Raw genomic sequence first — 57,671 nt, forward strand, 5'->3', positions numbered from 1 at the left:
ATTAGGTCAAAACCCTATACTCACTAGGAAGTAGCGGCTTCAACCCTATAAATGTTTTAACTTTTATGAAACGAAAATCAGTCGATGCTGAACCGTTCAACCAGTAACAAAGTGAATAAAAATTCACATTTTATAAATTAAAAATCAAGACGAGTTTATGAGGCGGGGGCAAGTGATACGTATTGTTAACATTTCTCTTTTTCCAAACGGTGATACTTTCAGCAACAAAAACCTATACACAACACCATCACCCTCCTCACTTTTGCCGATAAAAATCAGCTATTACCCATCAATTTTACTCTCTCGATCTGGCGATTGACATCGTTAATCGCCACGTCATACATCATTAACCTCCTCTTGAGATGGTCCAAATGATCGGCAGTCTTTTCCGCCCGTTTGGTGTAAGTATGGTGCTTTGCATCATAGCGATTGATAGCGTGGGTGACGTCTTTCATCAACGCCTGTCGGCACTGCTCACTAAGCGATACCCCATCACTGGTCCCTTTCTTCAAGGCATTTTGATATTCCTTTAACACAGCACGTTCATGACAGTAATCGATGAGGGTGCGCTGCCATTGCTTCCCATGTACGCTGGGTATTTCTCTTTCGATGTATTTTCTTCGACCACAAACGCGTTGAGTGCCAAAATATTTTTTGGCATAAGCGTCTTCAGAAAGATAACTTTTCCATGTGATAGGGCCAAACCCGATACCTTTCGCGTTGTAAATTTTGTTATCCACCGCTAAACGCAGAATATAATCCAGATTATCGATTTTCTTCTGTGCGTGGCGCGTAATTTCACTAAGCCGACTATAAAGACACTCGACCTGTTTCGTGGTTTCGGATAAATTATCGTTAGCTTTCTTCATTATCGTTTCAGCATCATCATCACGCAATATGTTTAATTGCAAACGGCACGCCTCACTTTTATGTTTAAAAAGCTCAGCGTTATCTACGTTCAAGGCTTTGATCCCCACATGTTTTGAAATCTCTTTTTCAAAACACGACTTCTCAATTTGTATTTTCCTTTGATTATCCTTATAGCGACTTATATAGTGGTCTCTCACATTGGGATCTTTGGTGACACGACGCTTTAATGCCTCTGATATTTCATTTAATTTCTCTTTTTTTTGGTCATGACATTTAGATTTCTGACGCACTAGCTTTTCGTACAAAGGAGCAAGTCTTTTATCCACATCATGCTGATCTTTAATATTCATTCGTTTAAATAATTCCAGACCATTAGTGGCGAACTCTATGCCTTTCGCTACCTTCCACATTTTGTCTAACGCCTCATGGCTTATTCTATCCAGACTATTAAAGGATAGATACGTAGACATAAATTCATTGACATTCACAGGTTCAAATTTAAGAGGCATAACGTCGACATACTCCTGTTAAAGAATAATATTAGAAAGCCATGATGTAATGTTATTGGCGCATTGTATTCCATAAAGCGTTCATTCAATTGGCATGTTTGATAATCCAAATATCGATACATTAAGCAGATAAATAGTATTGGCTTTATCACCGCGTGAGCACGTTTCCTTTGACATGTCGTTTGTGGCAGACGTCGTGCCACACCGCTCGGGCATCAAAGAAGACAGAAACCGTTTCTATGCTGATTTAAAAATGTACACAGTCAGTATTTTCGTGGGGTCGATCGACAAATCGCGACAAGAAATCAGTGCAATCTGTTCCGCTTACCACTATTCTCTGACAAACGGTAGTCATCAGCGCATTTTCATCTGGTTATCACCGTAAAAATAACATTACACAAACGTAAAATGACGCGAGTATCCGCATCGTGTCTGCTGCGCTCTGACAGAGGGTTATATTAATGGATGGTCAACAACACGACGGGACGCTGAAACGCGGCTTAAAAAACCGTCATATTCAGTTGATTGCCCTGGGTGGTGCCGTCGGCACCGGGCTGTTTTTAGGGATTGCCGCCACTATCAAAATGGCAGGGCCTTCCGTACTGCTGGGCTATGCCATCGGCGGTATCATCGCGTTTCTCATCATGCGCCAATTAGGAGAGATGGTCGTCGAAGAACCTGTTGCAGGCTCTTTTAGCCATTTTGCCTATAAATATTGGGGTGATTTCGCTGGGTTCGCTTCCGGCTGGAACTATTGGGTGCTCTACGTGCTGGTCGCAATGGCTGAACTGACAGCAGTGGGCATCTATGTGCAGTACTGGTGGCCTGATATTCCCACCTGGGTTTCTGCCGCCGTCTTTTTCCTGGTGATTAATGCCATTAACCTCGCCAATGTCAAAGTGTACGGTGAAATGGAGTTCTGGTTTGCCATCATCAAGGTCGTGGCCATTATCGGCATGATCGTGTTTGGCGGCTGGCTGCTGTTAAGCGGTCAGGGCGGACCGGAAGCCACCGTGACCAACCTGTGGGCGCAAGGCGGATTTTTCCCCAATGGCATCACCGGTCTGGTGATGGCAATGGCAGTTATCATGTTCTCGTTTGGTGGCCTGGAACTGGTAGGAATCACCGCAGCAGAAGCGGATAACCCGGAAACCAGCATCCCACGCGCCACCAATCAGGTCATCTACCGTATTCTGATCTTTTATATCGGCTCGCTGGCCATTCTGCTGTCGCTCTACCCTTGGGGAAAAGTCGTGGAAGGGGGGAGCCCGTTTGTCATGATTTTCCACAACCTGGACAGTAATATTGTAGCAACCATACTGAACATTGTGGTGTTGACGGCAGCCTTATCGGTCTACAACAGCTGCGTGTACTGTAACAGCCGTATGCTTTACGGCCTTGCCAAGCAAGGTAATGGCCCGAAAGCGCTGCTAACCGTTGATAAACGCGGCGTGCCCGTTATTGCTATCGGTATTTCTGCCGCCGCCACTGCGCTGTGCGTTCTGATCAATTATCTGATTCCGGGTAAAGCGTTCGAACTCCTGATGGCGTTGGTGGTGTCTGCACTGGTGATAAACTGGGCCATGATCAGCCTGGCGCACTTGAAATTCCGCAAAGCCAAAGCGCAGGAAGGCGTGCAGACCAAATTCAAAGCGCTGCTCTATCCGCTAGGCAATTATATTTGCCTGCTGTTCCTGACGGGTATTTTAGTGATCATGTTCATGACACCGGGAATTCAGATTTCCGTACTGCTGATTCCCGTATGGCTGGTCGTGCTTGGCATCGGTTATGCCATGAAACAGAAAAAACAGCGGATCGCAACCACCCGCTAAGTGATATGACAACGGCACCTTCGGGTGCCGTTTTACCTTTCCATCATCGCCCTTTGTTGCCTGCCAGCGCTGCGAGTACGCATCAACACGATAGGGGGAGAAGAAGTAAGGAGCGACGCTTGGACGAGGAGACTTTTACCGAAAGCACAGGTACAGACTGTACTTTAGTACATCTGGTATTTATAAGTTAAAAGAATTATCGTTATTGAATAAGAATGAGAGAGTTTGGGAAAAAAAGTGATCCTCACGAAGAGGATCATACGCCAAATTGGCCAACACCAGGGAAAAATTTTGCGTATTATTGCGAACAACGGATATGTTGTCAATGCTCAGTGAAACCAATTAGGATTTTAGATACACTTCATTTACTTTTAAAAGTAGCAAAAAAATTTTAAACTCAACAGTTTCACTGCGAAATAATATCTACCTAAACATTCACATTTTATAGAATTCCCTTCTTTTGATAGACATACCTCACTCCAAGGTAACATCTACGTATTCAGCCAACAGCGGTCCGCTTAATCCCTATAACAACATGATCTTAGTCTATAATATAGATTATAAGGATTTTATTCAATAATGGAGAAAATACATGCCACATGTTTTTTTAACAATACTGAAGTTAACGTTTCAATCAGAAATCATTTAGAAAAATAGTTAGGTGAATATAATCACATCAATTTTGCTTATGCAATAATGAACAAAAAAGACCCGACCGAGTTTACAGTAATATCAAATAAGACAGCGTGGTTTTCATTCTATAATCAACATAATTATCAATTTATTGATCCCGTCCTCATGACCGCATCATCGCGCATCACACCATTTTCTTGGCATGAAAGTGTAGCGATGAATAAAGATACAAAAAAAAATATCATTTTCCAGATGGCGAAGCGCTATAACATAGTTGATGGATATACTTTTTTGCTTCACGATCATTGCGACCATCTTGCTGTCCTGTCGATCATTATGGATAAGCACAATGACGATAATATCGAAAATACCATAACAGATTATAAGAATGACATCCAGATGTTGCTATTGACGACACATGATAAAATGATGGGTTTTTATCATAAGGGAGATAACCTGGACAGCGTCAATACACCGCCAGAAAAAAAGGTCTTATCAAAGAGGGAGAATGAAATATTATATTGGGCAAGCATTGGGAAATCATATCAAGAAATCGCTATTATTCTTGCGATAAAACTCACTACAGTAAAATACCATATGGGTAATGCCGTAGAAAAATTGGGTGTTAATAATGCCAAGCACGCAATAAAACGAGGCATCGAGTTAAAACTCATTAGACCTATTTAGTCCTCTCACAATAGCGTCCTCCCTTTATAATTCGTGCGTTAAGAGGGCATCAAGTGAGTGAGGATCTGTCTGAAACCGCGTTGAACAAGATGTAAACGGGCTTCGGAGGATGCACTCTTTGAAGATGGCCCCATCAATGCCAGGCACGTTGCGATATACACCGCCAGACGCAGCTCAAAGCAACGTACCATAAATCGTGAGCACAGCCACCACCACCACCATCACTACAGAGACCTTTTTCGCGAGTGTTACTGCGGCGCGCGGCGCATCAATGGGGTCGGTGTGAGATTCGCGAACCAGAGAAAATTGTGCCAGCTGCGTAACAACCCAATAGGGAGAATGGTGCCAATCGCCCAACGATGCCAACCAGGCAGGAAGCGCTTTTTCACCGTGACCTAACAGCGCATAGGTGATCCCCACCAAACGTGCCGGGATCCAATCTAACCAGCGTAATAAGGCATCTACGCCTGATTGTGCGCGGCCCAAAGGGGTATGATGTCGCGCCAGACAGGTTTGACGAGCGCGTAAAATGGCATAACCAACCAGCGCTATCGGCCCGTATGACCCAGCAACCACAAACCAGAACAACGGAGCCAGATAAAAGCGAAAATTGAGCCACAGCAGTGCATTCTGCAATTCACTCAGTTTTTCTCGCTCGGTGGCATCCAGCGGTAAACCATGAATCAACGCCAGCTCTTCTGCCAGCGCCTGCATTGCATCCTGTTCGCCGCGTTGTGCTGCGCCAAGGTAATTCTGGTAATGCTGCCTCACCTCCCCAGCACCAATACACAACAGTATGATAGCAATCCAAAGCAATAACCCCACCAACCCAAACAATACCCCCTTCGCCAGCCACAGCAACGCAGCGGTCGCGGTCATCCCCACCAAGGCTAACAGCAATGTCTGCAACAAAGAGGGGGCAGAAAGGCGGCGAAAAATCATTTCCAGATGGGCGTCTATCTGCCAGCGATCGTTTTTTTTAAACAAACGCTCCCACGTCAGAGCCAGTAGCAAGGTAAACAGGGTCATGAGCACTCATTCCTCTTATCGTCAATTTCCGGCACTTGGATCAATTGGTAATAGTGCTGCCAGTCAAAGGCCGGGCCGGGATCAGTTTTACGTTGAGGGGCGATATCACTATGCCCGGTAATACACTGTGGCGTAATAGGGTAATGGGTCAACAACAACCGGGTAACACAGGCCAGCTGTTGATATTGCTCCTGAGTAAAAGGTAGCGTATCCGTGCCTTCCAGCTCGATACCAATGGAGAAATCGTTACACCGCTCACGACCGGCAAACTGAGACACCCCGGCATGCCAAGCGCGTTTATCAAAAGGGACATATTGCACAATGCTGCCATCACGGCGAATCAAACAGTGTGCCGACACCCGCAAATGGCTGATGTCTTGAAAATAGGGGTGCGCTTGGGGATCGAGCGTCGCCGTGAACAGTTGGTCAATGTAGGGGCCGCCAAACTCTCCCGGCGGTAAGCTGATATTGTGTATCACCAGCAATGAAGGAAGCTCTGCGTCAGGGCGCGCATCATAATGGGGAGAAGGCACCCGTTTTACGCCTGTTAACCAACCCGCTTCCAACTGCATATCACATGCTCTCCAAGAAATGGTGTCATGCCATTATTACTCAGCCTTGGTTATTTTCCTAGCAAGGACATCCTTAAAATAACCATTAACCTATTAAAATATAATAAATTTATTAAAACCCACTTATTTTCTGCGATATCGATTCCATATTTTAAAACAATCATGTAACCCGAGCCATTCTTTACGAGTCGCTCTTCCAGTTATCCACTTCCGCGCTCGTCCTCCCCCCTTGCCTCTTCTACCTTTATGCCAAACCGGCTGACTGAAAAGGACGATGATGAACACAGAACGCGGATTCACCCTGGTTGAGTTGATGATCGTTATCGCGATTGTTGCCATTCTCGCCTCCATTGGTATCCCTGCTTATCAGGGATACCTGCAAAAGGCGGCTATGACAGACATGCTGCAATCGCTGGCACCGTATCAAACGGCAGTCAATTTGTGCGCGTTAGAAAACAGCAGCGTTGCGACTTGTAATGCAGGAAGTCAAGGTATTCCCGCCGCAAGAGGATCTCGCTATGTCAGTGATGTCAGCGTAACACGAGGTGTAATCACATTGACGGGACAGTCTGCCTTACAAGGGTTGAACGTGACCTTAACGCCACGTTGGGATACCAGCAGCAGCTCCGTCATCTGGAGTCGAAACTGTCAGTCAGCAACACAGTCCGACAGCCTTATCGCCGCCTGCCAGCGCGTATTTCGTTTCGATGATGTCTCGGAGGGAACATGAACACATACGCACCGCTGGATCAAGAGATCAAGCAACTGTGCCAACGCTATCAGGCACGGCTGCTGACTTTGGATGAACAAACCGTCACTGTCGCCGTCACCGATGATGTGGCTCCTGCATTGCTGACAGCGCTAAAGTTTGCCAGTAATCGCCGTGTCGTGGTGGAACGCTGGTCACAAGCGAAACTGGAGCAGGCTTTCCACCCCGTACCGCAGGCGGCAGAAAGCGACGCGGTGTTCAGCGTGACGCCCACCACCGAGCCAACAGACGAAGAAACGTCCGTTATCCACTATATCAATCAAACGCTGGCGCAAGCTTTCCAGCGACGGGCTTCAGATATCCATTTTGAACCCATGGCGGGCAACTATCGCGTTCGCATGCGTATTGATGGCGTACTGCATATATGCACGCCCCCTCCATTAGACTGGGCAGCACGTCTTACTGCTCGGCTAAAAATCTTGGGACAATTGGATATTGCAGAGCGCCGTCTGCCGCAAGACGGTCAGTTCTCGTTTGCGCTGGATACGCAGTCGCTCTCGCTGCGTATTGCCACACTGCCCGTACTGGAAGGTGAAAAAGTTGTACTGCGCGTATTACAAACCTACCAACAAATGCTCACTCTCGACAATCTGGGCTTATCGCCGACGGCATACGCCTGTTTGACACACGCGTTGCTGCAACCACAAGGCATGATCCTGGTCACAGGACCAACGGGAAGCGGTAAAACAGTCACACTCTACAGCGCTATATGCTGGCTGAATGAGAGTCAACGCAATATTTGCAGCGTGGAAGATCCGATAGAAATCCCGCTACCCGGCATCAATCAGACGGCATTGAACGTCAAGGCCGAGCTGGATTTCAGCCGTATTTTGCGCGCCCTGCTGCGTCAAGATCCTGATGTTGTCATGATCGGCGAAATACGTGATAGCGAAACGGCGGAAATTGCCGTGAAAGCGGCGCAAACCGGTCATCTGGTATTATCGACGCTGCATACCAATTCCGCGATTGAAACCCTAACCCGGCTCGGGCATTTGGGTATTCCCGGCTACTTGCTCGCGGGTGCGCTGACGCTGCTCATTGCCCAGCGTCTGGTTCGGCGTCTCTGTCCGCACTGTAAAACACCGGCGTCCCCGCCATTAACATTTCCCGATACGCTATGCGCCTCCCCCGTTCAGCACTGGGAGGCACAGGGCTGTGAACACTGCGTGAAGGGGTATTATGGTCGAATTGCCCTCTACGAGTTGCTGCCGGTCACCCCAGCGCTGCGGCACGCATTGAGTCGTGGTGCCAGCGCGCAAGACCTCGCGGTACTGGCTAACGAAACGGGTTATGACACGCTATTCATAGCGGCATTACAACGGGTTTCTCAAGGAGAGACATCCGCTGCCGAAATGTATCGGGTTATTGGCGCATCACCACACTCTCATTGAGCCTACGTCCATGCCACAAAAACTCTACTCATGGCTTGCCCTCACGCCACACGGAGAATTACAGCGCGGGGAAAGCATCGGTAATGAAAGCCAGCACGTTTATCTACGTTTGGCTAAGCGGGGATACCAGCCGTTACGTTTACGATACCGGCAGACGCTCACGCAACGTTATTGGAAAGCAACGGCACGTATTGCCTTATTTAAACAGATTGCCGCATTGTTACAGGCGGGTCTGCCGCTGCTGAATGCGCTGCGACTGCTGGCCGAACAGCATGAACTACCGGGATGGCGATGCCTGATTAACGCATTGGCCGATGACATTGCCGAAGGCGAATCTTTTTCCGATGCCCTGCGCCACCACCCGCGGGTGTTTCCTGCGCTTTACCCCACCCTGGTCGCCGTTGGTGAGATGACCGGTAAACTGGATGTATGTTGCCAACAGTTGGCGACGCAGCAAGAGCAGCAGCTTCAACTGCAAAAGAAAGTGAAGCAAGCGCTGCGCTATCCTGGTTTTGTTCTGGGCGTTAGCATTACGGTGAGTATCATCATGCTGATAGGAGTATTACCCGAATTTGCCAGCTTGTATGAGTCATTCGAGGCACCGCTACCGCCGCTGACTCAGCACGTTCTGGCACTGGCTGATGTGGTTGCACATCACGCGCTGCTGTTACTTACGCTCCCGGTGAGCATCGTACTGGGGTATCCGGTGTGTCGCGCCCGCTCCATGGCCTTACGACGGCAGGAAGAACGTTTTTTGATGAAGATCCCGCTACTCGGCGCACTGATGCGAGGAGAAGCATTGAGCTATCTTTTCACGCTGCTCGACGTGACACAACGCGCCGGGTTGACACTGCCCGCCGGTTTGACAGCCGCCGCCACCCTTCCCTATTTTGCCTATCAGGAAGCACTAATCCCGATTCTGCGAAATATAGAGCAGGGGGACTCGCTGCAACAGGCGATAACACCTTATAACCGGTTATTCCCACCCCCTTGTGCGCAACTGATCCGCGTAGGAGAGGAGACTGGTGCGTTGGACAACATGTTTAACCAGTTAGCGCAATGGCACCAGCAGCAGACAACACAGCGCGCACAAACGCTGACCCACACGCTGGAGCCCCTACTGATCGTGCTGGTTGGTGGCATCATTGGTACGCTGGTGATCGCCATGTACCTGCCCATCTTTCAATTCGGAGATCTGATGACGAATGCGTAATCGCTTCGCCATCGTCGTGCAGTCTGCACCGCGTGTGTTGGCGCTATGCGTTGCCGTTATAGGTACGGTTTTCCTGCTCCGCTACACGAATAAACGTGGTGCGTTTAGTGAGTTCTTTCAGGCGAGAAGCACCAACGTAGGTGCATGCCGAGCGCAAACCACCCAGAATATCACGTACCGTATTATCAACCGGGCCACGTAGCGGCAGCTTGACCGTTTTCCCTTCTGCGGCGCGATACTCTGCGACACCGCCGGAATGACGCTCCATCGCAGAAGCAGAACTCATGCCATAGAACAGCATCAGCTTCTGGCCATTCTCTTCCACCACACGACCTTCACACTCGTCGTGGCCTGCCAGCATGCCGCCGAGCATCACAAAATCTGCACCGCCGCCAAAGGCTTTCGCCACGTCCCCCGGCATCGAGCAGCCACCGTCACTGACGATCTGTCCGCCCAAGCCGTGTGCGGCATCCGCACATTCAATCACCGCGGAGAGTTGTGGATAACCCACACCGGTTTTCACTCGCGTGGTACATACTGAACCCGGTCCGATCCCCACCTTGACGATATCCGCGCCAGAAAGAATCAGCTCTTCCACCATTTCTCCCGTCACGACGTTCCCGGCGCAAATGACCTTATCCGGCCAGGCTTCACGCGCTTTTTGCAGGAAATTAACGAAATGCTCGGAATAGCCGTTGGCAACGTCAATGCAAATAAATTTGAGTTCAGCAGACAGCGCCAGGATCTGTTTGACCTTGACGAAATCCGCCTCCGACGTACCGGTGGATACCATCACGTGGCGTAACACCGTTTCCGGTGCTTCTTTGACGAACTGCGCCCACTGCTCGACGCTGTAGTGCTTATGCACGGCAGTCAGCACGTCAAACTCCGCCAGCGCACGCGCCATACGAAAGGTACCTACGGTATCCATATTGGCTGCAATCACCGGTACACCAGACCAGGAACTCCCTGCATGAAGGAAGGTGAATTGGCGTTCCAATTCAACGTCAGAACGACTTTTCAAGGTAGAGCGCTTGGGGCGAATAAGGACATCTTTGAAACCGAGCTTCAGATCTTCTTCAATACGCATGACGGTTATCTTCCTGGTTATAGCGGCGAGTATGCCAGCAATGCGGCCACGTAAAGTACAAAGGGAGAAGGCCATTCCCAGTTACCTCATCATACGCAGTAATAATGCAACAACAAGACTGCGATTTTCCGTTTATTTGGGCTAGAATCCCATAAATTTACCTGATCATTTTCACACAAGGCGTTATGACCTATATCGTAGCCTTAACAGGTGGCATCGGCAGCGGAAAAAGCACGGTCGCCGATGCCTTCGCCACCTTCGGGATCCCGGTTGTCGATGCTGATGTCATCGCTCGTCAGGTAGTAGAACCCGGTGCGCCAGCGTTATTGGCTATTCAGGCGTATTTTGGTAACGATATGTTGAATAGCGATGGCACCTTGAATCGCGCCATGCTCCGCCAGCGCATTTTTTCCTCAACTGAGGATAAAACATGGCTAAATGCTTTATTGCACCCCTTGATTCATGCAGAAACACGGCGACAATGGCAACAGGCAAAAGGCCCCTATGTGCTGTGGGTGGTGCCACTGTTGGTGGAGAATGGGTTGCAATCCTTGGCACAGCGCGTGGCGGTCGTTGATGTCCAAAGGGACACGCAGTTAGAACGCCTGCTTGCTCGTGATAAGGTAAATCGCCAGCAGGCTGAGAACATACTCGCGTCACAGGCAACGCGTGAACAGCGGTTGGCCTGTGCGGATGACATTATTGATAACAACGGTCGCCCCGGGGCGTGGATGGAGCAGGTTGCCGCGTTACATCAACGCTACCTCGCCCTTGCCGCCGACAACGACCGACAGGACAAGTAACAATGAGCGATGCCCTTTCCACCGTGTTGTTTGAATACCCACTCAATGAAAAGACGCGTACCTGGCTACGCTTGGAAACGCTGCTGCAACAGTTGCATGAAAATCACAGCTGGGCAGATATGGGCAGTGCACTTGCCTTCTTTCGTGCCGTGGTCGATTTGCTCGACGTACTGGAACGCGGAGACATTCGTACTGAACTGCTTAAAGAGCTGGAGCGTCAGCAACAAAAGCTGCTGCAATGGAGCGATGTACCCGGCGTCGATCATGACCGTATCCATGCACTGCGCCAACGTTTAAAGCAACTCGCGGCCGTGCTAATGTCCGCACCGCGCATGGGGCAATTTTTGCGTGAAGACAAGTTAATCGGCATGGTACGGCAGCGTCTGAGTATTCCAGGCGGCTGTTGCAGTTTTGATGTGCCAACCCTGCATCTGTGGCTGCATCAGCCGCAGGCGCAGAAGCAACAAGTGATCGATGCCTGGCTACACTCATTGTCACCGCTAAAAAACTCACTCGATCAGGTACTGGAGCTAATTCGCCACTCGGGTACGTTTCGGGCACAAACCAGTTTGAACGGATTCTTTCAAGATAACGCGGTGGATGCCGACCTGATTCGTTTACAATTGGCTATCGAGCATCAGCTCTACCCTCAGGTCTCAGGCCATAAATCACGCTTTGCGATTCGCTTTTTACCCTTAGACAGCGAAAATGGCCACGTGCCCGCGCGCCTGTCCTTTGAATTGGCCTGTTGTTAACCGCTATTGTTGTAGGAAAAAACATGGATAACGAAACCTTCACTGTTAGCTGCCCTACCTGTAAAAAGTCGGTGGAGTGGGGAGAAAATAGCCCTTATCGCCCCTTTTGCAGCAAACGCTGCCAGCTTATCGATCTCGGGGAATGGGCAGATGAAGAAAAACGCATCCCGAGCAATGAAGATATTTCGGACAGTGACGAATGGAGCGAAGAACCTCGCCATTAACGCCTGACGATTAATCAGCAGGGTTGTTGCACCGGCTTAGCAATGCGTTTCCTTCAGCCAGCGGATCATCTCGACGTTGGCGGGAGGAAATTCATCTTCCAGCAGCGACGCCGCATCCAGCCAGCGAGACGGCTGCCCCTCACGCCCATAGGGTTCCCCCTGCCAGCGTTCAACCATAAAGAAGTGCAGCGTAATAATGCGCTCATCGGTTTCCACGGTTTTGCTGTTCAGCGCTGTCGGTGCCAGCGCTTCAATCCCCACCTCTTCACGCAATTCACGAATCAGCGCTTGTTCAGCGGTTTCGCCCGGTTCCACTTTGCCACCGGGAAACTCCCACATTCCCGCCATGTGTACGCCCTGAGGGCGACGGGCGATAAAAAACTCGCGTTGCGCATTACGAATAATGCCTACCGCAACGTTCAGGTGTTTACGCACGACTTACTCCTTCAAATTCCAGCCAAATAAAAGGCGGTCATCGACCGCCTCTTCGTTATACCCATCATACTTCAAGTTGCAGGTGTGTTGGCTGCGTTCGCTCACCCGAATCACTTACCTGAGTAAGCGCATCGGGACTATGAACCTCATCCCTGAGGTTCACCCTACGGGCCAGCGCAAGCGCTGTTCAAATCTGTTCCAGACAGATTTGTCACGCACTTGCCGCCTTCCTGCAACTCGAATTATTTAGGGTATATATCACAGTGAGCAAGGCATTAGTGCTGCAAACGGCCATGACACTGTTTGTACTTTTTACCGGAGCCGCACGGGCACGGATCGTTACGACCAACCTTGCGATCGCCCTGCCCGGCAGCCGCGGCCGCCGCGCTGATTTGATCGTCGCTCTGGTGGCTCAACTGTTGCTGACGCGCCAGGCGCTCTGCCTCTTCACGACGTTGTTGCTCCAGCGCTTCAACCTCTTCCGGCATTCTAACCTGTACCTTGCTCAGCGTGCTGATCACTTCATATTTCAAGGACTCTAGCATGTTAGCAAACATCGAGAAGGATTCGCGCTTGTACTCCTGCTTAGGATCTTTCTGCGCATAACCGCGCAGGTGGATACCCTGACGCAGATAATCCATGGCCGCCAGATGCTCTTTCCACAGGGAATCCAGCGTTTGTAGCATCACGCCCTTCTCGAAGTTGCGCATCACATCGACACCGACCACTTCTTCTTTGCGATGGTAGACATCGATGGCCTGTTGCAGAATACGCTCACGCAGAGTTTCTTCATGCAGCGTGTGCTCTTCATCCAACCAGGCTGAAATGGGCAACTCGAGATCGAAATCGTTTTTCAGGCGCTGCTCCAGCCCTTCGATATCCCACTGCTCTTCCAGCGACTGCGTCGGAATGTGGTTATCAATCGCCAGCTTAAACACGTCTTCACGGATGCTGTTAATGGTTTCGCTGATATCCACCACGTCCAGCAATTCATTACGCTGGGTGTAAATGGCACGGCGCTGATCGTTGGCAACATCATCATATTCAAGCAGTTGCTTACGGATATCAAAGTTGCGGCTTTCCACTTTGCGTTGGGCGTTGGCAATGGCTTTGGTGACCCACGGGTGTTCAATGGCTTCACCGGGTTTCATGCCCAGTTTACGCATCATGTTAGAGACACGATCGGAGGCAAAAATACGCATCAGCGCATCTTCCATCGACAGGTAAAAACGGGAGGAACCTGCATCCCCCTGACGACCAGAACGACCGCGCAGCTGGTTATCGATACGGCGTGATTCATGACGTTCCGTACCGATAATGTGCAAACCACCGGCAGCCAGTACTGCATCGTGACGCACTTGCCACGCGGCTTTGGCTTCAGCAATCGCGGCTTCATCCGGATCGTCCAGCAGTGCCAATTCGGCCTGCAAGCTGCCGCCCAGCACGATATCGGTACCACGGCCCGCCATGTTGGTGGCGATGGTCACCGCGCTTGCCTGACCGGCCTGCGCAACAATATCTGCTTCTTTGGCGTGGAATTTAGCGTTCAGGACGTTGTGCTTGATGCCTGCTTTAGTCAGCGCTTCTGACACCACTTCCGATTTCTCGATGGAGATAGTCCCCACCAACACCGGCTGGCCCTTCACGCTGCGCTCTTTGATATCTTCGATGATCGCGTCGATCTTTTCCTGCTCAGTCATGTAGACCAGATCGGGTAAATCTTTACGGATCATTGGGCGGTTGGTCGGTACAACAATGGTATCGAGCTTATAAATAGAGCTGAATTCAAACGCTTCGGTATCGGCCGTACCGGTCATCCCGGCCAGCTTTTCGTACAGACGGAAGTAGTTCTGGAAGGTGATCGACGCCAGCGTCTGGTTTTCGTTCTGGATCTTCACGTTCTCTTTAGCTTCCACCGCTTGGTGCAAGCCGTCAGACCAGCGACGCCCCTGCATGGTACGACCGGTGTGCTCATCCACGATGATCACTTCGCCGTCTTTCACGATGTAGTCAACGTCGCGGGTGAACAGCACATGGGCGCGCAGCGCGGCGGTAACGTGGTGCATCAGCATGATATTGGTTGGAGAATACAGTGATTCTCCCTCGTCCATGATGCCTTGTTTTACCAGCAGCTCTTCCACCAGCACCAGGCCGCGTTCGGTCAGGTTAACCTGACGCGCTTTTTCATCCACCGAGAAGTGCCCTTCACCGTGGAAGGTATCTGAGTCCTCTTTTTCCTGACGAATCAGGTGCGGAATGATTTTATTGACGCGAATATAGAGATCGGAGCTGTCTTCCGCCGGACCGGAGATGATCAGCGGAGTACGCGCTTCATCGATCAGGATGGAGTCCACTTCATCCACCAACGCATAGTAAAGCTTACGCTGCACGCGCTCTTCGGGGCTGAATGCCATGTTGTCGCGCAGATAGTCAAAGCCGTACTCGTTGTTGGTACCGTAAGTGATATCGGCCGCATAGGCTTCACGCTTGGCCGGTGCAGGCATGCCCGGCAGGTTGATGCCAACCGTCAAGCCCAGGTATTCAAACAGCGGGCGGTTATTCTCGGCGTCACGCTGTGCCAGGTAGTCGTTCACCGTCACCACGTGCACACCACGGCCAGTCAGGGCATTGAGGTAAGCAGGCAGGGTTGCGGTCAGGGTTTTACCTTCACCGGTACGCATTTCAGCGATGCAGCGTTCGTTCAGCACCATGCCGCCCATCAACTGTACGTCAAAATGGCGCATACCAAACACACGTTTACTGGCTTCACGCACCACCGCAAACGCCTCAGGCAACAACGCTTCAAGGGTTTCCCCTTTCTCAAGGCGCGCACGGAATTCAGCGGTTTTTGCTTTCAGTTCATCATCCGACAGCGCTTCGATGGTCGGTTCCATTCGGCTGATAACATCAACCACTTTACGCATACGGCGCAGCGTACGATCGTTACGGCTGCCAAAAACTTTAGTCAGGATACTGGTTAACATAATGATTTTATTCTCACGTAGGCCGCTGTTTCAGCGACGATACGATAGCTACTCATAATTCCTTTCATCGCAATCCGAAGATAGGCGAGAAGAAGCGGTATTCGCGTTTGCATTCAGAACAGTGACATTGTCCATGTCGATTGTTATACGCCAGGAAAACGCGAGTGAAACGGCGAGTCAGGCAGAGCGTGCTGGCCCAGCGCGGATGCCGCGGACTTGAGACAGCCACAGCCCGGTACGGTGAGGAGAAGCGGCAAAAACCTGGGTACCGCGCGGTAAGGGGGATAACGCCGAGGGGGTTTCCGGCAACGTCAACAGTGCATTGAGCGTATCCAGAATCACCAGCGGGTGCGCACTCAACGCCGCCTCGGCCTCCGGCAATACGTGGGCCTGAGGCACCGTCAACGCAAAGGAGAGATGACGAATAACCGTGCGAATGGCATGCTGATGCCAATAATCAATACCAAACGAGGTGCGGCGATGCACCTCTTTCAAACTGGCCAGTTCGGTCAGGCTAAACGTGACGGGATTCTGGCGGCTGATACTGGCCGTCGCGTTTGACGCAGAAGCATGCTCGTTGGTTTCGTTAAGGCTGGTCGGCAGACCAAGGCTGGCCGCAACCATCCCCAACAGGAGATGTGGCCAAAAATAACGTCTGCCAAATTGTCGCCAACGATTTAGAATACCCATGACGAGTTTATTTGCCCACCGGAGCCTGATGCCTATGCGTGATAGCCGCCCCCAATCACTGGAGTCCCTGTTCGATAGCGCGTCAGGGGGAAACAAAGGTCCCTTACACGAGGTCCAACAGCGCGCTATCGCCTTGTTAAAACTTAATCGGGCCGTGAAAGGCTTACTGCCTTCTCAACTGCACCCCTGGTGTCGCGTCGCGAATTATCGACAAGGCCACCTGATACTGGAAACTGCCAATGCAAGCTGGTTAATGCGGTTACGTTATGAGCAACCCTCGTTACTCTCAGCATTGCGCGCTCAGATATTACCATCATTGGCATCGATCGACATCAGGATTAATCCCGCGTTGGCCGCAAAAGGAGATGAAACTGTATCGGGAAAGGATAATTTGCGCGCAGAGAGCAAAAATTCAGATACGCCGCCCCGTCAACTGAGCGAACAAAGCGCCGAGACGCTCCGGCATTTAGCCAGCCACAGTCCGGAAAAATTGAGGAAGATATTAGAAAGGCTGGCTTCACTCGCCGGAGAGGGTACGAGTAAAACCAGCCAACAGAAAAAATAACCTGTCATATTCGCCTGAACGACGACACTAACGCCCGATGTCGGTTACGCCAGCACCGTAGAAGGGGCTTTGAACGCCAACGGCACTTCGCGCTCGTTTTCAAAGGTGACGTATTCCCATGCTTCCTGTTTAGCCAACACCGCCTGCAACAACTTGTTGTTGAGCGCGTGACCAGATTTGAACGCAGAGAACGCACCAATGATGTTATAACCGCACATGAACAGGTCGCCGATCGCATCCAGCATTTTATGACGCACAAATTCGTCTTCAAAACGCAGGCCATCTTCGTTCAGCACACGATAATCGTCTACCACGATAGCGCAATCCATACTGCCGCCCAGGCACAGGCCGCGAGATTGCAGGTATTCGATATCGCGCATGAAGCCGAAAGTACGCGCACGGCTGATCTGGCGAATAAACGCATCGGCTGAGAAATCCAGGCAATAGCGCTGTGAGCCTGCATCAATGGCCGGGTGGTTAAAATCGATGGTGAAATCGAGGCTGAAACCGTTATACGGCGTCAGTTCCGCCCATTTATCACCGTCTTCAACCCGCACTGGCTGTTTGATGCGAACGAATTTTTTGGCGCAGTTCAGCTCTTCGATACCAGCATCAAGCAGCAGGTAGACGAACGGGCTGGCACTGCCATCCATAATTGGAATTTCCGGGGCATCAACATCAATCACGATGTTATCGATACCCAACCCCGCCAAGGCGGCGTTCAGGTGTTCCACCGTTGAAATACGCACGTCATGCTCGTTTACCAGGCAAGTACAGAGCATGGTATCACGCACGGATTTGGCATCAGCCGGAAAATCAACCGGTGGATTCAAGTCAGTGCGGCGATAGATGACCCCGGTATTCGCCGGTGCAGGTCGCATCGTCAGCGTGACTTTCTTGCCGGTATGCAAACCGACGCCCGTCGCCTGTACGATACGCTTTAATGTACGTTGTTTGATCATCGTATTATCTCGCAATGTTACTGAACCAACCGTCCTAGCTTACACCAGGACAGGCGGGACAGTTTAGCACAAAGAGCGGAGATTCCAATCACAAGGCGGAGGTTAGTCCGCTTGTTTGCGCAAAAATGCGGGAATATCCAAATAGTCAGGCTCTTTGTTGGTTTGTACCGTTTGGTCATTAACCACCTTGGCCGCCGGTTTTTCCTGCGTCAGCGGCGTCATACCGTGTTGCTGGTAACGGTGATCCATAACCGGTTGGCTAGCTTGTTTGTTAGTCACCAGCGTAATTTCTGGGCGTTTATCCATGCCGATACCGGTCGCCACCACGGTGACGCGCAGTTCGTCGTTCATGTCCGGATCCAACGAGGTACCAATCACCACGGTGGCATTGTCGGAAGCGAACGCACGAATGGTGTTACCCACGGTTTCGAACTCATCCAGACGCAGGTCAAAGCCCGCCGTGATGTTAACCAGCACGCCGCGTGCGCCAGACAGGTCAATATCTTCCAGCAGCGGGCTGGAAATCGCCATTTCAGCAGCTTCTTCGGCACGGTCTTCACCGCGCGCCACGCCGGAGCCCATCATGGCATAACCCATTTCTGACATCACGGTGCGCACGTCCGCAAAGTCTACGTTCATCAGGCCAGGACGGGTAATCAGTTCGGCAATACCTTGGACAGCGCCTTTCAGCACATCGTTCGCTGCACCGAACGCGTCCAGCAAAGAAATGCCGCGACCCAGCACTTTCAACAGTTTGTCGTTAGGGATGGTGATCAGCGAATCCACGTGCTTAGACAGCTCGGCAATCCCCTGCTCGGCAAACGCCATGCGTTTTTTGCCTTCGAAGTTGAAGGGCTTGGTCACAACCGCAACCGTCAGGATACCAAGATCCTTTGCCACTTCAGCCACCACGGGTGCCGCACCAGTACCGGTGCCGCCGCCCATACCGGCAGCGATAAACACCATGTCCGCGCCATCAAGCGCAGCGCGCAGTGCTTCACGGTCTTCTTCCGCCGAGTTACGACCCACTTCCGGGTTGGCACCTGCGCCTAACCCTTTGGTGATGCCGCTACCAATCTGAATCGTCTGCCCCACCGCAGTTTTGCGCAGTGCCTGCGCATCGGTGTTCACTGCGAAGAATTCGACGCCTTCGATGCGCTCGCGCACCATATGTTCGACGGCGTTACCGCCGCCACCGCCGACGCCGATGACTTTAATCACCGCGTCGTTGGTTAACTCCATTGGTTCAAACATAATTTCTCTCCGTTTTGTGCCTGTACCGCGAGACCGTCAAGTGTGCCACACGATCTCTGATAAACATTAAAATTCCTTTCTCAGCCAGCTACTGATGCGTTTAAACCAATTGCCCACTGAGCCACGTTTTTCTACTTCGTGCTCACCGCCCAGGTGAGACTCTTTGCCGTAATGCAGCAACCCGACCGCCGTTGAGTAGAAGGGCTCCTGCGCATAATCCGTTAAGCCTGTTATATTCAGTGGCTGACCGATACGCACCTGCGTGTGGAATACGCGCTTGGCGCAATCAACCAGCCCGTCGATCTGAGCGGCACCGCCCGTCAGCACAATGCCGGCGGCCAAATGGTGTTTCACGCCCTGCTGACGGAGTTGCTCCTGCAATTGCAAAATTTCATCGTTCACCAAATTGAGCAATTCGGTGTAACGCGGTTCAATCACTTCAGCCAGTGTCTGCCGTTGCAGACTGCGTGGCGGCCGACCGCCAACGCTCGGCACTTCCAGATTTTCGTCTTTGCTGACAATCGCGCCTAATGCACAACCGTGGCGTACCTTGATGGCTTCCGCATCCGTGGGCGGTGTGCCAAACGCATAAGCGATGTCGCTGGTCACCACATTGCCCGCGTAAGGGATCACTTTGGTGTGGCGCAGCGCGCCGCCGGTATAGACCGCGATATCCATGGTGCCACCACCGATATCCACCACGCAAACGCCTAACTCACGCTCATCTTCCGTCAGCACGGCGTAGCTGGAAGCCAGGCCGGCGAAAATCAGTTGATCCACTTTCAAACCGCAGCGCTCTACGGCTTTGACAATGTTTTTCGCCATATCATTATGGCAAGTGATCAAATGCACCTTTGCCTGCATGCGCACGCCGGAAAGCCCAATCGGGTTCTTGATCCCTTCCTGGTAATCAATGGCGTACTCTTGCGGAATCACATGCAAAATGCGGTGTTCATCGCGCACGCGCACGGATTTCGCCGTGTGCACCACGCTCTCGACGTCATCCTGCGTCACTTCCTCTTCCGAAATCGGCACGATACCGATTTCATTCTGGCAACTGATGTGCTTGCCCGACAGCGCCAGATAGACGGAAGAAATTTGACAATCCGCCATCAGTTCAGCCTGGTCGATGGTCCGCTGTACGCATTTTACAACGGACTCTAAATCGTTAACGCCGCCTTTATCCATCCCGCGTGACGGACAACTGCCCACGCCGATGATATTGACCATGCCATCGGGCAGAACTTCCCCGACCAGTGCAGCCACTTTTGCTGTACCGATTTCCAGCCCAACTACCAGTTTTCTGTCCGTCGACTTGATCATTGTTGTTTAGCCTGTGCCTGATTCTGTTGCTGATTACCGTTCTGTTTTTGATCAACGTCTTTTCGCTGAGCATTTCCCTGCTGCTGATCCAGCAGAGGCGGTGCCCATCCTACCGCGGCACCGGTGTCGTAACGTAAGTCCACGTAGCTAACACGTTTGTTGTCGTTCTGCGCCTGCCGCTGCAACAGCGGGTAAAGCTCAAGAAAACGTTCCAAACGCCGGGCCCGCTCATCACGCCCCAATTCCAGACGGATGTCATCTTCCAGCCCCAACTGCCACGAATGCCGTGCACTCATCGCCACCATTTTTAATGACAGCTTACTGCTCGCCAACACCTGACTCATGGTGCGGTAGCCTTCCAGCACATCGTTTTCACTGCCTTCTGGCCCGTACAACAGCGGCATTTTGCGATTACCGACCCGTTCAGCGGGCACGCTGAAGGAGTTTCCCTCTGCATCCACCATCAGTAGGTCATTCCACCGCGCTACGGGCACATATTCAACCAGATGAATCTTTAATTCGTCAGGCCACTGCTTACGCACGCTGGCCTGTTTGATCCACGGCAGACGCTCGATCTGCTGTTGGATAACATCCACATCCTGCGTCATAAAGGTGCCCGGCGCGCCCAGCGACAATATCGCCTGGCGAATATCATCATGGGTGGTGTAGTGCCGCTCGCCGGTGACCACTAAACGAGAAAGCGGTAACCGACTGGCATCCTTCATCCACTGCAACACCATCCAACCGCCCCACAGAATGGTGCCCAGCACCATCAGCAGGAACAACAACCCGGCTAACTGCCCACCGTTACTGCGACGCCCGCCTTTTGGCTCTTCGTCGCGTCCGCGCAAATTCCGCGCCGCCTGCGACATATCAAGCAGCCGAGGCCAGGATCTGCGCGACGAGCTGCGAGAAGCTCATCCCGTGCTGCCTGGCCGCCATTGGCACCAGGCTGTGATCCGTCATACCGGGCGAGGTATTCACCTCCAACAGGTAAAACGCGCCGTCGGCGTCCAGCATCAAGTCAACGCGGCCCCAGCCGCGACATCCCAATGCGGCAAAAGCGGCTTGCGCCAGTGCGCCGATAGCCTGCTCTTGCTCTGCCAACAACCCACTGGGACAAAAATACTGCGTCTCGTCAGAGAGATACTTCGCGTCATAATCGTAAAACGCGCCCGCCGCCTGAATACGAATCGAGGGCAGAACCGTCTCGCCTAACAGCGCCACCGTATACTCCGGCCCACTCAGCCACTTCTCAACCAGCACATCGTCGTCATGCTGAAATGCGGTGTTCAGTGCCGACACCAGTTCCTCTTGCTGCGTCACTTTGCTCATGCCGACGCTGGAACCTTCACGGCTCGGTTTCACGATCAGCGGCAAGCCGAGGTGCGCACAGGCTGACTGCAACTGCTCGGGCGTTAACGCGTTATACTGCGCCCGCGTCAACGCGACATAAGGGGCTATCGGCAACCCCAACGCCTGCCACACCAGCTTGGTGCGCCACTTATCCATGGTCAGCGCCGACGCCATCACACCGCTGCCGGTGTAAGGCAACTGCAAAAACTCCAATACCCCTTGCAGCGTGCCGTCTTCACCGCCGCGACCGTGCAGGGCGATAAACACTTTGTCAAACCCGGCCTCTTTCAAGCGAGTGACCGGAAAATCGCGCGGGTCAACGGCTTCGGCATCAATTCCCGCCGCTTTTAGCCCGGCAATCACCGCCTGCCCGGAACGCAGTGACACCTCACGCTCCGCCGATGCTCCTCCCAGCAGCACTGCCACTTTTTCCGCCATACTCACTCCGTAACCAGAGGTTGTAAGCGGGTATCCGCCAGTTTACGCGCCAGCTTGCCTACATTGCCCGCGCCTTGAATCAATACCAGATCGCCATCCTGTAACGTCGGTGCTAGCAGCGTAGCCAGCATATCCGGATCGGTAACCAGAATCGGATCCACCTTGCCGCGCCCGCGAATGGTACGGCACAACGAGCGACTATCAGCACCGGGGATGGGATTTTCTCCCGCCGAGTACACATCCAGCATCAGCAACACATCCACTTGCGACAGCACGTGGGCAAAATCGTCATACAGATCGCGCGTACGCGTGTAGCGGTGCGGCTGAAACACCATCACCACGCGTTTATCCGGCCAACCAGCGCGAGCGGCTTTGATGGTCGCATCCACTTCGGTCGGATGGTGGCCGTAGTCATCCACCAACATCACACTGCCTGCGTTGCCATTAACCGCATCCAACGGAAATTCGCCCAGGAAATCGAAACGGCGTCCGGTTCCCTGAAAACTGGACAGTGCGCGCAGGATTGCCACGTCATCAATGCCCTCTTCCGTCGCCACGGCAACCGCTGCTGCCGCGTTCAACGCGTTATGGCGGCCCGGTGCATTCAGCGTAACCTGCAACAGCGGCTTACCCTGACGCGCCAGCGTAAAGTGCCCCTGCGCGCCGGACTGACGGTACTCCGCCACGCGCACATCGGCGTCGTCGCTAAACCCGTAGGTGGTGATATGACGCCCCACGCGCGGCAGCAATTCACGGATCACCGCATCGTCCACACACATCACCGCACGGCCATAAAACGGCAGATTGTGCAAAAAGTTGATGAATGTCTGCTTTAAATTTTCAAAATCGCCCTGATAGGTATCCATATGATCTGCTTCGATATTGGTGACAATCGCCACCATCGGTTGCAGATGCAGGAAGGACGCATCGCTTTCGTCCGCTTCCGCAATCAGGTAACGGCTAGAGCCCAGGCGCGCATGCACACCCGCCGCTTTCACCAATCCGCCGTTGACAAAGGTCGGGTCCAGACCCGCCTCGGCATAAATACTGGCGACCATCGCCGTGGTCGTGGTTTTGCCGTGGGTTCCGGCAATCGCGATACCGTGGCGAAAACGCATTAATTCGGCCAGCATTTCAGCGCGGCGGATCACCGGGATACGCGCCTCGTGGGCCGCAACGATTTCCGGGTTATCGGCGCTAATCGCGCTGGACACCACCACCACGCTGGCGTCTTTCACGTTCTCAGGGCGATGATGAAAATAGATCTGCGCCCCCAGCGCCGCCAACTGCTGCGTCACCGCGTTCGGTGCCAGATCAGAGCCGCTGATGTAGTACCCTTCATTCGCTAACACTTCGGCAATACCGCCCATGCCAGCACCACCGATGCCGACAAAATGGATGTGCCGCACGCAATGCATTTCGGGCACGATGGAACGCAGTTTTGCCAATTGCTGTGTATTCACTTTTTCTACCGCTACCTTTTCACTTGTACTTCATTCACTTGTCATGGAGAAACAATCTGCCCCTCCACGCATTCTATTCTGTCAGCCGCTTAACGCGCGGCGGCGACCACTTCGGCGGCCACGCGTTCGGTGGCATCCGGCATCGCCACGGAACGGGCACGCTGTGCCATATCACGCAACGTGGTGCGATCCCAACCGGACAGCACATCGCTTACTGCATCAACACTCAGCGCCGACTGTTCAATAATTTTGGCCGCACCCGCCTGTTCCAGCGGCAACGCATTCCAATATTGCTGCCGGTCTTTATGCTGAAAGGGCACAAACAGCGCAGGCAAACCGGCGGCGGCAATTTCACTGACGGTAAGCGCTCCGGAGCGGCACACCACCACGTCAGCCCAGCTATAGGCTTGCGCCATGTCATCAATAAATTCGGTGACTTTATGCTGCGGCACACCTGCCGCTGCATAAGCCTGCTGAACCTCAGCCAACGCGCCTTTGCCCGTCTGGTGCCAGACAGTAACGTTAGCGCCCAGTCGCGCAGCAACGTCCGGCAGCGTGCGGTTTAGCACCCGAGCCCCTTGGCTTCCGCCCACCACCAGCACACGGATCGGACCTTCACGCCCGGCCAAACGTTCATCGGGTGTAGGCAACGCCAACACATCGGTACGAACCGGGTTGCCCACCACGTCAGCGTTGGGAAACGCACCGGGAAAAGCCTGTAATACCTTGCGCGCAATGCGCGATAGCCAGCGGTTGGTTAATCCCGCAATGCCGTTTTGCTCATGCAGCACCACCGGAATACCGCATAACCACGCAGCGAGACCGCCCGGCCCGGACACATAGCCGCCCATGCCCAGCACCACGTCCGGCTGGTAGCGTTTCATGATCGCTTGCGCCTGACGTACCGCGCGATAAATCCGCAATGGCGCACACAGTTGCGCGGCAATGCCTTTGCCTCGCAGCCCAGAAATACGAATAAAATCAATCTCAATGCCGTTTTTTGGCACCAAATCGGCTTCCATGCGATCGGCAGTTCCCAGCCAACGAACCTGCCAACCCTGCGCCATCAAATGATGTGCGACCGCCAGCCCCGGGAACACATGTCCTCCGGTGCCGCCTGCCATCACCATCAAGCGCTTACCTTCGCCACTCATTTGGCACTCCTCGTGAACGCCTGCGCCTTAGTCAGGCGCGTCTCAAAATCGATCCGCAATAGCAACACAATGGCGGTCGACATGATGATCAAACTCGAGCCACCGTAACTGATTAACGGCAGCGTCAGCCCTTTGGTGGGTAACATTCCCGCAGCAGCGCCAACGTTTACCAGCGTTTGGAAACTAAACCAGATGCCGATAGAACAGGCTAAAAATCCGGAAAATCGCTGATCGATCTCCAACGCGCTCTTGCCGATGGACATGGCCCGAAAAGCGACGAAGAATATCATTAACAACGCCAAAACCACACCGATATAGCCGAGCTCTTCGCCTAAAATGGAAAAAATAAAGTCGGTGTGCGCTTCCGGTAAATATTCCAGTTTCTGCACCGAGTTTCCTAATCCTTGCCCCCACAGTTCGCCGCGGCCAAATGCCATCAGCGACTGGGTTAACTGGTAGCCGCTGCCAAACGGATCTTCCCACGGATTCCAGAACGACGTCACGCGGCGCATACGGTAGGGTTCCGCCACAATCAGCAAACCGACGGCAAACATGCCACAGCCAATGATGGCGAGAAACTGCCACAGTTTGGCACCCGCTAGAAACAGCATCGCCAGCGTGGTAATAAACAACACCACCACCGTGCCCAGATCGGGCTGCGCCAGCAGCAGAACGGCCAGCACCACCATCACGCCCATCGGTTTGCAAAATCCCCAGAAGTTGTTACGCACTTCCTCAACTTTGCGCACCATGTAGCTGGAGAGGTAGCAAAACAGCGCCAGCTTTGACAATTCCGCAGGCTGCACGCGCAGCGGCCCCAGTGCTATCCAGCGCGAAGCACCATTTACCGAACTGCCGACGACCAGCACCACCAGCAGCATCACCAGTGTGAGCAGCAGTAATACCGGGCTGTAACGCTGCCAGACTTCCATCGGCACGCGCATGGTGATCAACGCCAACGCAAAGGCCAGACCCAGGTAGAACGCGTCACGCTTAGCAAAAAAGAACGGGTCGCTGGTCAGGCGCTGCCCCACGGGCATGGATGCCGAGGTCACCATCACGAACCCCAGGACAGCCAGCCCGAATGTCAGCCAGAGCAGGGTGCGGTCATACATCACGATGCTCTGCACATCGCTTTCCCGCGTCCCCATGACCCAGCCTTTCAGTCGTTCAATCACTGGCAGCCCAATAAAACGCATCAGCCCAGTTCCTCCGCCAATCGGGCGAACTCATCGCCACGCTGTTCGAAGCTCTTGAACTGATCGAGACTGGCGCACGCCGGAGACAGCAGCACCAGATCACCCGGTGCCACACGCGTGGCAATCACGCGCAGCGTTTGCTCCATCGTCTCAGTTTGCTCTGCTATCTCTGGGCGCAACGCCGCCAATTGGGCACCATCACGCCCAAAGCAATAGAGGCGAATATTGTCACCCTGGACATAACGCAGCAGCGGCGAAAAATCGGCTGACTTACCGTCACCGCCTAACAGCAAATGCAGCGTGCCCATAACCTGCAATCCGTTAAGCGCCGCTTCGGTGCTGCCAACGTTGGTTGCTTTGGAATCGTTAATCCAACGCACGCCGTTACGCTGCCACACGCATTGGAAACGGTGCGGCAAACCGGTAAAGGTGGTAAGCGCCGTTAACGCGGGAGCGCGGGGTATCCCCACCGCATCCGCCAATGCCAGCGCCGCCAGCGCGTTGGTGTGGTTATGTTGCCCCACCAGAGAAATCTCTTTGGTATTCAACACGCGCTCGCCATTCACACGCAGCCAGGTTTCGCCCTGCTGGGTGTTAAGGTGATAGTCACCCACATCCACGCCAAAACTGATGCAGCGCGCATCAGCCCCTTTGACAGGCATGGTCAACGCGTCATCGGCGTTCACCACACACACCTGCGCATGGTCATAGATACGTAACTTGGCCGCACGATACTGTTGGATACCAAACGGGTAGCGGTTGGTATGATCTTCCGTGACGTTGAGAATGGTGGCAGCGGCGGCGCGCAGGCTGGAGGTGGTTTCCAACTGGAAGCTCGACAGTTCCAGCACATACAGTTGGCACGGCTGCTTGAGCAGCGTCAGCGCCGGCAGGCCAATATTCCCGCCAACACCGACCGACCAACCGGCCGCCTTAGCCATTTCACCGACCAGCGTAGTGACCGTACTTTTACCGTTGGAGCCGGTAATCGCCACAATCGGAGCCTGCGCTTCGCGGCAGAACAACTCGATATCGCCCACAATCTCTACGCCTGCGGCGGCGGCATCGGCCAGCGCGGGCGTTGCCAGTGCAATACCGGGGCTGGCGACAATCAGGTCAGCCGCTAACAACCAGTCTTCATTTAACGAACCAAGGTGGCGATCAACCTCGGCAGGCAACTTATCCAAACCAGGCGGACTAACACGGGTATCCACCACGCGCGGCGTCACACCGCGCGTCAGGAAGAAATCAACGCAGGAAAGCCCGGTTATTCCCAGGCCAATAATGACAACGTTTTTACCCTGATAGTCCATCATTGTGTTACCGCACCTTCAACATAGTGTTACCGTACCTTCAGCGTTGCCAGGCCAATCAGCACCAGCATCAGCGAAATAATCCAAAAACGCACAATCACGCGCGGCTCTGGCCACCCTTTAAGTTCATAGTGATGGTGAATCGGTGCCATGCGGAAGATACGCTGCCCGCGTAGCTTGAATGAACCGACCTGAAGGATCACCGACAGGGTTTCGACCACGAACACCCCGCCCATAATCACCAGCAAAAATTCCTGACGCAGCAGGACAGCAATGGTGCCTAACGCGCCACCAAGCGCCAGTGAGCCGACATCGCCCATAAATACCTGCGCCGGATAGGTGTTGAACCACAGGAACCCCAGACCCGCGCCGACGATCGCCGTACAGACGATCACCAGTTCACTGGCGTGGCGGATATAAGGGATATGCAGATAGCCGGCGAAATTCATGTTACCGGTCGCCCACGCCACCAGCGCAAAACCCGCGGCAACAAACACGGTCGGCATAATCGCCAGGCCATCCAGCCCGTCAGTGAGGTTGACCGCATTACTGGTGCCGACGATGACAAAGTAGGTCAGCAAAATGTAGAGCAGGCCCAGTTGTGGCATCACATCTTTAAAGAACGGCACCACCAGCTGCGTGGCCGGTGTGCCTTTGCCGATGGCATACATAGTAAACGCCACTGCCAGCGCAATCAGCGATTGCCAGAAATATTTCCAGCGCGCGATCAGTCCTTTGGTGTCTTTGCGCACCACTTTGCGGTAATCATCGACAAAGCCGACGATACCGTAGCCCAGCAGCACCAGCAGCACACACCACACATAGGGGTTGGACAAATTGGACCACAGCAGCACCGAAACGATGATCGCTGCCAGAATCATGACACCGCCCATGGTCGGCGTACCGCGTTTACTGAAATGAGATTCAGGTCCTTCGTTTCGCACCACTTGCCCGATCTGCAATTTTTGCAGCCAGGCGATCAAGTGCGGTCCCATCCACAAGGAGATCACTAACGCGGTCAGCAGGCTGACAATGGCGCGAAACGTCAAATACGAGAAGACGTTAAAGCCGGAATAAAACTTGACCAGATGCTCGGCCAGCCACACTAACATGCTGCATTCTCCTGTAATGCGTGTACCACATGCTCCATCGCAGAACTCCGGGAGCCTTTAACCAAAATACTGGTCGTGCCATGCGCAGAGAGCAGCGTTTGCAAACGCGCTATCAATGCAGCTCGATCGGAAAAATGTTCACCACGTTCACTGGTGATGCTGATAGCCTGACTTAAAGTACCTATGCTCAACACCGCATCAATGCCAGCGTCGCGGGCCACTTCGCCCACCGTCTGATGACACGCCTCGGCATCCTCACCGAGTTCCCCCATGTCGCCCACCACCAGCACGCGGTAGCCCGGCATCTCCGCCAGCGTGTGCACCGCCGCAGTCATCGACCCCACATTGGCGTTGTAGCTGTCATCCAGCAGCAGCTTGTTTGCCGCCAGCATGATGGGGAACAAGCGCCCCGGCACGGCCTTGAGCTGCGCCAGCCCGTCTTTCACCTGCTGTAACCCTGCGCCTACTGACATCGCCAATGCGGTAGCCGCCAGCGCGTTTGCCACGTTATGTCGGCCGGGCAACGGCACGTTGACCTCCAGCGAGCCAAACGGCGTATGGAGTTCAAACAGCGTGCCCCCGCCTTCATTACGAATATCGCTGGCGTAGTAGTCGGTGTTTTCACCGTGCTGCGGCGAAAATTGCCATACCGTTTTGTCGCGCAGTACGTCGTGCCAACGCGTCAGGTCATTGCTGTCAGCGTTAATCACCGCAATGCCCTTGGTGGGCAAGCCGTTGAAGATCTCCCCTTTGGCTCGCGCCACGCCTTCCAACGATCCAAACCCTTCCAAGTGTGCGGCAGCCAGGTTATTGACCAACGCGCTATCAGGACGCACCAGATTGGTGGCATAGGCAATCTCACCAATGTGGTTGGCCCCTAACTCAATCACCGCAAAGCGATGATCAAGGGTGAGACGCAGCAGCGTTAACGGCACGCCAATGTCGTTATTGAAATTGCCGTCGGTGTAAAGCACGTCGCCACACTGGCGCAAAATCGCAGCCGTCATCTCTTTGACGGAGGTTTTGCCGGAAGAACCGGTCAATGCCACCACGCGCGCAGAAGATTGGCGACGCATCCAGGCACCCAGTTCGCCCAACGCCAGACGGGTATCCCCCACCAGCAGCTGCGGCACGTCGATAGGTAAGTGCTTACTGACCAACAGAGCCGCCGCACCAGCGCGTACTGCCTGATGGGCATAATCATGAGCATCAAACTTTTCACCGCGCAGTGCGATAAACAAACAGCCCGGCGTCAATTTTCGGGTATCAGTGCATACCGTCTCCACGGCCACATCCTCGCCGAGGAGTGTGGCATTTAACGCCGTGGCCAGTTGCTGCAACGTTACGCGAATCATGCGACAACCCCCAGCAGACGCGCAGCAGTCACGCGATCGGAATAATCGAGACGCTGATTGCCCACCAGTTGATAATCCTCATGGCCTTTACCTGCAATCAACACAATATCGTCCACGTTGGCCTGCATAATGGCACTGGTCACCGCTTCTGCGCGACCGTGCACCGCCAGAACCCGTCCGGCATCCACCAGACCGGCAAGAATATCTTTCACGATAGCCTGCGGCTCTTCGCTTCTGGGGTTATCGTCCGTCACCACAACACGATCGGCCAGTTGCTCCGCGATGGCCCCCATAAGTGGGCGCTTACCTTTGTCACGATCGCCGCCGCAACCGAATACACACCACAGTTGACCAGAGCAGTGCGGACGCGCCGCCGCCAGCGCTTTTTCCAGCGCATCCGGCGTGTGGGCGTAGTCCACAATCACGGTAGGTTTACCCGGTGCTTTAAACACTTCCATGCGACCACAAACCGGCTGCAATTGTGCGCCGGTTTCCAGTAATCGATCCTGCGGATAGCCAAGGGAAAGTAACGTTGCCAGCGCCATTAGCAGGTTGCTGACGTTAAATTCACCCATAAGGCGACTTTCGATGCGACCGCTGCCCCATTTAGAGTCAAACGCAATTGAAGCGCCTTCGTCGTGATAATCGACGGCAGTAGCTTTCAACCAGCGACCACGGCAGCCTGGCACCAGATTATTGTGCAGCGTCACCGCCACGGCATCCGGCAACTGCGCCAACCAGCGCCGCCCTACCTCATCGTCGGCGTTAATGATCGCCTGGCCCACTTTATGTTCGGAAAACAGAGACCACTTGGCCGCCTCATAGCTTTCCATATCGCCGTGATAATCCAGATGATCGCGGCTCAGGTTGGTGAAAACTGCCGCCGCGAACGGCAACGCCGCAACGCGATGTTGCACCAAGCCGTGCGAGGAAACCTCCATCGCCGCAAAGGTTGCGCCTTGTTCAACCAACTGATTCAAAACATGCTGTACATCGACGGCCGAGCCAGTGGTGTTCGCCGTGGGATTAACGTGCCCTAACAGACCATTACCCACGGTGCCCATCACGGCACTGGTATCGCCCAGCAGTTGGCTCCATTGGGCCAGCAACTGTGTGATCGTGGTTTTGCCGTTGGTGCCGGTCACGCCGACCAGCCGTAATTTTTCCGCAGGCTGCTGATAGAAACGCCCCGCCAACGCCGACAGGCGTTGGTTCAAATTACTCAGATACACAACCGGAACGCCGTGCATTTCACGCACGGTACCATCGGCAGCTTCACCGTCTGCCTCTGCAATCACGGCTGCCACCCCTTGTGCAATGGCCTGAGGAATATAGCGACGCCCATCCGCACTGTGGCCGACTACGGCCACAAACAGATCGCCCGCCGCTGCTACGCGGCTGTCCAGCGTCATTTCCCGCAGTTGGCGCGATGGGGCATCTTGCACCCACGGTGCCAGTAAATCGCACAGATTACGATCTGCCACCTGAAACCTCTTTATGGTTAATCACAAAATCATTTTTATCGCCGACGGGTAGCGCATCCGGCTCAACGTTCATGGTGCGCAATACGCCGCCCATGATGGCACCGAACACTGGCGCAGAAACGGAGCCGCCGTAGTAATTGCCTGCCTTGGGATCGTTAATCACCACCACCAGCGCAAAGCGCGGGTTGCTGGCAGGCGCGACGCCTGCGGTGTAGGCAATGTATTTGTTGATGTATTTGCCATCCGGTCCGACTTTTTTCGCCGTACCGGTTTTAATGGCAACGCGGTATCCCTTGATCGCCGCTTTGGTTCCGCCACCACCGGGCAGAGCCACGCTTTCCATCATGTGCACCACCGTACGCACGATGGGCTCAGCGAAAATGCGCTCCCCCGGCACCGGCGGATCGACTTTGGTAATGGAGAGTGGACGATAGATACCATAGCTACCGATAGTGGCGTAAACGCGCGCCAGTTGCAGCGGCGTCACCATCAATCCATAGCCGAAAGAAAAGGTGGCCCTCTCTATGTCAGACCACCGTTGTTTTTGAGGGTATAAGCCACTGCTTTCTCCGACCAACCCCAAATTGGTCGCTTTTCCCAAACCAAAACGCGAGTAAGTATCTACCAGCGCTGAGGAGGGCATCGCTAACGCCAGTCGTGAAACACCGACGTTACTCGACTTCTGTAGTATCCCGGTCAGGGTCAGTTCCGTGTAGCGGGCGACGTCTTTGATTTCATGACCGTTGATGTAGTAAGGCAAGGTATTGAGCAGGCTATTTTCTTTGACCACATTCCGTTGCAGCGCCGTCATTACCACCATCGGTTTTACCGTCGAACCCGGCTCGAAAATGTCGGTAATGGCGCGGTTACGCATAACGTCCATCGGCGTGCCCGCCAGATTGTTCGGGTTGTAGGAGGGACTATTGGCCATCGCCAACACTTCACCCGTGTTGACATCCACCAGAACAGCGGTGCCAGCTTCCGCGTTATTGAAGGCCACGGCGTTGTTCAGTTCGCGATAAACCAACGCTTGCAGGCGCTCGTCGATGCTCAACATCAGGTTATGTGCGGCCTGACTGTCAACGGAAGAGATATCCTCAATCACACGGCCAAAACGGTCTTTACGCACCGTGCGCTCACCCGGTTGCCCAGTCAGCCAACGATCGAAGCTTTTCTCAACGCCCTCAATCCCCTGCCCATCAATGTTGGTGAAACCAATCAGGTGAGACGTGACCTGACCGGCGGGATAGTAACGGCGTGACTCCTGGCGCAGATAAATACCCGGCAGCTTGAGTTTGTGAACGTATTCACCGATAGCGGGATTCACCTGCCGTGCCAGATAGACAAAGCGCCCCTTAGGATTGGCGTTGATTTTCGCCGCCATCTGATCGAGCGGCAAATCCAGCGCATCAGAAAGCGCTTTCCAACGGGTATCGAGCGACACGCCGCCGTGTTCATTCAGTTCCTTGGGATCGGCCCAGATGGCGTTAACCGGCACGCTGACCGCCAGAGGACGCCCAGCGCGATCGCTGATCATGCCGCGCGCGGTGGGAACCTCCTGCACGCGCAAGGAACGCATATCCCCTTCACGCACCAGTTGGTCCGGGTTGATCACCTGCAAATAAGCGGTGCGCAACATCAGCCCCACCATCGCCAACAGTATGCCTGTACAGAGCAACGCAAAACGCCAGCTTACAAAGCTGGCCTTATCTTCCTGTCGTTTCAACTTTCCTGTGCGCGCTGCTTTCATGTCAAATGAGTACCTATGCTCTCATGCTCAACCAGACTCACTGTTTGACTACGATATTTTCCTGCGCCGGGTCCACGTGCCCCATGTGCAGCTTTTCCGTTGCGATACGTTCCACCCGACTGTGATCGCCCAAGGCGTTCTCTTCCAGAATCAGGTTGCGCCATTCGATATCCAACGCATCACGCTCCAACAACAACTGCTCACGCTGTGCGGTCAGCAAACGCGTTTTGTGCGCGGTCGTCACCACCAGCACCGCAGAAACCAACGCACCAATCAGCAGCAGCAGTGGCAATTTGCCGTGACGAAGAATGTCCTGACCGATAATACCCGCCAGGCTGTGCCGCTCGTTGCTTATCATTCCGCTAGCCGTTCCGCGATACGTAACACGGAGCTACGCGCTCTCGGGTTTTCTGCGACTTCGTCTTCCGGCGGCATCATCTTGCCCATCGTTTTCAGGGTTTGACCGCCCTGTGCACGCAGCTGCGCTTCAGTAAGCGGTATCCCAGCCGGCACCTGTGGCCCACGGCTGTGATGACGCATAAAGCGCTTCACAATGCGATCTTCCAGCGAATGAAAACTGATGATCGACAAGCGGCCCTGTGGTGCAAGTACCGTCAGCGCGCCGTTCAGCGCCTGCTCAATCTCATCCAGTTCACTGTTGATATAGATACGTATAGCCTGAAAACTGCGGGTTGCCGGGTGTTTATGCCGCTCTTTCATCGGGCTGACCGCCGCAATCAGCGATGCTAACTCGCGCGTGCGCGTCATCGGTTCTGTGCTGTTGCGTTCCACAATGGCGCGTGCAATGCGCTTAGCAAACCGTTCTTCGCCAAAGGTTTTCAACACCCAGGCAATGTCGTCGGCTTCTGCCGTTTGCAACCATTGCGCTGCCGACTGCCCGCGCGTCGGGTCCATACGCATATCTAACGGGCCATCGCGCATAAAAGAAAAACCGCGCTCAGGATCGTCCAGTTGTGGCGAAGAGACGCCCAAATCGAGCAGCACGCCGTCGATACGCCCGGTTAACCCCAGGGTCTCCACATAACTTGCCAGCGCGGAAAACGGTCCGTGCACGATAGAAAAGCGTGAATCTTGAATTGCCTCGGCAGCCGCGATGGCTTGAGGATCGCGATCGATAGCCACAAGGCGTCCTTCCGGTCCGAGACGGGAAAGGATCAGCCGCGAATGACCGCCACGGCCAAACGTGCCATCGATGTAGGTGCCGTCAGTGCGGATATTGAGGCCATTAACCGCTTCATCCAACAGCACAGTGGTGTGTTTATAATTTTCTGGCATGTATTTCTTTCAGCATGACTACAGTGATAAATCCTGCAATCTCTCGGACAACGGGGCGTCAGAGGATTGCTCAGCGTCAATATCGTCCTTGACCTGTTGATACCAGGCCTGCTCATCCCACAGTTCAAACTTGTTGAACTGACCGACCAGCATCACTTCTTTCGTCAGGCTCGCATGTTGCCGTAGCGTGCTGGCAATCAGTAGACGCCCGGCATTGTCCATCTGGCATTCACTGGCATGGCCCAACAGCAACCGCTGCACGCGGCGCTCAGCGGGATTCATGCTCGACAGACGTGACAACTTTTGTTCAATGATTTCCCACTCAGGCAGAGGGTAAAGCAGCAGACAGGGCTGATGGAGATCAATGGTGCAAACCATCTGACCTTGCGATGTCTCTGACAGCGTTTCCCGATAACGGGTAGGAACGGCGAGCCGACCTTTACTGTCGAGGTTAATCAGCGTAGCCCCACGAAACATGCTCGAGTTACCCCTTCATGACCTTTTTCACCACTTTATCCCACAAATTCCCACATTGATGAGTTTACGGAGGGTATGAAAACCTTGTCAAGCCAGAGCGGACGCGCTTTGGAATTATTTCTGCCTCAAGACGGACATGAATGGCATAAAATGGAATAACAGACGGAAATTAAGAGAGATTAACGCCATGAAAATTTGAGGAAAAATTATTTCTGGATAAACAATCAGAAAGAAAGAGTAATAATTTCTCATTTTTACTTAAATTTACCATTAATCATAAAACGCTTATGAAATCGTCGCCGTATTTCTCCCCCATCACCCGCGCCCGGCGCTTGCCAGCAGCGCACGCCAGACCGATACCGGTCACATTTTTACCCGAAAATATCGCTCATCCCATTCGACTGTTACAACAATGTCGGCACGCTATTCTATTTTCTTTTTGGCAATGATGCTGCCAATTTTTCTTTATTTAAGGTTACGAAAAACCATTGAGGTTTTTTACCGTTAACGACTACGTTCGTTGGTTAATTATTATATTATAAGAGTATTCCTAAAACTCACGTGTTCCATACTGTTATTTGGGTTAACAGGGGACTTTTTGCCCGCCGAAAAATATTCACCAAACGCAAAAACACAACCAATTGTTTATAAACATAATTTCTTCGACTGCCGCGCTTAATAAACCGCCATGCCACCTTTCTTCTATAAAGTAGCGTCCATAAGAAAAAAGCATGAAAAAATAAAAATTTATCGCTACTTACAACTTCAATATCCAGTGAAGTACACTACACACATAAAATACACCAACATAATTAACTGCATTTCACCCAATTAACTGTATAACGGAGTCTCTCTGCATGTTCTCCCCTGAATCCCGATTGCGTAGTGCGGTAGCGGACACAGTCGCTATGGTAATCTACTGTTTTATAACGGGTATGCTAATTGAGATCTTGCTGTCTGGCATGAGCTTCCAGCAGTCGCTCTCTTCGCGGCTGGTGTCGATCCCCGTTAATATCGTTATTGCCTGGCCCTACGGCTTGTACCGCGATCGTATCCTGCGTCTGTCTCAGCGCTTCATGACACACGGCACTTGGGTAAAAAATCTGGCAGACCTGTTTGCTTACGTCAGCTTTCAATCGCCGGTCTATGTAGCCATTCTGTGGTTTATTGGTGCCACCCCGCAGCAGATCGTCGCAGCGGTAACCAGCAATGTATTGGTATCTATGGTAATGGGTGTCGCCTACGGTTATTTCCTCGATTACTGTCGCCGTCTATTTCGCGTCGCCGTGCCGGGCTGACGTTCAGGACGACATCACAATTACCGCTAAATACGGGCAACAAAAAAGCCATCCTGATACCGGATGGCTTTTTATTAGGAATAATCCCAAACTAGCGGCGACTGAGTGAACCGCGTCGATAGAGACTGCGCCGAATGCGCGTTAAACCGGGCTTGGGCTTCTTAGGTTCATCCAGGCTTGCCAGCACCAACTCCAGCACCCGCTCAGCCACTTCGCGATGACGCTGCGCCACGGAAAGCACCGGACACTCGAGGAAATCGAGCAGTTCGTTGTCCCCAAACGTGGCAATCGCCAAGTTGTTCGGCAACCGTCCGCTCTGCTTCAGGGTAATATCCATCACCCCTTGCAGCAGCGGAAACGAGGTGGTGAATAGCGCCTGCGGCATCGGGTGATGTTGCAAATACTCTTCAAACGCCGTCGCCGCCGCTGAGCGTTCGTAGCTGTTGGCATAGAGGAAATTCACCTGGCGCGGATCCTCTGCCCACGCCATACGAAACCCCTGTTCACGCAGAAAACTCACCGAAAGCTCCGGCAGCGCCCCGAGGTAGAGCACCGACTCCGCCGGGATCTTGCGCAGTTCCTGCGCCAGCATTTCCGCATCCTCACAATCGGCACCCACTACGCTGGTGAAGTGTTCGCGATCCAACGCGCGATCCAGCGCGATAATTGGCAAGCTGTCCCCGGCCCAACGCTGATAGAACGGGTGCTCTGGAGGCAACGCCGTCGACACGATAATGGCATCAACCTGACGTTGCAGCAGATGCTCAATACAACGCATCTCGTTATCTGGCTGATCTTCAGAGCAGGCAATCAGCAATTGATAACCGCGCTGACGCGCCTGACGCTCCAGATAATTGGCAATTTTGGTATAGCTGGTATTTTCCAGATCCGGAATCACCAGCCCGATAGAACGGGTACGCCCAGCGCGTAATCCAGCAGCCACCGCATTGGGATGATAATTATGCTCACGCACCACCGACATCACCTTTTCTACGGTTTTATCACTGACGCGGTATTGCTTGGCCTTGCCATTAATAACGTAGCTGGCAGTAGTGCGTGAAACGCCCGCAAGGCGCGCGATTTCATCCAGTTTCACGTTAGCCCCTTTAAATAAGCTGGAAAATAAAAAATAAGGATGTCCATATTTTAAGCATGGATATCGTATAGATCTAACCGCAGAAGCTGGTAATCAGCAACCGCTTTATTGTTGTTCAGGGTTATAGGGACAAAAATAAAAGGCCCGCCAATACGACGAGCCTCTTTATCATAGATCAACGCAGGGGAATTTAACGCATAATCTTATCGCCGCGTGATACGCCGACAATACCCGAACGCGCCACCTCGACAATTTCTGCCACGTCACGCACTGCACTCAGAAACGCATCCAGTTTGTCACTGGTGCCCGCCAATTGCACGGTGTAGAGCGTTGCGGTGACATCCACAATCTGCCCACGAAAAATTTCCGTGCTGCGCTTCACTTCTTCCCGGCCATAACCCGTGGCCTGCAATTTCACCAGCATGATTTCACGCTCAACGTGCGAACCCTGCCCCAGTTCACTCACGCGCAGCACATCAACCAGCTTGTGCAGTTGCTTCTCAATCTGCTCGATAACCTTGGCATCACCCACCGTCTGGATGGTCATACGCGACAGCGTTGGATCGTCGGTCGGTGCCACCGTCAGGCTTTCGATATTATACCCACGCTGGGAAAACAGGCCGACAACGCGCGACAATGCCCCAGATTCGTTTTCCAATAACACAGATAAAATCCGGCGCATGATCAGGTCCTCTCCGTTTTGCTTAACCACATTTCATCCATGCCGCCACCGCGAACGTGCATGGGATAAACGTGCTCACTGCTGTCGATGGTGATATCCACGAACACCAGACGATTCTTCACCGCCAGCGCTTCACTCAGCTTACTTTCCAGCTCCTGAGGTGACGTAATCGCAATACCAACATGACCATAGGCTTCCGCCAGTTTGACGAAATCCGGCAGCGAATCCATGTAGGAGTTGGAATGCCGTCCTGAATAGATCATGTCCTGCCACTGCTTCACCATGCCGAGGAAGCGGTTGTTGAGGTTAATCACCACCACTGGCAAATCATACTGCAACGCCGTAGACAGCTCCTGGATGTTCATCTGGATGCTGCCATCACCCGTCACGCAAATCACCGTCTCTTCCGGCAATGCCAGTTTGATGCCCAGTGCCGCTGGCAGGCCGAAACCCATGGTGCCAAGGCCACCGGAATTGACCCAGCGACGCGGCAGATCGAACGGATAGTAAAGCGCCGCGAACATCTGGTGCTGCCCGACGTCCGATGCCACATAGGCTTTGCCGTCGGTCAAACGGTGCAGGGTTTCAATCACCGCCTGCGGCTTGATCTTGTCGCTGTCTAACGGATATTTCAGGCATTGGCGCGCACGCCACTGCTCAATGCGTTGCCACCAGTCGCGCAGCGCGTCAAAATTCTGCTGCGTTTCGCCCTGATCCAGCAGTTCCAGCATCAGCGACAGCACCTGGCGCGCATCTCCAACAATGGGAATATCCGCATTAACGGTTTTCGAAATGGAGGCCGGATCGATATCGATATGCAGCACCGTGGCATTCGGGCAGTACTTCGCCAGATTGTTAGTGGTGCGATCGTCAAAACGCACCCCGACCGCAAAGATCACGTCGGCATTGTGCATTGCCATGTTAGCTTCGTATGTGCCGTGCATGCCAAGCATGCCCAGACACTGACGATGCGTGCCCGGAAAACCGCCCAATCCCATCAGAGAGTTGGTAACCGGCAAGTTCAAACGTTCTGCCAGTTGGCGCAGTTCTTCATGGCACTCCGCGTTGATAACCCCGCCACCCGCGTAAATAATCGGTGACTGGGCGCTGAGCAACGTTTGCAGCGCACGGCGAATTTGCCCCTTATGCCCTTGAATCGTCGGGTTGTAGGAACGCATAGTGACCGCATCGGGATAGAGGTACGGCAGTTTATTGGCAGGACTCATCACATCTTTCGGCAAATCCACCACCACCGGGCCGGGACGCCCGCTTGATGCCAGATAGAACGCCTTTTTCAGCACCGTGGGCACATCTTCGGCCTGTTTGACCAAGAAACTGTGCTTCACCACCGGACGAGAAATGCCGACCATGTCGCATTCCTGAAACGCGTCGTAACCGATAAGCGAGGTGGCTACCTGCCCAGACAACACCACCATCGGGATGGAGTCCATATAGGCGGTGGCAATACCGGTAATCGCATTGGTAGCGCCCGGACCCGAGGTGACCAGCACTACGCCGACATCGCCGGTGGCGCGCGCATAACCGTCCGCCATGTGCACCGCACCCTGCTCGTGGCGCACCAGAATATGGTCAATACCACCCACGGTGTGTAGCGCATCGTAAATATCCAATACTGCCCCGCCCGGATACCCGAACACATATTTCACGCCCTGATCGATCAACGATCGAACCACCATCTCGGCGCCTGACAACATCTCCATGGGATTGCCTCTTTTCGTTCTGAGAGCGGCATCGCGGCGCTGGCATCACAGCGCGACACGCGTCATTGTCTTATCCAGAATTTGAATATAGCCGATTACCATAACGTTAGACGATGGCACAGGCAAACGAGGGAGAAGCAAGGAACACACAAGAAGAAACGGGTTTACACCGCCAGAAGGGATTCAGCTGAGATAAAACGCTAAATGGCGTCATCGCGGATAGTGATTATTCCGCGATGACAGCCAATTGCAGCGGTAAATTTTCAGCAAAAAAGTTAAAAATTCGTGTATCTGACCCGCAGCAAGTTACTCGGGGTTATTCGCCGTACATGGCATCGATTTCCAACTGATAGCGCTGGGCGATGATCTTACGTCGCAGTTTCAATGTCGGCGTTAACTCCCCGCTTTCCATGGAGAAAGGGGTCGCCAGCAGGGTAAAGCGCTTGACCTGTTCGACGCGTGACAGCTCTTTTTGCATGTCACGCAGGCGCTGTTCAAACAGTTCAATAATGTGACTGTGGCGTAACAACTCAAGCCTGTCATGATACTTGAGGTTGGCGGATGCCGCGTACTCTTCGAGCGCTTCAAAACAAGGCACAATCAACGCAGAGACATATTTGCGCGCATCGGCAATCACCGCCACCTGCTCGATAAAGCGGTCTTGGCCCAATGTGCCTTCCAAGTGCTGCGGCGCAATATATTTTCCGCCGGAGGTTTTCATCAGGTCTTTCAGACGCTCGGTGATATACAGGTTACCCTCGGCATCCAGCTTCCCGGCGTCACCGGTTTTCAGCCAGCCATCGGCGGTGAAGGCTTCAGCGGTTTCCTGCGGACGGCGGAAATAACCGCGCATCAGCGTAGCACCGCGCACCTGTATTTCGTTTTCGTCGCCAATGCGCACTTCAATTCCGGGGAGCGGTGTGCCGATCGAGCCCAGCCGCACGTTATTCGCTTCCCAGCACGAGACTGTGGCGCAGGTTTCCGTCATGCCGTAACCGTAAATAACGCGCACGCCCATCGACTGGAAAAACAGAATGATATTCTCATCCAGATGTGCGCCAGCCGCAGGCATAAAGCGAATCTTACCGCCCAACAGGTGGCGCAGTTTGGTCAACACCAACCGATCTGCGACGCGATGCAGGAGAGCCTGCAACGGTGAGCGTGATTTGCCCGCAATACGCGTCAGAAACGCCTTGCGCCCCTGGGCGATAGCCCAGTTAAACAGCGTACGACGATGCCAGGGTGCCTGTGCCACTTTTTCATGAATGGCGCTATACACTTTCTCGTAAAAACGCGGCACCGCACACATCACGGTCGGTGAGACGGCCTGCATCGCATTGCGTACCAGATTGGTGTCGGTCAGATACACGTTTTGCGCACCGGTATGCATGATGTAAAACGACCAGGCGCGCTCAAACACGTGAGACAGGGGCAGGAAGCTCAGAGAGATATCGTCCTGCGACACGCACAGGCGCTCATCATGCAGCTTCAGCACCATCGCCATGTTGGCGTAATCCAGCATCACCCCTTTCGGCTCACCGGTGGTGCCGGAGGTGTAGATCAGCGTGAAAAGATCGTCCAGATTGCGCGCATCGATGCGCTGTTGCAGCGCAGGCTGCCAGTAGGCGTCATCCACATCGGCCTCGAACGCCGCCAGCGTGAGCGCCAACGGGCAGTGATGCAGGTTCACATTGTCATCAAGCACAATGATGCGTTTAAGCTGCGGGCACTCCGGCAGCAGCGCCAATATCGCATCATACTGCGGCTGAGAACCGACAAAAATGGTGCGTATATCCGCGTCATTGATGATAAACGCCGCCTGCGTCGCCGTGTTGGTGGCATAAATCGGGACGGTCACACCACGCACGTACAACGTCGCGAGATCCGCCAGCGACCAGTTGAGGGAATTATGAGAGAACAGCGCGACACGCTCTTGGGCATCAATCCCCAGCGAGAGCAGTGCAGTGGCAATGCGACGAATACGCGCACCGGCCTGAAACCAGGTCAACTGCGTTTCGCCAGCGGCGGACCACTCACGCAGTGCGGTACGGCCGGAACAATGAGCAATCTGGTGTTGAATGCGTTCAACCAAATGGTATTGCGACAAATGGGTAGACATAATAAAAATGAGCCTGGGAAATTTCAGCGTACAACTGTTTATTATTTTGGCGCAGTCTACTGATCTTGCCAGAAACCGCAACGATCTTTCACGTTGGTATGACGGAAGATTGACGCCACGCACATCTCCCTATTTACGCACTCCACGTGACGACAGCAACGCAAACGGTTTCGTTGCGACAGAAAACGGGCACAACACAATTACCACAAATGCTTGACATACCCACAAGAATCAAGTACCAATAAAAGCACGAGCGATGCCATTTACGCGGTTAAGCGGTGTATGGCGAATTTTACAGCTAAACGGATCAGACGAGATATCATGTTCAAACACACTTTCCTACTAGGCCTACTACTACACGCATCAACATTGCGCGGTATGCCTGTGGGTGAAAGTCAGAGCTGATTTCACGTTACACAGAACGAAGAACCCGCGCCGATGCGCGGGTTTTTTTTTACCCGTCCGGCGCTCGAATAAACACGATAAGGAATCTTTCCAATGAGCCAGCAGGTCATTATTTTCGATACCACATTGCGTGATGGTGAGCAGGCCTTACAAGCCAGTCTGAGTGTAAAAGAGAAACTGCAAGTGGCCTACGCGCTGGAAAGATTAGGCGTGGACGTGATGGAAGTCGGCTTCCCGGTCTCTTCACCGGGCGATTTCGAATCGGTACAGACCATTGCGCGTCAGATCAAAAACAGCCGGGTGTGTGGTTTGGCCCGCTGCGTTGATAAAGATATTGATGTCGCCGCCGAAGCGCTGCGCGTTGCCGAAGCCTTCCGTATTCACGTGTTCCTGGCTACCTCCACCCTGCACATAGAATCCAAACTGCGTTTGTCGTTCGAGCAGGTGATTGAGAAAGCGGTGCACTCCGTCAAACGGGCACGTAACTACACCGACGATGTAGAGTTCTCCTGCGAAGATGCAGGTCGTACGCCTATCGATAACCTGTGCCGTATCGTTGAAGCCGCAATTAACGCCGGTGCTACCACCATCAACATTCCTGACACCGTGGGTTACACCACGCCGTATCAGTTCGGCGGCATCATCACTACGCTGTACGATCGTGTGCCGAACATCGACAAAGCAATTATTTCCGTGCACTGCCATGACGATCTGGGCATGTCGGTCGCTAACTCCATCACCGCCGTGCAGGCTGGCGCGCGTCAGGTAGAAGGCACGTTGAACGGTCTGGGCGAGCGCGCAGGCAACACCGCGTTGGAAGAAGTGATCATGGCGATCAAAACCCGTCAGGATTTGCTGAATGTCCACACCAATATCAATCATCAGGAAATCTATCGCACCAGCCAGTTGGTGAGCCAGATTTGCAACATGCCGATCCCCGGCAACAAAGCGATTATCGGTTCTAACGCCTTCGCCCACTCTTCCGGTATCCATCAGGACGGTGTGCTGAAAAACCGCTCCAACTACGAAATCATGACGCCGGAATCCATCGGCTTGAAGGAAGTACAACTGAACCTGACGTCTCGCTCCGGCCGTGCGGCAGTGAAACACCGTATGGAAGAGATGGGCTATCAAGACAGCGACTATAATCTGGATACGCTGTACGCCGATTTCCTGAAACTGGCCGACAAGAAGGGCCAGGTGTTTGACTACGATTTGGAAGCGCTGGCCTTTATCAATAACCAGCAGGAAGGCGCAGAATATTACCGTCTGGATGCTTTTAACGTGCAATCCGGTTCCAGCATGATAGCGACCGCTTCCGTGCAGTTAGGCTGTGGCGATGAGGTGCAAGCCGAAGCTGCGACAGGCAACGGCCCGGTCGATGCGGTTTATCAAGCCATTAACCGCATCACGGGCTACGGCATTGAACTGGTGAAATACCAGTTGACCGCCAAGGGCCAAGGGCGCGATGCGCTGGGACAGGTGGATATCGTCGCCGCTTATCAAGGTCGTCGCTTCCACGGGGTGGGTCTGGCGACCGACATCGTTGAGTCTTCCGCCAAAGCGATGGTCAACGTCTTAAATAACATCAAACGCGCACAGTTAGTAGAACAAGAAATTCAGCGTTTGCAGCACCACAACAAACAACAAAATAGCCAGGAAACAGTGTGATGACAAAGAGTTACCATATCGCCGTCTTACCCGGTGACGGCATCGGCCCGGAAGTCATGGCGCAAGCCCATAAAGTGTTAGACGCGGTTCGCCAGCGTTTCGGTTTGCGTATCACCACCAGCGAATATGACGTCGGCGGCATTGCTATCGACCGTCAGGGCACACCGCTGCCCCCCGCCACCGTCGCCGGTTGCGAGCAGGCTGACGCCATTCTGTTCGGCTCGGTTGGCGGCCCAAAATGGGAGCATCTGCCGCCCGCAGAGCAACCGGAGCGCGGCGCGTTGCTGCCATTGCGTAAGCACTTCCGTCTGTTCTGTAACCTGCGTCCGGCGCGTCTTTACCAAGGGCTGGAAGCATTTTGCCCACTGCGCAGCGACATCGCCGCGAACGGTTTCGACATTCTGTGCGTGCGCGAACTGACCGGCGGTATCTACTTCGGCCAGCCGAAAGGCCGTGAAGGCAGCGGTCAACATGAACGCGCTTTCGACACTGAGGTGTATCACCGTTTTGAGATCGAGCGTATCGCTCGCATTGCCTTTGAGTCAGCGCGCAAGCGTCGCAGCAAAGTCACGTCCATCGATAAAGCCAACGTGCTGCAAAGCTCCATCCTGTGGCGTGAAATCGTCACCGAAGTCAGCAAAGACTACCCGGACGTGACGCTGGCGCACCTGTACATCGACAACGCCACCATGCAGTTGATCAAAGATCCGTCCCAGTTTGACGTGATGCTGTGCTCCAACCTGTTTGGCGACATCCTGTCTGACGAATGTGCGATGATTACCGGTTCAATGGGTATGCTGCCTTCCGCCAGCCTGAATGAACAAGGTTTCGGCCTGTACGAACCGGCGGGCGGTTCTGCACCGGATATCGCGGGCAAAAACATCGCTAACCCGATCGCACAGATCCTGTCATTGGCACTGCTGCTGCGCTACAGCCTGGAAGCGGATGACGCGGCTAACGCCATCGAAAACGCGGTCAACACCGCGCTGGCCGAAGGCTACCGTACTGGCGATCTGGCGAGCCGTGACGGCAAAGCCATCAGCACCGACGAAATGGGCGATGCCATTGCCCGCTTTGTGGCGCAAGGGGTGTAACCATGAGCAAAACCTTATACCAGAAGTTGTTCGATGCCCACGTGGTGTACGAAGCGCAGAATGAAACGCCGCTGCTGTATATCGACCGCCATCTGGTGCATGAAGTGACCTCGCCGCAAGCCTTTGATGGCCTGCGTGCCATGGGGCGCAAACTGCGCCAGCCGGGCAAAACCTTTGCCACCATGGATCACAACGTGTCCACCCAGACCAAAGACATCAATGCCTGTGGTGAAATGGCCCGTATCCAGATGCAGGAACTGATCAAGAACTGCGCCGAGTTTGGCGTGCAGTTGTACGATCTGAACCACCCGTATCAAGGCATCGTCCACGTTATCGGGCCGGAACAGGGCATGACCCTGCCGGGCATGACCATTGTGTGCGGTGATTCCCATACCGCGACCCACGGTGCCTTTGGTTCACTGGCGTTTGGGATTGGCACCTCTGAAGTGGAACATGTGATGGCGACGCAAACCCTGAAGCAGGGTCGAGCCAAAGCCATGAAAATTGAAGTCACAGGCCAGGCTGCGCCCGGCATCACCGCGAAAGACATCGTGCTGGCGATTATCGGTAAAACCGGCAGCGCAGGCGGCACAGGTCACGTGGTGGAATTCTGTGGCGACGCCATCCGCGCGTTGAGCATGGAAGGCCGCATGACGCTGTGTAACATGGCGATTGAGATGGGCGCAAAGGCCGGTTTAGTGGCCCCGGATGAAACCACGTTTGCCTACCTGAAAGGCCGCCAGTTCGCACCGAAAGGTGCCGATTGGGACGCTGGCGTGGCGTACTGGAGCACGCTGAAATCCGATGCAGATGCGGTGTTTGACACCGTTGTCACATTGAATGCCGCCGATATCGCGCCGCAGGTAACCTGGGGTACCAACCCCGGTCAGGTTATCGCGGTGAACCAGAATATCCCCGATCCTGACTCCTTCAGCGATCCGGTTGAGCGTGCCTCTGCCGCCAAAGCGCTGGCGTATATGGATCTGCAACCGGGCATCAAGCTGACCGATGTTGCCATCGACAAAGTGTTTATCGGTTCCTGTACTAACTCGCGTATCGAAGATTTACGCGCCGCCGCGGCTATCGCCAAAGGGCGTAAAGTGGCCGCAGGCGTGCAGGCTATCGTGGTGCCCGGCTCTGGCCCGGTGAAAACCATGGCGGAGCTGGAAGGTCTGGACAAGGTGTTTATCGAAGCCGGTTTCGAATGGCGTCTGCCGGGCTGCTCCATGTGTCTGGCGATGAACAATGACCGTCTGAACCCCGGTGAGCGCTGTGCATCCACCAGCAACCGTAACTTTGAAGGCCGTCAGGGGCGTGCGGGCCGTACTCACCTGGTCAGCCCGGCGATGGCTGCCGCTGCCGCCGTGACAGGGCATTTCGCGGATATCCGCGAATTACCTTCGTCCGCGAATTAATAAGGAGACGCCTGATGGCTAAATTTACCCAACATACCGGGCTGGTCGTGCCGCTGGATGCCGCTAACGTAGACACAGATGCGATCATCCCCAAGCAGTTTTTGCAGAAGGTGACGCGCACCGGTTTCGGCCAACATCTGTTTCACGACTGGCGTTTTCTGGATGATGCGGGGCAACAACCCAATCCGGAGTTTGTGCTGAATAAACCGCGTTATAAAGGTGCCACCATCCTGCTGGCGCGCGAAAACTTCGGCTGTGGATCCTCCCGTGAGCATGCCCCCTGGGCACTGACCGACTACGGTTTTCACGTGGTGATCGCGCCAAGCTTTGCGGATATTTTCTACGGTAACGCGTTTAACAACCAGTTGCTGCCGGTAAAACTGAGTGATAGCGATATCGACGACCTGTTCAGACTGGTCGACGGAACACAGGGCATCACCTTTACAGTGGATCTGGAAGCGCAGACGGTCGACGCTGGCGGGAAGAAATACCCGTTTGAAATCGATAGCTTCCGCCGTCACTGCATGATTAACGGGCTGGACAGCATCGGCTTGACCTTACAACACGAAGAAGCCATTGCACGCTACGAGCAGCAGCAACCGGCATTTTTGCGTTAAAAACAAATTTACGCTCCCCAGAAAATCAAAAAGACTTGATGAGTATGGGGAAGTTATCATAAAAATATAATCATCAGGCCAACAAAAAATTTGGCATATTTCAGTATCCTATGTAATAGCCCATCCTTACTGTAATAAAAATCCTAATTTCCCTTCGCTGCCTTCTGCGCAAACCTATAATATAAAAACCAGTAAAATCCGTTTCAAAAAAATTAATTAGGACCAACACTATTTGCAATAGCAGCTATTTAAACCTCATACTCCCTCGGAGATATCATGAAGATAAAACTATTACTTATATTATTATTAATTTTCGGCAATGCTATATATTCATCCGCTTATGCTGTTGTCGCTGGTGGAATGGCCGTAGTGCATCGAAATTGGCCTATAATCTCAGGAGGGTATAACAGCATGGAATTTACTATTACTATAACAGCTGAACCCGGCTTTAACGGAAGGACATTTTGGGCGCACGAGTGGGGATTTATCGGTAAACGGGAAGGGGGATACTTAGGCTTACAAAGCCGAAATGCAAACATGAAAGCAGTAAATTTCTCTATATGGGGGGCTCTCGGTTGGCAAGCGGCTCAAGGTACCCATTGTAGATTTTTCACTCACGAAGGTTCTGGAGTACAATGTGATGTAGAATATCAATGGGAAGAGGGAGTTACTTATAAGTTAAGAATCAATAATTCAGCAAATAATGCCTGGACAGCAACTATTCACGATACCAAAACAAACCAGACAAGAACGATTGCAACAATCAACGTACCGCCAAGTTATAGAGGAGTTTACCGTCTAGCTGAGTGGGTGGAAAATTTTGCCCAAGGCAGCGAGCAACACCCATCATGTGACGTTGTTCCAAAAGCAATTGCTGTATTTGGCACACCAACAGTGAATAATTCAATACCGCCAACAGGAAGCATCACATATACCTATGGAAATTGCCAACACATCGCAAGATCCGTTTGCTCAACGGAGCAAATCTGTACACTTAGCGTTAACCCTGAGCCACCAACGATTAGAAAACAACTTCGTAATGCCGCTCATGGTTTTTGTCTCGATTTATTAGGGGGGGGTACAGTAGCAGGTTTATGGGAGTGCTCACCTAACAATAATCAAGTATTCTCTCAAGACGCGGCTTATTATTTTCGCCAAACAAGTAATCCAACACAATGTTTGTCGTCAGGAATAAACAATAGTGTAATCACTACAGCGTGTGATAATAGTGCCAGGCAACAATGGTTAAGGGTGAACAGAACCAGTGCATATTTTAATGCTGGTACTGGAAAATGTTTACATGCGCTGAATAATGGCCAGCAGAATTCACTTACCAATGTTTTTCAATGTAATGAGGCTAATACTCAACGCTGGATACCAATCCCTTAGACATTATTAGCAAGCTTGAGTACCGTGCAGTGCGGTACTCTTTTTATTTTGCATGAGCGAATCCAAACGCTTCTCTCAGCGCATCGACAAAGCAGCGGATCTTGACCGTTTGCCGCCGCGCTGCAGGCACCAGCACATGCATCGGGCGGGCCGGGCCTTGATATTCCGGCAGCACTTGAACCAAACGTCCAGCGTCAATCTCTTTGTCCAACACATCGGCGGGCCCCAGTGTGACGCCATACCCCTCGATTGCCGCATACAGCAGCGCTTTCCAGTCATTGGCACGAAACCGCCCGGTTGGCCTGACTTCTTCGCTCTTCCCTTCACGCTGGAACAGCCAGCGGCACGGCACAGTGGGTGTCCATTCGCCGTACACCAGACAAGCGTGATGCGCCAAATCGCTGGGTTTCTCAGGGAAACCTTCGCGTGCCACATAAGTGGGTGAGGCACAGGCAATCAGCCGATAGGGCCTTAACGGCCAGGCAATCATCGAACTGTCGGCCAGTTCACCGATGCGCACGACCACTTCAAAACCCTCCTCAATAGGATCGACCATGCGATCGTTAAGCGTCAGTTCGATCTGCGTATCTGGATAACGATCGAGATAGCGGGTAATAAAGGGCGCGAGTGCATAAGCGCCAAAGGTAACGGGCGCATTAACCCGGATGGTCCCCGACGGCGTGGCTTTCATCTCTAGCGCAATCGCTTCTGCCGCTTCAACTTCTGCCAATACAATCTTGCAGCGCTCATAATAGCTGCGGCCGATATCGGTCAAATTTTGACGCCGCGTGGTGCGGTTGAGCAATCGCGCCCCCAAACGCGCCTCCAGCCAGGCCACATGCTTAGCCACCCCTTGGGGAGAAAGGTGCAACACCTCGGCCACCGCAGCAAAAGAGCCCAACTCAGCGGCTTTAACAAAGATGTGCATGCTGGTCAGCCTGTCCATCATTCACTCCAACTGGTTGTTTATTTATATGTCATTTGTAATTTTATCTTATTTTCGTGGTGAATTACGCTCCCTGTTGATAAATAACCCAACAGGAGATCGGCATGAAAATAGGCATTATTGGCGCAGGCTTTGTCGGGCGAACGATTGCCACGCTCGCGGTTAACACCGGGCATCAGGTGATGCTCAGTAACTCACGCGGCCCACAAACGCTGTTCAGCTTCCGCTCGATGGTAGGCTGTCAGGCAGGAACAGTGGAACAGGCCATTCAGTTTGGTGATGTGGTGGTGATAGCCGTTCCGCTGACGGCAATCGATCAATTGCCTGCCGCGCTGCTGGCGGGCAAGCAGGTACTCGATGCCGTCAATTATTACCCGGAGCGTGATGGTCAGGTTGATGTGCTCGACAGGGCGCAAACCACCACCAGTAAACTGCTGGCACGCCATTTATCCGGTGCCATCATCACCAAGGCGTTCAATGCCATTCAGATGACGCAATTGGAAAGCGATGGTTTACCGGCGGGCAGCCCCAACCGTCGGGCACTGCCATTGGCAGGAGATAATGCACAAGGCAAGCAGATCGCCCGTGAATTGTATGAAGCTTTCGGTTTTGATGCGGTCGATGTGGGTGCACTCACCGAAGGATGGCGCTTTGAACGAGGTACACCTGCGTATTGTGTGCGTATGACCAAGGAGGTGTTGCTCACCGCGCTAGCCGTTGTTCGCCCTACGTGATCCCTCCTCTTTCGCTTCCGCCAGCAACCAGCACCGTCGGTGCTGGTTTGTCAGCAAACGACTTTTATTCTTATCTCTACACTTACTTGCACTATTAGGTATTACAATATACTGAAAAGTGACATGATTTTCCCTGGTGTAAAATGCAACGTTAATTATTCATTTAGCTGCGCCCTCAACACTTTTATTGCTATCGTTTACCTTTCATACAAGCGTTTATTTGTAATGTAAAACAGGTTAACGCCAAAAACATCGGCTACCCTAGAGTAAAAATGACTTATTCTTTCATAAGGAATATATAATGATTGATTTTTCACGTTTTTTGACAGATATGGCAATGCATGATGATACAGTGGGAATCGCAATTAATCCTTTGATAAAAAAAACAGGAATAAACGCTTACGCAACCACCATTACCGCAGGGCGGTATATTGGGTGTCATGCTCATGAACACGGCGAAGAGTGGTATGTTATTCTTTCTGGGTCCGGTGATATCTGGACAGGGGATGTTGAAAAAGGAAAAATAAAAAAAATTAAAAAATCACATTTTTCTCGCGGTTGTGTTTTTTGTATTCACCCGCAAACAGCACATCAACTAGTTGCAAAAGAGAACGTTGAATTAATATTTCTTTGCCCTACCTCACATATAAACCATGACCGAACATGCTATCCAAATTTATTTACCGAATAAATCATACAAGGACAAAACATGGCTATCTCTGTTGAGCATTTAATTAAACCTCTGGTACACTTTTGGGAGATAAGCAACGAGCCCTGGGGGGCTAAAGATCACACATCAAAATTCATCTATGCCAATAGAAAATATCACGACTTACTTGCGCTTCCTAAAACATACAACGTCGAGGGACGGCTCGATGGTGAACTTCCTGCTGCTACGGCTGATTTTCAAATTTACTTTCAATTACATGATAGAAAAGTTGAACAATTGCTCGATCGTGTAACATCCATTGAAATACACCCTTTCGGTAACCAACCTTACTTACAGCCTTGGTATTTTGATAAATACCCTCTTATAGATGAAACAGGCACATGTCGAGGCACCATTTTTCATGGCCGTCCGGTTGACACTATCGCATTAGAGAAATTAAAAAAGATAAAAACACAGACATCTCTCGTTTTCACACCTCCATCAGATTTTTTCAGCAAAAGAGAATGGGAAGTTGTATTTTATTTACTGCAAGGGTTTACGATAAAAGAAATTTCAATACGGCTCTTTGTATCCCATCGAACCGTGTCTAATCATGTACACAGGATCTATCAAAAAGCCGGTGTCAAATTCAAAAATGAGTTAATAGATTATTTTTTTCAAAACAACATCGCAAATTACGTTCCTGAAAATTTTTTTAGAACAGCAACCTCAACGACCATGGGAATAACCAACTAAAAACATGCTTTCACGCTAACAGACAGCGATACCTTTTGACCATATCAGAACCAGTTAACGATGATAAATTTATTTTCAATAAGCGTGCAACGCCATTGACGGGCAATAAAAATGCCAGCAGCTCTCGCCGCTGGCTGGTGAAAAGCACCATTACTCAGAAGTTTCTCTACTACCAGAACAGCACTAGAGCCAGTGCCGGTACGCTTCTTCCGACATCGTGTCGATGTCCCACTGTGTCACCTGCTGTAACAACGCCAGCTTTTGCTGAGCGCTGATCCTCCTCAGCCAGCAGCCAGGGCAATACAAGAAGTAGTGCCGGTAAAATTGATTGAGCCGTGAAATCGCCATTAGCCACCTCCGTGCTTTCCTTGTTGTGCAGTATCGCCGTAATATAGGGAAAGATAAATTGATGACTTTGGTTCGCGGAGTTCCTCTTTTATGTCGTCGACACGTTTGCAACAACAGTTTGTCCGCCTCTGGCAGCGCTTTCAGGGGCAGGATACCGAGACCACGCTCGAAGAGCTGGCGGGGGTATTACTCTGCTCGCGCCGTCATATCCGTTCACTGCTCGGGGCCATGCAGAAAGAGGGATGGCTGCTGTGGCAGGCGGAAGCAGGACGCGGCAAACGCTCCCGACTCAGTTTTATCTATACCGGGTTAACGTTACAACAACAGCGCGCAGAAGACTTGTTGGAGCAGGATCACGTCGAGCAATTGATCCAGTTAATCGGCGATAAGGAGACGGTGCGCCAGATGTTGCTGTCCCATTTGGGACGCCGTTTTCGTCAGGGAAAACATCTGCTGCGCGTGCTCTATTATCGTCCGCTGCGGAACCTGCTACCCGGTTCTGCACTGCGACGCTCAGAAATGCACATCGTCAGGCAGATCTTCAGCGGGTTAACCAAGATAAATGAGGAAAATGGGGAAATCGCCCCGGACCTCGCGCACCACTGGCAGCAAATGACGCCGCAACGCTGGCGTTTTTATTTGCGCCCGGCGATCCGCTTCCACGATGGACGCGAGCTGGTGATGAAGGATGTTATCGCCTCGCTGATGCGGTTGACATCGCAGGCATTATTCTCACACATCACACGCGTGACTTCCCCCATTCCCTTTGTGATTGATGTGGAACTGAGCGAACCCGATGGCTGGCTCCCCTGGCTGCTCGGCAGCGCACATGCCATGATCCTGCCCCACGACTGGCAGACACAGGGCGATTTTGCGCGTCACCCTGTCGGCACCGGCCCTTATGCGGTGGAGAAAAACAGCGACAGTCAGTTGAAAATAAAAGCCTTTGACGATTATTTCGGCTACCGGGCGCTGATCGATGAGGTCAATATATGGGTGTTGCCAGACGCCTCCGAAGAGTTGCCGGTGTCTATTCAGGTACAAAGTGACACCTCCACGCGCGACGAGCTGGAAAGCCGCATGGAGGAAGGGTGCTATTTCCTGCTGTATGACACCCGCTCTGCGCATGGCGCGAACAGCGAGGTGCGCCGCTGGATCAGCCAGATCTTCCACCCTATCACGCTACTCAGCCAGACAACGAGCACCCACCGACATAGCTGGTCACCAGCGTATAGTTTACTGCCTCGTTGGCATCACCAGCGTTTTGAGAATCAACCGCTGAAACCTGCTGGCCTGGCGGATATCACCCTGACGTTTTATCAGGAGCACCCCGAGTACCGCATCATTGGCGAGATCATGCATGGCCTACTGGCGCAGCAGGGCGTGACGCTGCACATACAGAAAGTCGACTACGAGCAATGGTATCAGGGAGACGCGGAAAGCGACATCTGGCTGAGCAGCGTCAACTGCTATCCGCCGCTGGAGTTCTCGCTGTTTGCCCTGCTGTATGAGTTACCGCTGCTGCGTCATTGCCTGAGCGACTCGCTACAAGAAGACGCGCAGCGCTGGCACAGTCAAACGCTCTCTATCGCTGACTTCAGCCAACGTCTGATTGAAAGCGGTGAGATCCACCCGCTGTTTCACCACTGGTTACAGTTGCAGGGGCAGCGCAGCATGCGCGGCGTGCGCATGAACATGTTGGGCTGGTTCGACTTTAAATCCGCCTGGTTTGTGCCACCGGAGCATGATGCCGACTTTCCCTGATGCTACAAACCCTTTACAATAATAACGTTCTCAACGGGGTGCAGGCCGTTTGTTGATGATATCGCATCGTCAACGCACGGTATTTATGCTGAGAAAATACCCGTCGAACCTGATCCGGTTAATACCGGCGAAGGGATTTGAGAGTGCATTCGCCTGCCTCAAAGTCCTTTGCCACCCTAATTTACCCAGGAGTGCAAAGTGTTACAGTCGCTATTATCCCGTTTATTGCTTCCCGTGCTCGGCCTCTCAGCCCTGCTGTTCGGTTCTGCTGTCGCTAATGCCAAACCCGCATTGACCGTTTACACCTATGACTCGTTCGCGTCTGAATGGGGCCCCGGCCCGGCGATTAAAAAAGCCTTCGAAAAAGAGTGCGAGTGCGAATTGAATTTTGTCGCGCTGGAAGATGGCGTTGCCCTGTTAAACCGCTTGCGCATGGAAGGCAAAAACAGCAAAGCAGATATCGTTTTGGGGTTGGATAACAACCTGCTCAAAGCGGCAGCAGATACCGGTTTGTTTACCGCACACCGCGTGAAAACCGAGGCGTTAACGCTGCCCGGCGGCTGGGATAATGCCACGTTCCTGCCGTACGATTACGGCTACTTCGCGTTTGTCTACAACAAAGACACGCTAAAAAATCCACCGACCAGTCTTGATGCCTTGATCAACAGCGATCAACCGCTAAAGGTGATTTATCAAGACCCGCGCACCAGTACGCCGGGGCTGGGACTGCTGCTGTGGATGCAAAAAGTCTATGGCGATAAAGCACCCGATGCCTGGCAAAAACTGGCACGTAAAACCGTTACCGTCACCAAAGGGTGGAGTGAAGCTTACGGCCTGTTCCTCAAGGGCGAAGCGGATATGGTACTGAGCTACACCACCTCTCCGGCCTATCACATTATCGAAGAGAAAAAGACCAACTACGCGGCGGCACTGTTCAGCGAAGGCCACTATATGCAAGTTGAGGTTGCCGGGCAGTTGACCGCCAGTAAGCAGCCGGAACTCGCAAACCGCTTTATGCAGTTTATCCTCAGCCCGACGTTCCAAAGCCTGATCCCGACCACCAACTGGATGTATCCGGTCACTGGCGTGGCACTGCCGGAAGGGTTCCAGTCGCTGGCTCGCCCGGAAAAAGCGCTGTCCTTTAGCGCACAAGAGGTGGCGGACCTGCGCGGGCAGTGGATTCAGGCATGGCAACGCGCCCTCAGCCGCTGATCCCACACTGGCTCTGGCCTGGGCTGTTTACCGCGGCACTGCTGGCAGGCGTTGCCCTGCTCGCGTTTGGCGCGCTCTGGCATCAGGCACCCGATACCCCATGGCAGACGCTATGGGGTGACAGCTATGTGTGGTACGTGGTGCGCTTTACCTTTTGGCAGGCATTGCTTTCGGCGCTACTCTCCACGCTGCCAGCCATTGTGCTGGCACGCGCCCTCTACCGCCGCCATTTCCCTGGCAGAACCTGGCTGCTGCGCCTGTGCGCCATGACGTTAGTGTTACCGGTGTTGGTGGCGGTATTTGGCATACTGCGCGTTTACGGGCAACAGGGCTGGCTGGCACAAGGTTTAAGCGCGCTCGGCATCAACTACACCTTTTCCCCCTATGGCCTGCAAGGGATTCTGTTGGCCCACGTGTTCTTCAATCTGCCGCTGGCGACACGTCTGCTGTTGCAAGCCCTGGAGTCCATCTCTACGGAACAGCGTCAGCTAGCGGCCCAATTGGGCATGAATGCCTGGCAAACCTTTCGTCTTATTGAATGGCCGTGGTTGCGGCGTCAGATCCTGCCCAGTGCAGCACTGATTTTCATGCTCTGCTTTGCCAGTTTTGCCACCGTACTCTCTCTCGGCGGTGGCCCGCGCGCCACCACCATCGAACTGGCTATCTATCAGGCATTGAGCTTTGATTACGATCCCGCACGCGCGGCAGGACTGGCGCTGATCCAGATGATCTGTTGTCTGGGGTTGGTGCTACTCAGCCAACGACTCGGATCGTGGTTTGCTGTGGGCAATACCCAGCAATTGCGTTGGCGCAACCCGCAAGATTCACTGTCCGGACGATTGGGCGATACCGTGATTATCGTCGCCGCGCTGTTATTGCTGCTGCCCCCCTTGCTGGCCGTGGTGCTGGACGGCCTGAATCCGGCAATGCTGACGGTGCTGAAACGGCCCGCACTGTGGCAAACGCTGTGGACATCCCTGCGTATCGCCCTCGGCGCGGGTGTGCTGTGTGTGATCCTGACCCTGATGCTGCTGTGGAGCAGCCGTGAGCTGAAACTGCGTCAGCAGCGGCTGGCGGGACAGTTGATGGACATCAGCGGCCTGCTGATTCTGGCGATGCCGGGCATTGTGTTGGCAACGGGCTTCTTTCTTGTGCTCAACAATACCGTCGGACTGCCGACATCGCCCTATGGGTTGGTGGTTATCACTAACGCGCTGATGGCCATCCCCTATGCGCTCAAGGTGTTGGAGAACCCGATGCTCGACATTGCTCAGCGCTATAATCCGCTGTGCCAGTCGCTGGATATTCGCGGCTGGCATCGTCTTCGTCTGATTGAACTGCGCGCGTTGCAACAACCGATCGCGCAGGCGATGGCATTTGCCTGCGTACTGTCAGTTGGGGATTTCGGCATTATTGCCTTGTTTGGCAATGAGCAGTTCCGCACGCTGCCCTTCTATCTTTACCAACAAATTGGCGCTTATCGCAGCGCAGACGGTGCCGTAACCGCACTGCTGCTGATGCTGCTCTGTTTCGCGTTGTTTACCATGATGGAGACGTTAACCCTGTGGCAAAAACGGGCGGGCCGACATGCTGTCGTTGAATAAACTCACTTATCTCTATCAACAGGCTCCCATGCTGTTCGATGTCAACATCGCTGCGGGAGAGCGCGTTGCCCTGTTGGGGCCAAGCGGTGCGGGTAAAAGCACGCTGCTCAGTCTGATTGCCGGTTTTTTATTACCGAACGGCGGCGAACTGATGCTCAATGGCGACGATCATCGCTATACGCCGCCCGCCGAACGCCCGGTGTCGATTCTGTTTCAGGAAAATAACCTGTTCCCGCACCTGACGCTGGAGCAAAATATTGCCCTTGGCCTGCACCCCGGCTTGCGTCTCACGTCAGCACAGCGTCAGGCATTGCACGCCATTGCCGAGCACGTTGGCTTGAGCAGCCTGATGCAACGCCTGCCCGCACAGGTGTCTGGCGGTCAACGCCAGCGCGCCGCATTGGCCCGCTGCCTGCTGCGCCAACGCCCTATTCTGCTGCTGGATGAACCGTTCTCCGCGCTCGATCCGGCGCTGCGTCAGGACATGCTCACGCTGGTTGATACGGTATGCGAAGAACAGCAGCTTACTCTGCTGATGGTCACTCACAATCTGGATGACGCGTTACGTATTGCGCCGCGCAGTCTGCTGTTGGTAGACGGAAACATCGCCTACGATGGCCCCACCGCATCGTTGTGTGACGGCAGCAGCGAAGCAGCGCGGATATTGGGGATCAGCGCAGAACGTGACTGATCGTCTACACCGGGCTGCTACTCCACACCGGGTATTTTGTGAGCTGAATAAAATTTTCGCTTTTTATTCCTTGTGGGTATTGCGCCTATTGCAATGGCCGTGCTTATATAAAACGGCTAATTAACTGACTGATTGACAGGATACCCGTGAGACACTCCGCTACTATGACTTCTGCACTACTACACACCGCGCATGTTGACGCGGTCGTCGTCGTGCGCGTGGTCGTGGTGGTCGTCGTCGGCGACGCGCCGTAACGGGTTCCGAATCACAGCACGATTCCCAAACCCCGCCGGCGCAAGCCGAGCGGGGTTTCTTGTTTTTACCTCCCCGCTCCGAAAACGCACCGGCCCAGATGAAGGATATTACTATGCGTTATACCGGAGCACAGTTGATCGTCCGGCTGTTGGAACAGCAGGGCATCACCACGGTAGCAGGCATTCCCGGCGGAGCGGCACTGCCGCTGTACGATGCGC

General features: G+C 53.2%; 52 protein-coding genes and 1 riboswitch (1 of these 53 running past the window's edge). Of the genes, 23 read left to right on the top strand and 29 right to left on the bottom strand.

Going from position 1 to position 57,671, the window contains the following annotated elements:
* Window positions 1-275 precede the first annotated feature (275 nt).
* Window positions 276-1,379 carry a hypothetical protein gene (locus J5224_RS01540; RefSeq protein WP_264623685.1) on the bottom strand — a complete coding sequence of 368 codons (1,104 nt, stop codon included), beginning with the start codon at window positions 1,377-1,379 and terminating at the stop codon, window positions 276-278.
* A gap of 461 nt (window positions 1,380-1,840) precedes the next feature.
* Here J5224_RS01540 and J5224_RS01545 point away from each other — a divergent pair, with 461 nt between their 5' ends.
* Together J5224_RS01545 and J5224_RS01550 are read left to right on the top strand one after the other, a co-directional pair.
* Window positions 1,841-3,211 carry an amino acid permease gene (locus J5224_RS01545; protein WP_264623686.1) on the top strand — a complete coding sequence of 457 codons (1,371 nt, stop codon included), beginning with the start codon at window positions 1,841-1,843 and terminating at the stop codon, window positions 3,209-3,211.
* A 675-nt stretch (window positions 3,212-3,886) separates the two neighbouring features.
* Window positions 3,887-4,531 carry a helix-turn-helix transcriptional regulator gene (locus tag J5224_RS01550; RefSeq protein ID WP_413544634.1) on the top strand — a complete coding sequence of 215 codons (645 nt, stop codon included), beginning with the start codon at window positions 3,887-3,889 and terminating at the stop codon, window positions 4,529-4,531.
* A 174-nt stretch (window positions 4,532-4,705) separates the two neighbouring features.
* Here J5224_RS01550 and ampE read toward each other — a convergent pair whose 3' ends face one another.
* Entirely contained in the window at window positions 4,706-5,560 is an 855-nt protein-coding gene (ampE, locus tag J5224_RS01555; RefSeq protein ID WP_264623687.1) for a beta-lactamase regulator AmpE, read from the bottom strand.
* On the bottom strand, window positions 5,557-6,132 hold the full coding sequence (gene ampD / locus J5224_RS01560; RefSeq protein ID WP_264623688.1) for a 1,6-anhydro-N-acetylmuramyl-L-alanine amidase AmpD: 576 nt from the start codon (window positions 6,130-6,132) through the stop codon (window positions 5,557-5,559). Before ampD ends, ampE begins: the two co-directional genes overlap by 4 nt.
* Window positions 6,133-6,409: 277 nt before the next feature.
* Between ampD and ppdD the strand changes: the two genes are divergently transcribed.
* Genes ppdD through hofC form a run of 3 tightly spaced genes read left to right on the top strand, consistent with a single transcriptional unit; the run spans window position 6,410 to window position 9,505 of the window.
* Window positions 6,410-6,862 carry a prepilin peptidase-dependent pilin gene (gene ppdD, locus J5224_RS01565; RefSeq protein ID WP_319802412.1) on the top strand — a complete coding sequence of 151 codons (453 nt, stop codon included), beginning with the start codon at window positions 6,410-6,412 and terminating at the stop codon, window positions 6,860-6,862.
* On the top strand, window positions 6,859-8,292 hold the full coding sequence (gene gspE, locus J5224_RS01570; protein WP_264623690.1) for a type II secretion system protein GspE: 1,434 nt from the start codon (window positions 6,859-6,861) through the stop codon (window positions 8,290-8,292). The genes ppdD and gspE overlap by 4 nt, the downstream gene beginning before the upstream one ends.
* 10 nt (window positions 8,293-8,302) lie before the next feature.
* Window positions 8,303-9,505 (top strand): protein transport protein HofC, encoded by a 1,203-nt coding sequence (gene hofC / locus J5224_RS01575; protein ID WP_264623691.1) that lies wholly within the window; start codon window positions 8,303-8,305, stop codon window positions 9,503-9,505.
* 43 nt (window positions 9,506-9,548) lie between these two features.
* Here the strand turns inward: hofC and J5224_RS01580 are convergent, their stop codons facing one another.
* Entirely contained in the window at window positions 9,549-10,595 is a 1,047-nt protein-coding gene (locus tag J5224_RS01580) for a GMP reductase (protein WP_264623692.1), read from the bottom strand.
* Window positions 10,596-10,780: 185 nt separating this feature from the next.
* Between J5224_RS01580 and coaE the strand changes: the two genes are divergently transcribed.
* Genes coaE through yacG form a run of 3 tightly spaced genes read left to right on the top strand, consistent with a single transcriptional unit; the run spans window position 10,781 to window position 12,377 of the window.
* Window positions 10,781-11,398, top strand: coding sequence for a dephospho-CoA kinase (gene coaE / locus J5224_RS01585; protein WP_264623693.1), 618 nt, complete (start codon window positions 10,781-10,783; stop codon window positions 11,396-11,398).
* A gap of 2 nt (window positions 11,399-11,400) precedes the next feature.
* On the top strand, window positions 11,401-12,153 hold the full coding sequence (gene zapD, locus J5224_RS01590) for a cell division protein ZapD (RefSeq protein ID WP_264623694.1): 753 nt from the start codon (window positions 11,401-11,403) through the stop codon (window positions 12,151-12,153).
* Window positions 12,154-12,176: 23 nt separating this feature from the next.
* A complete protein-coding gene (gene yacG / locus J5224_RS01595) occupies window positions 12,177-12,377 on the top strand; it encodes a DNA gyrase inhibitor YacG (protein WP_264623695.1) in 201 nt (66 codons plus the stop codon).
* 36 nt (window positions 12,378-12,413) lie between these two features.
* Here the strand turns inward: yacG and mutT are convergent, their stop codons facing one another.
* The 3 genes from mutT to secM form a co-directional block, all read right to left on the bottom strand.
* On the bottom strand, window positions 12,414-12,812 hold the full coding sequence (gene mutT / locus J5224_RS01600) for an 8-oxo-dGTP diphosphatase MutT (protein ID WP_264623696.1): 399 nt from the start codon (window positions 12,810-12,812) through the stop codon (window positions 12,414-12,416).
* 275 nt (window positions 12,813-13,087) lie between these two features.
* Window positions 13,088-15,796 carry a preprotein translocase subunit SecA gene (secA, locus tag J5224_RS01605; protein ID WP_264623697.1) on the bottom strand — a complete coding sequence of 903 codons (2,709 nt, stop codon included), beginning with the start codon at window positions 15,794-15,796 and terminating at the stop codon, window positions 13,088-13,090.
* 177 nt (window positions 15,797-15,973) lie between these two features.
* The gene (secM, locus tag J5224_RS01610; protein ID WP_264623698.1) at window positions 15,974-16,486 is read right to left on the bottom strand and encodes a secA translation cis-regulator SecM; all 513 of its coding nucleotides are present in this window, start codon (window positions 16,484-16,486) and stop codon (window positions 15,974-15,976) included.
* Window positions 16,487-16,520: 34 nt separating this feature from the next.
* Between secM and J5224_RS01615 the strand changes: the two genes are divergently transcribed.
* Complete coding sequence (locus tag J5224_RS01615) at window positions 16,521-17,051, top strand: DUF721 domain-containing protein (protein WP_264623865.1); 531 nt, start codon at window positions 16,521-16,523, stop codon at window positions 17,049-17,051.
* Between the two features lie 44 nt (window positions 17,052-17,095).
* On the opposite strand, the gene lpxC is transcribed toward J5224_RS01615, so the two are convergent.
* From lpxC to mraZ, 16 genes are all read right to left on the bottom strand, one after another.
* Window positions 17,096-18,013, bottom strand: a complete 918-nt coding sequence (lpxC, locus tag J5224_RS01620; RefSeq protein WP_264623699.1) for a UDP-3-O-acyl-N-acetylglucosamine deacetylase — start codon at window positions 18,011-18,013, stop codon at window positions 17,096-17,098.
* A 102-nt stretch (window positions 18,014-18,115) separates the two neighbouring features.
* Window positions 18,116-19,267 (bottom strand): cell division protein FtsZ, encoded by a 1,152-nt coding sequence (ftsZ, locus tag J5224_RS01625; RefSeq protein ID WP_264623700.1) that lies wholly within the window; start codon window positions 19,265-19,267, stop codon window positions 18,116-18,118.
* 66 nt (window positions 19,268-19,333) lie between these two features.
* On the bottom strand, window positions 19,334-20,590 hold the full coding sequence (ftsA, locus tag J5224_RS01630; protein WP_222158190.1) for a cell division protein FtsA: 1,257 nt from the start codon (window positions 20,588-20,590) through the stop codon (window positions 19,334-19,336).
* Window positions 20,587-21,462 carry a cell division protein FtsQ gene (gene ftsQ, locus J5224_RS01635; protein ID WP_264623701.1) on the bottom strand — a complete coding sequence of 292 codons (876 nt, stop codon included), beginning with the start codon at window positions 21,460-21,462 and terminating at the stop codon, window positions 20,587-20,589. The genes ftsA and ftsQ overlap by 4 nt, the downstream gene beginning before the upstream one ends.
* Before the next feature lies 1 nt (window position 21,463).
* A complete protein-coding gene (locus J5224_RS01640) occupies window positions 21,464-22,384 on the bottom strand; it encodes a D-alanine--D-alanine ligase (protein ID WP_264623702.1) in 921 nt (306 codons plus the stop codon).
* A 2-nt stretch (window positions 22,385-22,386) separates the two neighbouring features.
* Window positions 22,387-23,847, bottom strand: a complete 1,461-nt coding sequence (gene murC / locus J5224_RS01645) for a UDP-N-acetylmuramate--L-alanine ligase (RefSeq protein WP_264623703.1) — start codon at window positions 23,845-23,847, stop codon at window positions 22,387-22,389.
* A gap of 89 nt (window positions 23,848-23,936) precedes the next feature.
* Entirely contained in the window at window positions 23,937-25,001 is a 1,065-nt protein-coding gene (murG, locus tag J5224_RS01650) for an undecaprenyldiphospho-muramoylpentapeptide beta-N-acetylglucosaminyltransferase (protein ID WP_264623704.1), read from the bottom strand.
* Window positions 24,998-26,200, bottom strand: a complete 1,203-nt coding sequence (gene ftsW / locus J5224_RS01655) for a cell division protein FtsW (protein ID WP_264623705.1) — start codon at window positions 26,198-26,200, stop codon at window positions 24,998-25,000. Before ftsW ends, murG begins: the two co-directional genes overlap by 4 nt.
* Entirely contained in the window at window positions 26,200-27,516 is a 1,317-nt protein-coding gene (gene murD / locus J5224_RS01660) for a UDP-N-acetylmuramoyl-L-alanine--D-glutamate ligase (protein ID WP_264623706.1), read from the bottom strand. Before murD ends, ftsW begins: the two co-directional genes overlap by 1 nt.
* 26 nt (window positions 27,517-27,542) lie before the next feature.
* Window positions 27,543-28,625, bottom strand: a complete 1,083-nt coding sequence (mraY, locus tag J5224_RS01665) for a phospho-N-acetylmuramoyl-pentapeptide-transferase (RefSeq protein WP_252318228.1) — start codon at window positions 28,623-28,625, stop codon at window positions 27,543-27,545.
* Entirely contained in the window at window positions 28,619-29,980 is a 1,362-nt protein-coding gene (gene murF / locus J5224_RS01670; RefSeq protein WP_264623707.1) for a UDP-N-acetylmuramoyl-tripeptide--D-alanyl-D-alanine ligase, read from the bottom strand. Before murF ends, mraY begins: the two co-directional genes overlap by 7 nt.
* A complete protein-coding gene (gene murE / locus J5224_RS01675) occupies window positions 29,977-31,464 on the bottom strand; it encodes a UDP-N-acetylmuramoyl-L-alanyl-D-glutamate--2,6-diaminopimelate ligase (protein WP_264623708.1) in 1,488 nt (495 codons plus the stop codon). Before murE ends, murF begins: the two co-directional genes overlap by 4 nt.
* On the bottom strand, window positions 31,451-33,214 hold the full coding sequence (locus J5224_RS01680; protein WP_264623709.1) for a peptidoglycan glycosyltransferase FtsI: 1,764 nt from the start codon (window positions 33,212-33,214) through the stop codon (window positions 31,451-31,453). The genes murE and J5224_RS01680 overlap by 14 nt, the downstream gene beginning before the upstream one ends.
* 37 nt (window positions 33,215-33,251) lie before the next feature.
* Window positions 33,252-33,572, bottom strand: a complete 321-nt coding sequence (gene ftsL / locus J5224_RS01685; RefSeq protein ID WP_222158201.1) for a cell division protein FtsL — start codon at window positions 33,570-33,572, stop codon at window positions 33,252-33,254.
* Entirely contained in the window at window positions 33,569-34,510 is a 942-nt protein-coding gene (gene rsmH, locus J5224_RS01690; RefSeq protein WP_264623710.1) for a 16S rRNA (cytosine(1402)-N(4))-methyltransferase RsmH, read from the bottom strand. The genes ftsL and rsmH overlap by 4 nt, the downstream gene beginning before the upstream one ends.
* An 18-nt stretch (window positions 34,511-34,528) precedes the next feature.
* Window positions 34,529-34,987 carry a division/cell wall cluster transcriptional repressor MraZ gene (gene mraZ / locus J5224_RS01695; protein ID WP_252318220.1) on the bottom strand — a complete coding sequence of 153 codons (459 nt, stop codon included), beginning with the start codon at window positions 34,985-34,987 and terminating at the stop codon, window positions 34,529-34,531.
* 857 nt (window positions 34,988-35,844) lie between these two features.
* Here mraZ and J5224_RS01700 point away from each other — a divergent pair.
* Window positions 35,845-36,285, top strand: coding sequence for an L-alanine exporter AlaE (locus J5224_RS01700; protein ID WP_264623711.1), 441 nt, complete (start codon window positions 35,845-35,847; stop codon window positions 36,283-36,285).
* A gap of 91 nt (window positions 36,286-36,376) precedes the next feature.
* Here the strand turns inward: J5224_RS01700 and cra are convergent, their stop codons facing one another.
* From cra to J5224_RS01720, 4 genes are all read right to left on the bottom strand, one after another.
* Window positions 36,377-37,381 (bottom strand): catabolite repressor/activator, encoded by a 1,005-nt coding sequence (gene cra, locus J5224_RS01705; protein ID WP_264623712.1) that lies wholly within the window; start codon window positions 37,379-37,381, stop codon window positions 36,377-36,379.
* A 190-nt stretch (window positions 37,382-37,571) separates the two neighbouring features.
* Complete coding sequence (ilvN, locus tag J5224_RS01710) at window positions 37,572-38,063, bottom strand: acetolactate synthase small subunit (protein WP_195312050.1); 492 nt, start codon at window positions 38,061-38,063, stop codon at window positions 37,572-37,574.
* Window positions 38,064-38,065: 2 nt separating this feature from the next.
* On the bottom strand, window positions 38,066-39,784 hold the full coding sequence (gene ilvI, locus J5224_RS01715) for an acetolactate synthase 3 large subunit (RefSeq protein ID WP_264623713.1): 1,719 nt from the start codon (window positions 39,782-39,784) through the stop codon (window positions 38,066-38,068).
* Between the two features lie 316 nt (window positions 39,785-40,100).
* Window positions 40,101-41,903: an AMP-dependent synthetase/ligase gene (locus tag J5224_RS01720; protein WP_264623714.1), complete on the bottom strand. Its 1,803-nt coding sequence runs from the start codon at window positions 41,901-41,903 to the stop codon at window positions 40,101-40,103.
* Window positions 41,904-42,401: 498 nt separating this feature from the next.
* Between J5224_RS01720 and leuA the strand changes: the two genes are divergently transcribed.
* The 5 genes from leuA (at window position 42,402) to J5224_RS01745 (ending at window position 48,494) form a co-directional block, all read left to right on the top strand.
* Window positions 42,402-43,979 (top strand): 2-isopropylmalate synthase, encoded by a 1,578-nt coding sequence (gene leuA / locus J5224_RS01725; RefSeq protein WP_264623715.1) that lies wholly within the window; start codon window positions 42,402-42,404, stop codon window positions 43,977-43,979.
* The gene (gene leuB, locus J5224_RS01730; RefSeq protein WP_195312045.1) at window positions 43,979-45,073 is read left to right on the top strand and encodes a 3-isopropylmalate dehydrogenase; all 1,095 of its coding nucleotides are present in this window, start codon (window positions 43,979-43,981) and stop codon (window positions 45,071-45,073) included. Before leuA ends, leuB begins: the two co-directional genes overlap by 1 nt.
* 2 nt (window positions 45,074-45,075) lie before the next feature.
* Window positions 45,076-46,488 (top strand): 3-isopropylmalate dehydratase large subunit, encoded by a 1,413-nt coding sequence (gene leuC / locus J5224_RS01735; RefSeq protein WP_264623716.1) that lies wholly within the window; start codon window positions 45,076-45,078, stop codon window positions 46,486-46,488.
* A 14-nt stretch (window positions 46,489-46,502) separates the two neighbouring features.
* On the top strand, window positions 46,503-47,105 hold the full coding sequence (gene leuD, locus J5224_RS01740) for a 3-isopropylmalate dehydratase small subunit (protein ID WP_264623717.1): 603 nt from the start codon (window positions 46,503-46,505) through the stop codon (window positions 47,103-47,105).
* Window positions 47,106-47,381: 276 nt separating this feature from the next.
* Entirely contained in the window at window positions 47,382-48,494 is a 1,113-nt protein-coding gene (locus tag J5224_RS01745) for a DUF3472 domain-containing protein (RefSeq protein WP_264623718.1), read from the top strand.
* Window positions 48,495-48,537: 43 nt separating this feature from the next.
* On the opposite strand, the gene J5224_RS01750 is transcribed toward J5224_RS01745, so the two are convergent.
* Window positions 48,538-49,440: a LysR family transcriptional regulator gene (locus J5224_RS01750; protein ID WP_264623866.1), complete on the bottom strand. Its 903-nt coding sequence runs from the start codon at window positions 49,438-49,440 to the stop codon at window positions 48,538-48,540.
* Window positions 49,441-49,544: 104 nt separating this feature from the next.
* Here J5224_RS01750 and J5224_RS01755 point away from each other — a divergent pair, with 104 nt between their 5' ends.
* From J5224_RS01755 to J5224_RS01765, 3 genes are all read left to right on the top strand, one after another.
* Complete coding sequence (locus J5224_RS01755; protein WP_264623719.1) at window positions 49,545-50,174, top strand: NADPH-dependent F420 reductase; 630 nt, start codon at window positions 49,545-49,547, stop codon at window positions 50,172-50,174.
* Window positions 50,175-50,475: 301 nt separating this feature from the next.
* Entirely contained in the window at window positions 50,476-50,865 is a 390-nt protein-coding gene (locus tag J5224_RS01760; protein ID WP_264623720.1) for a cupin domain-containing protein, read from the top strand.
* An 18-nt stretch (window positions 50,866-50,883) separates the two neighbouring features.
* The gene (locus J5224_RS01765) at window positions 50,884-51,579 is read left to right on the top strand and encodes a helix-turn-helix transcriptional regulator (RefSeq protein ID WP_264623721.1); all 696 of its coding nucleotides are present in this window, start codon (window positions 50,884-50,886) and stop codon (window positions 51,577-51,579) included.
* A 183-nt stretch (window positions 51,580-51,762) separates the two neighbouring features.
* Here J5224_RS01765 and sgrT read toward each other — a convergent pair whose 3' ends face one another.
* Window positions 51,763-51,927 (bottom strand): glucose uptake inhibitor SgrT, encoded by a 165-nt coding sequence (sgrT, locus tag J5224_RS35745; protein ID WP_413544632.1) that lies wholly within the window; start codon window positions 51,925-51,927, stop codon window positions 51,763-51,765.
* A 90-nt stretch (window positions 51,928-52,017) separates the two neighbouring features.
* On the opposite strand from sgrT, the gene sgrR reads away from it, so the two are divergent.
* The 5 genes from sgrR to ilvB form a co-directional block, all read left to right on the top strand.
* Window positions 52,018-53,691 carry an HTH-type transcriptional regulator SgrR gene (gene sgrR / locus J5224_RS01770; RefSeq protein ID WP_264623722.1) on the top strand — a complete coding sequence of 558 codons (1,674 nt, stop codon included), beginning with the start codon at window positions 52,018-52,020 and terminating at the stop codon, window positions 53,689-53,691.
* A gap of 24 nt (window positions 53,692-53,715) precedes the next feature.
* A riboswitch (TPP riboswitch) is annotated at window positions 53,716-53,845 on the top strand.
* A gap of 44 nt (window positions 53,846-53,889) precedes the next feature.
* On the top strand, window positions 53,890-54,903 hold the full coding sequence (thiB, locus tag J5224_RS01775) for a thiamine ABC transporter substrate binding subunit (RefSeq protein ID WP_264623723.1): 1,014 nt from the start codon (window positions 53,890-53,892) through the stop codon (window positions 54,901-54,903).
* A complete protein-coding gene (gene thiP, locus J5224_RS01780; RefSeq protein ID WP_264623724.1) occupies window positions 54,879-56,507 on the top strand; it encodes a thiamine/thiamine pyrophosphate ABC transporter permease ThiP in 1,629 nt (542 codons plus the stop codon). Before thiB ends, thiP begins: the two co-directional genes overlap by 25 nt.
* A complete protein-coding gene (gene thiQ / locus J5224_RS01785) occupies window positions 56,491-57,198 on the top strand; it encodes a thiamine ABC transporter ATP-binding protein ThiQ (RefSeq protein ID WP_264623725.1) in 708 nt (235 codons plus the stop codon). The genes thiP and thiQ overlap by 17 nt, the downstream gene beginning before the upstream one ends.
* 367 nt (window positions 57,199-57,565) lie before the next feature.
* Window positions 57,566-57,671 carry the beginning of an acetolactate synthase large subunit gene (gene ilvB, locus J5224_RS01790; protein ID WP_264623726.1) on the top strand. Its footprint extends 1,559 nt past the window's final position, so the window shows 106 of its 1,665 coding nt (coding positions 1-106); its start codon is at window positions 57,566-57,568; its stop codon lies off the right edge, out of view.

Source organism: Candidatus Symbiopectobacterium sp. NZEC135, assembly GCF_025962695.1.

What these genes read in the sequence shown, in the direction of transcription:
- J5224_RS01540 (WP_264623685.1), bottom strand. Translation starts at nt 1,379, where the DNA reads ATGCCTCTTAAATTTGAACCTGTGAATGTCAATGAATTTATGTCTACG.
- J5224_RS01545 (WP_264623686.1), top strand. Translation starts at nt 1,841, where the DNA reads ATGGATGGTCAACAACACGACGGGACGCTGAAACGCGGCTTAAAAAAC.
- ampE (WP_264623687.1), bottom strand. Translation starts at nt 5,560, where the DNA reads ATGACCCTGTTTACCTTGCTACTGGCTCTGACGTGGGAGCGTTTGTTT.
- ampD (WP_264623688.1), bottom strand. Translation starts at nt 6,132, where the DNA reads ATGCAGTTGGAAGCGGGTTGGTTAACAGGCGTAAAACGGGTGCCTTCT.
- ppdD (WP_319802412.1), top strand. Translation starts at nt 6,410, where the DNA reads ATGAACACAGAACGCGGATTCACCCTGGTTGAGTTGATGATCGTTATC.
- gspE (WP_264623690.1), top strand. Translation starts at nt 6,859, where the DNA reads ATGAACACATACGCACCGCTGGATCAAGAGATCAAGCAACTGTGCCAA.
- hofC (WP_264623691.1), top strand. Translation starts at nt 8,303, where the DNA reads ATGCCACAAAAACTCTACTCATGGCTTGCCCTCACGCCACACGGAGAA.
- J5224_RS01580 (WP_264623692.1), bottom strand. Translation starts at nt 10,595, where the DNA reads ATGCGTATTGAAGAAGATCTGAAGCTCGGTTTCAAAGATGTCCTTATT.
- coaE (WP_264623693.1), top strand. Translation starts at nt 10,781, where the DNA reads ATGACCTATATCGTAGCCTTAACAGGTGGCATCGGCAGCGGAAAAAGC.
- zapD (WP_264623694.1), top strand. Translation starts at nt 11,401, where the DNA reads ATGAGCGATGCCCTTTCCACCGTGTTGTTTGAATACCCACTCAATGAA.
- yacG (WP_264623695.1), top strand. Translation starts at nt 12,177, where the DNA reads ATGGATAACGAAACCTTCACTGTTAGCTGCCCTACCTGTAAAAAGTCG.
- secA (WP_264623697.1), bottom strand. Translation starts at nt 15,796, where the DNA reads ATGTTAACCAGTATCCTGACTAAAGTTTTTGGCAGCCGTAACGATCGT.
- secM (WP_264623698.1), bottom strand. Translation starts at nt 16,486, where the DNA reads ATGGGTATTCTAAATCGTTGGCGACAATTTGGCAGACGTTATTTTTGG.
- J5224_RS01615 (WP_264623865.1), top strand. Translation starts at nt 16,521, where the DNA reads ATGCGTGATAGCCGCCCCCAATCACTGGAGTCCCTGTTCGATAGCGCG.
- lpxC (WP_264623699.1), bottom strand. Translation starts at nt 18,013, where the DNA reads ATGATCAAACAACGTACATTAAAGCGTATCGTACAGGCGACGGGCGTC.
- ftsZ (WP_264623700.1), bottom strand. Translation starts at nt 19,267, where the DNA reads ATGTTTGAACCAATGGAGTTAACCAACGACGCGGTGATTAAAGTCATC.
- ftsA (WP_222158190.1), bottom strand. Translation starts at nt 20,590, where the DNA reads ATGATCAAGTCGACGGACAGAAAACTGGTAGTTGGGCTGGAAATCGGT.
- ftsQ (WP_264623701.1), bottom strand. Translation starts at nt 21,462, where the DNA reads ATGTCGCAGGCGGCGCGGAATTTGCGCGGACGCGACGAAGAGCCAAAA.
- J5224_RS01640 (WP_264623702.1), bottom strand. Translation starts at nt 22,384, where the DNA reads ATGGCGGAAAAAGTGGCAGTGCTGCTGGGAGGAGCATCGGCGGAGCGT.
- murG (WP_264623704.1), bottom strand. Translation starts at nt 25,001, where the DNA reads ATGAGTGGCGAAGGTAAGCGCTTGATGGTGATGGCAGGCGGCACCGGA.
- ftsW (WP_264623705.1), bottom strand. Translation starts at nt 26,200, where the DNA reads ATGCGTTTTATTGGGCTGCCAGTGATTGAACGACTGAAAGGCTGGGTC.
- murD (WP_264623706.1), bottom strand. Translation starts at nt 27,516, where the DNA reads ATGATGGACTATCAGGGTAAAAACGTTGTCATTATTGGCCTGGGAATA.
- mraY (WP_252318228.1), bottom strand. Translation starts at nt 28,625, where the DNA reads ATGTTAGTGTGGCTGGCCGAGCATCTGGTCAAGTTTTATTCCGGCTTT.
- murF (WP_264623707.1), bottom strand. Translation starts at nt 29,980, where the DNA reads ATGATTCGCGTAACGTTGCAGCAACTGGCCACGGCGTTAAATGCCACA.
- J5224_RS01680 (WP_264623709.1), bottom strand. Translation starts at nt 33,214, where the DNA reads ATGAAAGCAGCGCGCACAGGAAAGTTGAAACGACAGGAAGATAAGGCC.
- ftsL (WP_222158201.1), bottom strand. Translation starts at nt 33,572, where the DNA reads ATGATAAGCAACGAGCGGCACAGCCTGGCGGGTATTATCGGTCAGGAC.
- rsmH (WP_264623710.1), bottom strand. Translation starts at nt 34,510, where the DNA reads ATGCCAGAAAATTATAAACACACCACTGTGCTGTTGGATGAAGCGGTT.
- mraZ (WP_252318220.1), bottom strand. Translation starts at nt 34,987, where the DNA reads ATGTTTCGTGGGGCTACGCTGATTAACCTCGACAGTAAAGGTCGGCTC.
- J5224_RS01700 (WP_264623711.1), top strand. Translation starts at nt 35,845, where the DNA reads ATGTTCTCCCCTGAATCCCGATTGCGTAGTGCGGTAGCGGACACAGTC.
- ilvN (WP_195312050.1), bottom strand. Translation starts at nt 38,063, where the DNA reads ATGCGCCGGATTTTATCTGTGTTATTGGAAAACGAATCTGGGGCATTG.
- ilvI (WP_264623713.1), bottom strand. Translation starts at nt 39,784, where the DNA reads ATGGAGATGTTGTCAGGCGCCGAGATGGTGGTTCGATCGTTGATCGAT.
- J5224_RS01720 (WP_264623714.1), bottom strand. Translation starts at nt 41,903, where the DNA reads ATGTCTACCCATTTGTCGCAATACCATTTGGTTGAACGCATTCAACAC.
- leuA (WP_264623715.1), top strand. Translation starts at nt 42,402, where the DNA reads ATGAGCCAGCAGGTCATTATTTTCGATACCACATTGCGTGATGGTGAG.
- leuB (WP_195312045.1), top strand. Translation starts at nt 43,979, where the DNA reads ATGACAAAGAGTTACCATATCGCCGTCTTACCCGGTGACGGCATCGGC.
- leuC (WP_264623716.1), top strand. Translation starts at nt 45,076, where the DNA reads ATGAGCAAAACCTTATACCAGAAGTTGTTCGATGCCCACGTGGTGTAC.
- leuD (WP_264623717.1), top strand. Translation starts at nt 46,503, where the DNA reads ATGGCTAAATTTACCCAACATACCGGGCTGGTCGTGCCGCTGGATGCC.
- J5224_RS01745 (WP_264623718.1), top strand. Translation starts at nt 47,382, where the DNA reads ATGAAGATAAAACTATTACTTATATTATTATTAATTTTCGGCAATGCT.
- J5224_RS01750 (WP_264623866.1), bottom strand. Translation starts at nt 49,440, where the DNA reads ATGGACAGGCTGACCAGCATGCACATCTTTGTTAAAGCCGCTGAGTTG.
- J5224_RS01755 (WP_264623719.1), top strand. Translation starts at nt 49,545, where the DNA reads ATGAAAATAGGCATTATTGGCGCAGGCTTTGTCGGGCGAACGATTGCC.
- J5224_RS01760 (WP_264623720.1), top strand. Translation starts at nt 50,476, where the DNA reads ATGATTGATTTTTCACGTTTTTTGACAGATATGGCAATGCATGATGAT.
- J5224_RS01765 (WP_264623721.1), top strand. Translation starts at nt 50,884, where the DNA reads ATGGCTATCTCTGTTGAGCATTTAATTAAACCTCTGGTACACTTTTGG.
- sgrT (WP_413544632.1), bottom strand. Translation starts at nt 51,927, where the DNA reads ATGGCGATTTCACGGCTCAATCAATTTTACCGGCACTACTTCTTGTAT.
- sgrR (WP_264623722.1), top strand. Translation starts at nt 52,018, where the DNA reads ATGTCGTCGACACGTTTGCAACAACAGTTTGTCCGCCTCTGGCAGCGC.
- thiP (WP_264623724.1), top strand. Translation starts at nt 54,879, where the DNA reads ATGGCAACGCGCCCTCAGCCGCTGATCCCACACTGGCTCTGGCCTGGG.
- thiQ (WP_264623725.1), top strand. Translation starts at nt 56,491, where the DNA reads ATGCTGTCGTTGAATAAACTCACTTATCTCTATCAACAGGCTCCCATG.